Annotated in this window: 52 protein-coding genes and 1 pseudogene (1 of these 53 cut by a window edge); 14 read left to right on the top strand and 39 right to left on the bottom strand. The window is 72.8% G+C overall.

The features are described 5' to 3' along the window. The 5 genes from ACFUJR_RS00360 to ACFUJR_RS00340 all read right to left on the bottom strand — a co-directional run. Positions 1-695: the beginning of an ABC transporter substrate-binding protein gene (locus tag ACFUJR_RS00360; RefSeq protein ID WP_383171625.1), read on the bottom strand. 925 nt of this gene lie to the left of the window's left edge; 695 of the gene's 1620 nt are visible here — the first part of the coding sequence; it begins with the start codon at positions 693-695; its stop codon lies beyond the left edge, outside the window. A gap of 99 nt (positions 696-794) precedes the next feature. Then, positions 795-1871, bottom strand: a complete 1077-nt coding sequence (locus tag ACFUJR_RS00355; RefSeq protein ID WP_383171623.1) for an acyl-CoA dehydrogenase family protein — start codon at positions 1869-1871, stop codon at positions 795-797. Next, positions 1868-3067: an acyl-CoA dehydrogenase family protein gene (locus ACFUJR_RS00350; RefSeq protein ID WP_383171621.1), complete on the bottom strand. Its 1200-nt coding sequence runs from the start codon at positions 3065-3067 to the stop codon at positions 1868-1870. The genes ACFUJR_RS00355 and ACFUJR_RS00350 overlap by 4 nt, the downstream gene beginning before the upstream one ends. Next, entirely contained in the window at positions 3064-4032 is a 969-nt protein-coding gene (locus ACFUJR_RS00345) for an NADPH:quinone oxidoreductase family protein (protein ID WP_383171619.1), read from the bottom strand. Before ACFUJR_RS00345 ends, ACFUJR_RS00350 begins: the two co-directional genes overlap by 4 nt. 93 nt (positions 4033-4125) lie before the next feature. Then, positions 4126-4731 (bottom strand): helix-turn-helix domain-containing protein, encoded by a 606-nt coding sequence (locus tag ACFUJR_RS00340; RefSeq protein WP_383171617.1) that lies wholly within the window; start codon positions 4729-4731, stop codon positions 4126-4128. A 75-nt stretch (positions 4732-4806) separates the two neighbouring features. Between ACFUJR_RS00340 and ACFUJR_RS00335 the strand changes: the two genes are divergently transcribed. The 3 genes and pseudogenes from ACFUJR_RS00335 to ACFUJR_RS00325 all read left to right on the top strand — a co-directional run bounded on the left by ACFUJR_RS00335 (position 4807) and on the right by ACFUJR_RS00325 (position 7262). Beyond that, positions 4807-5775, top strand: a complete 969-nt coding sequence (locus tag ACFUJR_RS00335) for an NAD(P)/FAD-dependent oxidoreductase (protein WP_383171615.1) — start codon at positions 4807-4809, stop codon at positions 5773-5775. A gap of 42 nt (positions 5776-5817) precedes the next feature. Further along, positions 5818-6363, top strand: a pseudogene (locus ACFUJR_RS00330) (SDR family oxidoreductase); the annotation flags it as partial. 119 nt (positions 6364-6482) lie between these two features. Further along, on the top strand, positions 6483-7262 hold the full coding sequence (locus tag ACFUJR_RS00325; RefSeq protein WP_383171613.1) for a VOC family protein: 780 nt from the start codon (positions 6483-6485) through the stop codon (positions 7260-7262). 349 nt (positions 7263-7611) lie between these two features. Here the strand turns inward: ACFUJR_RS00325 and ACFUJR_RS00320 are convergent, their stop codons facing one another. From ACFUJR_RS00320 to ACFUJR_RS00305, 4 genes are all read right to left on the bottom strand, one after another. Beyond that, positions 7612-8364: a PIG-L deacetylase family protein gene (locus ACFUJR_RS00320; RefSeq protein WP_383171611.1), complete on the bottom strand. Its 753-nt coding sequence runs from the start codon at positions 8362-8364 to the stop codon at positions 7612-7614. A 19-nt stretch (positions 8365-8383) separates the two neighbouring features. Then, positions 8384-9283 carry an SIS domain-containing protein gene (locus ACFUJR_RS00315; protein WP_383171609.1) on the bottom strand — a complete coding sequence of 300 codons (900 nt, stop codon included), beginning with the start codon at positions 9281-9283 and terminating at the stop codon, positions 8384-8386. Positions 9284-9419: 136 nt separating this feature from the next. After that, the gene (locus tag ACFUJR_RS00310; RefSeq protein ID WP_383171607.1) at positions 9420-10718 is read right to left on the bottom strand and encodes an alpha/beta fold hydrolase; all 1299 of its coding nucleotides are present in this window, start codon (positions 10716-10718) and stop codon (positions 9420-9422) included. A 121-nt stretch (positions 10719-10839) separates the two neighbouring features. After that, the gene (locus ACFUJR_RS00305; protein WP_383171605.1) at positions 10840-12303 is read right to left on the bottom strand and encodes a cellulase family glycosylhydrolase; all 1464 of its coding nucleotides are present in this window, start codon (positions 12301-12303) and stop codon (positions 10840-10842) included. 172 nt (positions 12304-12475) lie between these two features. Between ACFUJR_RS00305 and ACFUJR_RS00300 the strand changes: the two genes are divergently transcribed. After that, positions 12476-13639 carry a betaine/proline/choline family ABC transporter ATP-binding protein gene (locus tag ACFUJR_RS00300; RefSeq protein WP_383171603.1) on the top strand — a complete coding sequence of 388 codons (1164 nt, stop codon included), beginning with the start codon at positions 12476-12478 and terminating at the stop codon, positions 13637-13639. Between the two features lie 75 nt (positions 13640-13714). On the opposite strand, the gene ACFUJR_RS00295 is transcribed toward ACFUJR_RS00300, so the two are convergent. From ACFUJR_RS00295 to nadE, 6 genes are all read right to left on the bottom strand, one after another. Next, complete coding sequence (locus ACFUJR_RS00295; protein WP_383171601.1) at positions 13715-14683, bottom strand: ABC transporter substrate-binding protein; 969 nt, start codon at positions 14681-14683, stop codon at positions 13715-13717. Continuing rightward, on the bottom strand, positions 14680-15354 hold the full coding sequence (locus ACFUJR_RS00290) for an ABC transporter permease (protein ID WP_383171599.1): 675 nt from the start codon (positions 15352-15354) through the stop codon (positions 14680-14682). The genes ACFUJR_RS00295 and ACFUJR_RS00290 overlap by 4 nt, the downstream gene beginning before the upstream one ends. Continuing rightward, positions 15351-16031, bottom strand: a complete 681-nt coding sequence (locus ACFUJR_RS00285; RefSeq protein WP_383171597.1) for an ABC transporter permease — start codon at positions 16029-16031, stop codon at positions 15351-15353. Before ACFUJR_RS00285 ends, ACFUJR_RS00290 begins: the two co-directional genes overlap by 4 nt. A 190-nt stretch (positions 16032-16221) precedes the next feature. After that, the gene (locus ACFUJR_RS00280) at positions 16222-16479 is read right to left on the bottom strand and encodes a DUF6381 family protein (RefSeq protein ID WP_383171595.1); all 258 of its coding nucleotides are present in this window, start codon (positions 16477-16479) and stop codon (positions 16222-16224) included. A gap of 112 nt (positions 16480-16591) precedes the next feature. Continuing rightward, positions 16592-16978: a VOC family protein gene (locus ACFUJR_RS00275; RefSeq protein WP_383180829.1), complete on the bottom strand. Its 387-nt coding sequence runs from the start codon at positions 16976-16978 to the stop codon at positions 16592-16594. Positions 16979-17091: 113 nt separating this feature from the next. Then, entirely contained in the window at positions 17092-17922 is an 831-nt protein-coding gene (nadE, locus tag ACFUJR_RS00270; RefSeq protein WP_383180832.1) for an ammonia-dependent NAD(+) synthetase, read from the bottom strand. Between the two features lie 327 nt (positions 17923-18249). On the opposite strand from nadE, the gene ACFUJR_RS00265 reads away from it, so the two are divergent. Further along, on the top strand, positions 18250-21240 hold the full coding sequence (locus ACFUJR_RS00265; protein WP_383180835.1) for a carbohydrate binding domain-containing protein: 2991 nt from the start codon (positions 18250-18252) through the stop codon (positions 21238-21240). A gap of 111 nt (positions 21241-21351) precedes the next feature. Here ACFUJR_RS00265 and ACFUJR_RS00260 read toward each other — a convergent pair whose 3' ends face one another. The 8 genes from ACFUJR_RS00260 to ACFUJR_RS00225 all read right to left on the bottom strand — a co-directional run bounded on the left by ACFUJR_RS00260 (position 21352) and on the right by ACFUJR_RS00225 (position 29797). Then, positions 21352-21747, bottom strand: coding sequence for an STAS domain-containing protein (locus ACFUJR_RS00260; protein WP_383180838.1), 396 nt, complete (start codon positions 21745-21747; stop codon positions 21352-21354). A 119-nt stretch (positions 21748-21866) separates the two neighbouring features. Beyond that, positions 21867-22541 (bottom strand): alpha/beta hydrolase, encoded by a 675-nt coding sequence (locus ACFUJR_RS00255; protein ID WP_383450156.1) that lies wholly within the window; start codon positions 22539-22541, stop codon positions 21867-21869. Next, positions 22538-23347 carry a DUF1295 domain-containing protein gene (locus tag ACFUJR_RS00250; RefSeq protein WP_383169744.1) on the bottom strand — a complete coding sequence of 270 codons (810 nt, stop codon included), beginning with the start codon at positions 23345-23347 and terminating at the stop codon, positions 22538-22540. Before ACFUJR_RS00250 ends, ACFUJR_RS00255 begins: the two co-directional genes overlap by 4 nt. Then, positions 23344-24657 carry a class I SAM-dependent methyltransferase gene (locus ACFUJR_RS00245; RefSeq protein WP_383169746.1) on the bottom strand — a complete coding sequence of 438 codons (1314 nt, stop codon included), beginning with the start codon at positions 24655-24657 and terminating at the stop codon, positions 23344-23346. The genes ACFUJR_RS00250 and ACFUJR_RS00245 overlap by 4 nt, the downstream gene beginning before the upstream one ends. Then, a complete protein-coding gene (locus ACFUJR_RS00240; RefSeq protein ID WP_383169809.1) occupies positions 24654-25379 on the bottom strand; it encodes a DUF1365 domain-containing protein in 726 nt (241 codons plus the stop codon). Before ACFUJR_RS00240 ends, ACFUJR_RS00245 begins: the two co-directional genes overlap by 4 nt. Positions 25380-25411: 32 nt before the next feature. Further along, positions 25412-26668 carry an NAD(P)/FAD-dependent oxidoreductase gene (locus tag ACFUJR_RS00235; protein WP_383169748.1) on the bottom strand — a complete coding sequence of 419 codons (1257 nt, stop codon included), beginning with the start codon at positions 26666-26668 and terminating at the stop codon, positions 25412-25414. Between the two features lie 246 nt (positions 26669-26914). After that, positions 26915-28993 (bottom strand): ATP-binding protein, encoded by a 2079-nt coding sequence (locus tag ACFUJR_RS00230; RefSeq protein WP_383169750.1) that lies wholly within the window; start codon positions 28991-28993, stop codon positions 26915-26917. A 189-nt stretch (positions 28994-29182) separates the two neighbouring features. Then, entirely contained in the window at positions 29183-29797 is a 615-nt protein-coding gene (locus ACFUJR_RS00225; protein ID WP_383169811.1) for a sigma-70 family RNA polymerase sigma factor, read from the bottom strand. A 143-nt stretch (positions 29798-29940) separates the two neighbouring features. Between ACFUJR_RS00225 and ACFUJR_RS00220 the strand changes: the two genes are divergently transcribed. Further along, positions 29941-30933 carry a MerR family transcriptional regulator gene (locus ACFUJR_RS00220; protein WP_383169752.1) on the top strand — a complete coding sequence of 331 codons (993 nt, stop codon included), beginning with the start codon at positions 29941-29943 and terminating at the stop codon, positions 30931-30933. Between the two features lie 9 nt (positions 30934-30942). On the opposite strand, the gene ACFUJR_RS00215 is transcribed toward ACFUJR_RS00220, so the two are convergent. Together ACFUJR_RS00215 and ACFUJR_RS00210 are read right to left on the bottom strand one after the other, a co-directional pair. Further along, positions 30943-32316 (bottom strand): cryptochrome/photolyase family protein, encoded by a 1374-nt coding sequence (locus ACFUJR_RS00215; protein WP_383169754.1) that lies wholly within the window; start codon positions 32314-32316, stop codon positions 30943-30945. 123 nt (positions 32317-32439) lie between these two features. Then, positions 32440-34029 carry an SDR family oxidoreductase gene (locus tag ACFUJR_RS00210; protein ID WP_383169756.1) on the bottom strand — a complete coding sequence of 530 codons (1590 nt, stop codon included), beginning with the start codon at positions 34027-34029 and terminating at the stop codon, positions 32440-32442. Between the two features lie 135 nt (positions 34030-34164). Between ACFUJR_RS00210 and ACFUJR_RS00205 the strand changes: the two genes are divergently transcribed. Continuing rightward, on the top strand, positions 34165-34659 hold the full coding sequence (locus ACFUJR_RS00205; protein ID WP_383169758.1) for a MarR family winged helix-turn-helix transcriptional regulator: 495 nt from the start codon (positions 34165-34167) through the stop codon (positions 34657-34659). Positions 34660-34911: 252 nt separating this feature from the next. After that, positions 34912-37014: an MMPL family transporter gene (locus tag ACFUJR_RS00200; protein WP_383169760.1), complete on the top strand. Its 2103-nt coding sequence runs from the start codon at positions 34912-34914 to the stop codon at positions 37012-37014. A 63-nt stretch (positions 37015-37077) separates the two neighbouring features. Here the strand turns inward: ACFUJR_RS00200 and ACFUJR_RS00195 are convergent, their stop codons facing one another. Further along, complete coding sequence (locus tag ACFUJR_RS00195; protein WP_383169762.1) at positions 37078-37710, bottom strand: fasciclin domain-containing protein; 633 nt, start codon at positions 37708-37710, stop codon at positions 37078-37080. 221 nt (positions 37711-37931) lie between these two features. Between ACFUJR_RS00195 and ACFUJR_RS00190 the strand changes: the two genes are divergently transcribed. Both ACFUJR_RS00190 and ACFUJR_RS00185 read left to right on the top strand, forming a co-directional pair. Next, complete coding sequence (locus ACFUJR_RS00190) at positions 37932-38516, top strand: sigma-70 family RNA polymerase sigma factor (protein ID WP_383169764.1); 585 nt, start codon at positions 37932-37934, stop codon at positions 38514-38516. After that, positions 38513-39265, top strand: a complete 753-nt coding sequence (locus ACFUJR_RS00185) for an anti-sigma factor domain-containing protein (protein WP_383169766.1) — start codon at positions 38513-38515, stop codon at positions 39263-39265. Before ACFUJR_RS00190 ends, ACFUJR_RS00185 begins: the two co-directional genes overlap by 4 nt. 52 nt (positions 39266-39317) lie before the next feature. Here the strand turns inward: ACFUJR_RS00185 and ACFUJR_RS00180 are convergent, their stop codons facing one another. The 10 genes from ACFUJR_RS00180 to ACFUJR_RS00135 all read right to left on the bottom strand — a co-directional run bounded on the left by ACFUJR_RS00180 (position 39318) and on the right by ACFUJR_RS00135 (position 47987). Continuing rightward, on the bottom strand, positions 39318-40232 hold the full coding sequence (locus ACFUJR_RS00180; RefSeq protein WP_383169769.1) for an amino acid ABC transporter permease: 915 nt from the start codon (positions 40230-40232) through the stop codon (positions 39318-39320). Continuing rightward, on the bottom strand, positions 40229-40894 hold the full coding sequence (locus ACFUJR_RS00175) for an amino acid ABC transporter permease (protein ID WP_383169771.1): 666 nt from the start codon (positions 40892-40894) through the stop codon (positions 40229-40231). Before ACFUJR_RS00175 ends, ACFUJR_RS00180 begins: the two co-directional genes overlap by 4 nt. A 13-nt stretch (positions 40895-40907) precedes the next feature. Next, positions 40908-41750 (bottom strand): glutamate ABC transporter substrate-binding protein, encoded by an 843-nt coding sequence (locus ACFUJR_RS00170; RefSeq protein WP_383169772.1) that lies wholly within the window; start codon positions 41748-41750, stop codon positions 40908-40910. A 39-nt stretch (positions 41751-41789) separates the two neighbouring features. After that, positions 41790-42530 (bottom strand): amino acid ABC transporter ATP-binding protein, encoded by a 741-nt coding sequence (locus tag ACFUJR_RS00165; protein ID WP_383169774.1) that lies wholly within the window; start codon positions 42528-42530, stop codon positions 41790-41792. A gap of 132 nt (positions 42531-42662) precedes the next feature. After that, a complete protein-coding gene (pcaD, locus tag ACFUJR_RS00160) occupies positions 42663-43820 on the bottom strand; it encodes a 3-oxoadipate enol-lactonase (protein ID WP_383169776.1) in 1158 nt (385 codons plus the stop codon). Further along, entirely contained in the window at positions 43817-45160 is a 1344-nt protein-coding gene (gene pcaB, locus ACFUJR_RS00155) for a 3-carboxy-cis,cis-muconate cycloisomerase (protein ID WP_383169778.1), read from the bottom strand. Before pcaB ends, pcaD begins: the two co-directional genes overlap by 4 nt. Then, complete coding sequence (gene pcaG, locus ACFUJR_RS00150) at positions 45157-45723, bottom strand: protocatechuate 3,4-dioxygenase subunit alpha (RefSeq protein WP_383169780.1); 567 nt, start codon at positions 45721-45723, stop codon at positions 45157-45159. The genes pcaB and pcaG overlap by 4 nt, the downstream gene beginning before the upstream one ends. A gap of 6 nt (positions 45724-45729) precedes the next feature. After that, on the bottom strand, positions 45730-46500 hold the full coding sequence (gene pcaH / locus ACFUJR_RS00145) for a protocatechuate 3,4-dioxygenase subunit beta (protein ID WP_383169783.1): 771 nt from the start codon (positions 46498-46500) through the stop codon (positions 45730-45732). A 33-nt stretch (positions 46501-46533) separates the two neighbouring features. After that, positions 46534-47238 (bottom strand): CoA transferase subunit B, encoded by a 705-nt coding sequence (locus ACFUJR_RS00140; protein WP_383169785.1) that lies wholly within the window; start codon positions 47236-47238, stop codon positions 46534-46536. Continuing rightward, a complete protein-coding gene (locus tag ACFUJR_RS00135) occupies positions 47235-47987 on the bottom strand; it encodes a CoA transferase subunit A (protein WP_383169787.1) in 753 nt (250 codons plus the stop codon). Before ACFUJR_RS00135 ends, ACFUJR_RS00140 begins: the two co-directional genes overlap by 4 nt. A gap of 155 nt (positions 47988-48142) precedes the next feature. On the opposite strand from ACFUJR_RS00135, the gene ACFUJR_RS00130 reads away from it, so the two are divergent. Next, positions 48143-48601 (top strand): MarR family transcriptional regulator, encoded by a 459-nt coding sequence (locus tag ACFUJR_RS00130; protein ID WP_352189968.1) that lies wholly within the window; start codon positions 48143-48145, stop codon positions 48599-48601. An 82-nt stretch (positions 48602-48683) separates the two neighbouring features. Here ACFUJR_RS00130 and ACFUJR_RS00125 read toward each other — a convergent pair whose 3' ends face one another. Further along, positions 48684-50360, bottom strand: coding sequence for an IclR family transcriptional regulator C-terminal domain-containing protein (locus tag ACFUJR_RS00125; RefSeq protein ID WP_383169789.1), 1677 nt, complete (start codon positions 50358-50360; stop codon positions 48684-48686). Between the two features lie 154 nt (positions 50361-50514). Between ACFUJR_RS00125 and ACFUJR_RS00120 the strand changes: the two genes are divergently transcribed. Continuing rightward, positions 50515-51768 (top strand): 4-hydroxybenzoate 3-monooxygenase, encoded by a 1254-nt coding sequence (locus ACFUJR_RS00120; RefSeq protein ID WP_383169790.1) that lies wholly within the window; start codon positions 50515-50517, stop codon positions 51766-51768. On the opposite strand, the gene opcA is transcribed toward ACFUJR_RS00120, so the two are convergent. Together opcA and ACFUJR_RS00110 are read right to left on the bottom strand one after the other, a co-directional pair. After that, positions 51672-52649 (bottom strand): glucose-6-phosphate dehydrogenase assembly protein OpcA, encoded by a 978-nt coding sequence (gene opcA / locus ACFUJR_RS00115; protein WP_383169792.1) that lies wholly within the window; start codon positions 52647-52649, stop codon positions 51672-51674. The two genes, ACFUJR_RS00120 and opcA, sit on opposite strands and share 97 nt — an antisense overlap. Before the next feature lie 159 nt (positions 52650-52808). Further along, positions 52809-53687 (bottom strand): alpha/beta fold hydrolase, encoded by an 879-nt coding sequence (locus tag ACFUJR_RS00110; protein WP_383169793.1) that lies wholly within the window; start codon positions 53685-53687, stop codon positions 52809-52811. 63 nt (positions 53688-53750) lie between these two features. On the opposite strand from ACFUJR_RS00110, the gene ACFUJR_RS00105 reads away from it, so the two are divergent. Beyond that, the gene (locus ACFUJR_RS00105) at positions 53751-54350 is read left to right on the top strand and encodes a sigma-70 family RNA polymerase sigma factor (protein ID WP_383169795.1); all 600 of its coding nucleotides are present in this window, start codon (positions 53751-53753) and stop codon (positions 54348-54350) included. 39 nt (positions 54351-54389) lie between these two features. After that, the gene (locus tag ACFUJR_RS00100) at positions 54390-55310 is read left to right on the top strand and encodes an oxidoreductase (protein WP_383169797.1); all 921 of its coding nucleotides are present in this window, start codon (positions 54390-54392) and stop codon (positions 55308-55310) included. The last annotated feature ends 133 nt before the right edge of the window (positions 55311-55443 follow it).

The raw sequence follows: 55443 nt of genomic DNA, 5'->3' as shown, positions 1-55443 counted from the left end.
ATGATCGCCATGGTGAACTTCTTCACCTCGGGCGCGCCGCCCCAGTAGGTCGGGTTGGCCTTGAAGCTGAGCTTCTCGCCCTTGGACCAGTCGGTGAGGACGTACGGGCCGGTGCCGATGGGCCGGGTGGTGAAGGCGCCGGTGTTGACGTCCTGCTTCCCGGCGACGTGCTCGGGGGCGATGGCGAGGACCGTGCGCTCGGCGAAGGGAGCGTAGGGGTACGCGAGCCGGAAGACGACGGTGTCCGCGCCGACCGCCTCGACGCTCTCGAGGGCGTCGAGTTCGGTGCGGGAGGGGTTGTTCGTCTTCGGGTCGAGGACCGTCCGGTAGGTGAAGACGACGTCCTTCGCGGTGAAGGGGGCGCCGTCGCTGAAGGTCACACCCTTGCGGAGCCTGTACGTGTACGTCAGCCCGTCCTGGCTGACCTCGGGCAGCGCGGCGGCGAGCGCCGGCTTCAGCTTCATGTCCGCGTCGAAGGCGAGGAGCCCGTCGAAGATCTTGGAATTGCCGTCCTTGCCGTAGCCGAGGAGGGGGCTGAGGGTCTCGGGCTCGTAGGCGATGCCGACGACCGCGGAGTCCTTCCGACCGCCCGAGCCGGCACCGGTGCCGCCCGGGTTCGAGCAGGCCGCGGCGGTGAGGGCCAGCGAACCGGCGAGCGTCGCGGCGGCCATGCCGCGTATGGATCGGGCGGTCATCGTGCCCACACCCCTCTTGAAGATCAACTGCTGTTGCGAACAACTCGCAATTAAACAGTATGTAAAGGGATGCGGGCACGTGGGCCCCTTACTTCGGCGTCATTCGGGCGCCGGGAGACCGACCAGGGCGGCGATCGTGTCCTGGTGACGCCCTGTCGCCCCCAGGGCGAGCTGGTCCGACTTGGCCCGCTTCAGCGCCAGGTGCGCCGGGTGTTCCCACGTCATGCCGATGCCGCCGTGGAGCTGGACGCACTCCTCCGCCGCGTGGACGGCGACCTTCGCGCAGTACGCCTGGGCGACGGCGACGGTCAGGGGCGTGTCGGGGTTGCCGGTGGCGAGCGCGTCGGCGGCGGCGCGGGCCGCCGCACGGGCGTTCACGACCTCCAGCCAGAGCTGCGCCATGCGGTGCTTGAGCGCCTGGAAGGAGCCGACCGGCCGGTTGAACTGGTAGCGGGTGCGGGTGTGGCGGACGGTCTCCTCCAGACACCACTCGGCGAGCCCGAGCTGTTCGGAGGCGAGCAGCCCCGCGCCCGCGAGCAGGCCGCGGCGGACCGCCGCCGCCGAGGTCCGCGCGTCGGCGAGCCGGACGCCGCTCGCGCCGGCCGTGGTCACCCTCGCGAGGGGCCGGGTCAGGTCGAGCGGGGTCTGCGGCTCCACGCCGGCGGCGTCCGCCGCGACCGCGTGGAGGCCGTCGGCCCGCGGGACGAGGAAGACATCGGCCAGGGCGGCGTCGGCGACACCGTTCACCGTCTCGGTGGCGAGCGGCGCCGCGTCGGGCGCGGTGGACAGCGGCAGCGCGAGCACCGCGACCCCGCGCCCGGAGGCGAGCCCCGCGAGCAGCTCGGCGACCGGGGCGCTCCCGGTGTCCAGGGCGAGCAGGGTCTCGGTCGCGACGACGGCGCTGGTGAGGTACGGCGCCGGGGTCACCGCGCGTCCCAGCTCCTCCAGGACCACCGCCGCCTCGCGGTGGCTCGCGCCCTGGCCGCCCAGCTTCTCGGGGACGAGCAGACCGGCCGCGCCGATCTCGCCCGCGAGGGACTTCCAGAGGCCGGGGACGTACGGGTCTCCGGTCTCGATCCGGCCGAGCAGCACGCTCGGGTCGGCCCGGTCGGCGAGCAGGGAGCGGACCGCCGCCCGCAGGTCGTCCTCGGTCTCGGAGTAGAGGAGGTCAGTCATCGCGCGAGGTCCTTCCAGGCGACGTCCTTGTCGTTGCGGGGCTCGGCGGGCAGGCCGAGGACGCGTTCGGCGACGATGTTGAGCAGGACCTCGGTCGTTCCGCCCTCGATCGAGTTGCCCTTGGAGCGCAGGTAGCGGTAGCCGGCGTCACGGCCGGTGAAGTCGACCAGCTCGGGGCGGCGCATGGTCCAGTCCCCGTACAGCAGCCCTTCCTCGCCGAGCAGTTCGACCTCCAGACCGCTGATGGCCTGGTTGAGGCGGGCGAAGCCGAGCTTCATCGCGCTGCCCTCGGGTCCCGGCTGGCCGGCGACGAGCTGCTGGCGCAGCCGTTCGCCCGTGAGTCGGGCGACCTCGGAGTCCACCCAGAGGTCGAGCAGCCGTCGGTGCAGGTCGTGGGTGCGCAGCTCGGGGCGTTCGCGCCAGGTCGTGGCGACCGGCCCGATCATGCCGCCCTCGCGGGGGATGCGGGCTCCGCCGATCGAGACCCGCTCGTTCATCAGCGTGGTCTGGGCGACCCGCCAGCCGTCGCCGGTCCCGCCGAGCCGGTGCGCGTCGGGGATGCGGACGTCGGTGAGGAAGACCTCGTTGAACTCGGCCTCGCCGGTGATCTGCCGCAACGGCCGGACCTCGACGCCCGGGTCGCTCATGTCGCAGACGAAGTACGTGATGCCGCGGTGCTTGGGGAGGTCGGGGTCGGTGCGGGCGATGAGGATGGCCCAGCGGGCGACATGGGCGCTGGAGGTCCATACCTTCTGGCCGTTGACGATCCAGTCGCCGGTGGCCTCGTCGCGGACCGCTCGGGTGCCGAGGGCGGCGAGGTCGGAGCCCGCGCCGGGCTCGCTGAAGAGCTGGCACCACACCTCCTCCCCCACCCACAGCGGCCTGAGGAAGCGCTGCTTGACCTCGTCGGAGCCGTACGCGAGGAGGGTCGGCGCCACCATGCCGAGGCCGATGCCGATCCGGCGCGGATCGTTGTCGGGGGCGTCCGCAGCGGCGAGTTCGGCGTCGACGACGGCCTGCAGGGAGCGCGGGGCACCGAGGCCACCGAGGCCGACCGGGTAGTGGACCCAGGCGAGTCCGGCGTCGAAGCGGGCGCGCAGGAAGTCGGTGCGCTCGGTGGTCGCGGGCGGGTGCTCAGCGATCAACCGCTGTGTACGGGCCCGCAGTTCGGCGGCGTCCGGGGTGGCGGCGGTCATGCGGCGACTCCTTCCGGGACGACGACGAGACGGCCGGTGGTGACGCCCTCGCTCACGCGCTGCACGGCGTCCGCCGCTCCGGTGAACGGCACGCGCTCGCTGACCAGGGGTTTGATCAGGCCCTTGGCCGCGTACGCGGTGAGCGTCTCGTGGCAACGCAGGACGGCGGCCGGGTCCTTGAGGTTGTACAGGCCCCAGTGGAGTCCCACGACCGAGTAGTTCTTGACCAGCGCGTGGTTGAGGGCGGCCGAGGGGATGACCCCGCTGGCGAAGCCGACCACCACGATGCGGCCCTCGAAGGCGACGACCTTCGTGGACTGGGTGTAGGCCTCGCCGCCCACGGGGTCGTAGATCACGTCGGCGCCACGACCGCCGGTGGCCTCCTTCACGGCGGCGATGACGTCCTCGGAGCGCCGGTCGACGACGACGTCGCAGCCGAGCGTCCGGGCGACCTCGGCCTTCTCCGCCCCGCCGACGACGCCGATGACGGTGGCGCCGGCCGCCTTGCCGAGCTGGACGGCCGCACTGCCGACGCCGCCCGCCGCCGCGTGGACGAGCAGGGTCTCGCCCTCCTTGAGGGCGGCGCGGCGGTGCAGACCGAACCAGCCCGTCTGGTAGCCGATGTGGAGGGCGGCCGCCTCGGCGTCGTCGAGGGCCTCGGGGGCGGGCAGCAGCGCCGCCGCGTCCGCCACCGCGTAGTCGGCGAAGCCGCCGTGGGGCAGCGCGGGGGTCGCGATGACCCGCCGGCCGTCCTCGGTCTCACCGCAGATCTCCACCCCGGGGGTGAAGGGGAGCGGGGGCCGCACCTGGTACTGACCCCGGCAGAGCAGGGCGTCCGGGAAGTTGACGTTGGCCGCGCGCACCCTGAGGAGGAGCTGCCCCTCGCCCGGGGTGGGCGCCTCCACCTCGTCGAGCTGCATCACCTCGCCCGGCTCGCCGTTCTCGTGCACTCGCCATGCCTGCATCGCGGTCCTCCACCAGCCGTCGTCCGTACTGCGCGGTCGGTCGCATACTAAGCGGTCGCTTGTGCCCGGTGGAACCGTGCGCCGGGGACTTCTTCAGGACTGCTTGGGGCGGGCCCGCACATGCATCCGCTCACCCTGCGGACCGAACAGGCTGAGGAACTCCACCGGCCCGTCGGGCGTGGGCCCGAACCAGTGCGGCACGCGCGTGTCGAACTCGGCGGCCTCCCCCGCCCCCAGCACGACGTCGTGCTCGCCGAGGACGAGGCGCAGCCGCCCGGACAGCACGTAGAGCCACTCGTACCCCTCGTGGACCCGCGGGTCCGGGTTCTCGTACGGCTTCTCCTGCACCACCTTGTACGCCTGGAGTCCACCCGGTTGACGGGTGAGCGGGAACATCGTTCTGCCGTGCCGCACGATCGGCTTGGCCTTGACCCGGGGGTCGCCGACCGGCGGGGCGCCGACCAGCTCGTCCAGCGGTACCTGATGGGCCCGGGCGATGGGAAGCAGCAGCTCCAGGCTCGGTCTGCGCTGCCCGGACTCCAGGCGCGAGAGGGTGCTCACGGAGATCCCGGTGGAGGCGGAGAGGTCCCCGAGCGTGGCGCCCCGATCGCGCCGGATCCGGCGCAGCCGTGGCCCGACCTCGTTCAGCACGGCGTCGATGCGGTCGTCGCCGGTTCCGGATGCCCCTGGTTCAGTCATGCCTCCATCATGCCTCGGGTTGCGGAAACGGCAAGAATGTTTGTCACCATCCCTCGGCAGGGCAACGCTTGCGGTATGAGCGAACACACGAGCACAGGCGAGCCGCGGCAGTACGACGTCGTGGTGGTCGGCGGCGGAGCGGCCGGGCTGAGCGCGGCCCTGATCCTCGGCCGGTCACGGCGCCGGACCCTGGTGGTCGACGCGGGTGAGCCGCGCAACGCCCCGGCCGCCCACATGCACGGCTACCTCTCCCGGGACGGGATGAGCCCGGCGGAGTTCCTGGAGACGGGGCGGCGGGAGATCGCCGCGTACGGGGTGGAGTGGACGACCGGACAGGTGACGGGAGCGGTACGGGAGACCGGTGACGCGGACGGCTTCGTGGTGACCGTGGACGACGGCCACCTGGTGCGCGCGCGCAGGCTCGTCGTCACCACCGGACTCGTCGACGAGCTCCCCGCGATCGACGGCGTGGCCGAGCGCTGGGGGCGGGACGTGCTGCACTGCCCGTACTGCCACGGCTGGGAGGTCCGCGACCGGGCCTTCGGGGTGATCGCGCACCCCGGTATGCCGACCCATCAGGCCCTGATCCTCACCCACTGGTCCCCGGACGTGACGCTCTTCGCGCACACGGCCGGGCCGCTCCCCGAGGAGGAGCGCGCCCGGGTGGCGGCGGCCGGGGTCGAGGTGGTGACGGGCGAGGTGGCGGGTCTGGTCGTCGAGGCCGACCGGTTCGTCGGCGTACGGATGGCGGACGGCCGGGTCGTCGAGCGTGACGTGCTCTTCGTCGGACCGCGTATGACGCCCCGGGACGGGCTGCTCACCGCGCTGGGCGCCGAGACCCGTGAGACTCCGCTCGGCGACTTCGTGGCGGTGGACGAGACCGGTCGGACCAGCGTGCCCGGCGTATGGGCAGCGGGCAACGCGATCGGCGCGCAGGAGCAGGTGATCAACGCGGCGAGCGGAGGTTACCGGGCCGGCGTGGCGATCAACACGGAGCTGCTCATGAACGACCTGGACCGCAAGGCCGCTGCGGCCCTGGGCTGACAGGGCTTCAGTTCACGCCCTCGCCGCGCCAACGCGGCGGCCGACTTCCCCGTACCGGCGGAGGAGCTGTCGCCCAACGGCTGGCGTGCCGCCGTCGACTTCACGCTGACCGGGACCTGGATCACGACCCGGGAGTTCGCCCTGCGCCACCTCGCCGCACGCACTCCCGGGTCCGTCGTCAACGTGGGCGCCTCCTACGCCTGGACCGGCGGTCCCGGGTTCGCGCACTCGGCGGCGGCGAAGGCCGGTGTGAAGAACCTGGTCGAGACCCTGGCGGTGGAGTGGGCTCCGTACGGGATCCAGGTCAACGGCCTGGTGCCGGGCCTGATGCCGCACGAGGACATGACGGACGACATCCTGGGCGCGCCGGCGCGAGCGGCCGACCAGGACGCCCGGCAGCCCGCGCTGCGGGTGGGGTACCCGCGGGAGCCGGGCTGGGCGGCGACCTTCCTGGCCTCTCCCTACGCCCGGTTCGTCTCCGGGCACACGCTGGTGGTGGACGGCGCGAACCAGCAGCGCCGGGCCCTCGTCAACGATCCGGTGGTGCCGGTGCGCGAGCAGCTGGGGCGCGGCGGGTTCGGGGAGTGACGCGTACTGGTCCACGCGGATGAACCCGGGCGGCTGCGGCTGCGCGGGCGAGGGAGAGCGGCGAGGATCGGCGAGGGTGACCGGACGATCTCCAGACTCGGAAAGGCAGGGCACACCACATGCTCGGTACGGACTTCACCAAGGGATCGCCCAGCTGGGTCGACCTGGGCAGCCCCGACACGGCGGTCGCCGCCGCGTTCTACACCGCTGTCTTCGGCTGGGAGTTCGCCTCGGCCGGGCCGGATGCCGGAGGCTACGGGTTCTTCCAGCAGGACGGCCGGACGGTCGCCGCCCTCGGTCCGCTGACGGAGGAGGGGGCGAGCAGCGCGTGGACGCTGTACTTCCAGACGCCGGACGCCGACGCCACGGCGAAGGCCGCCGAGTCCGCCGGCGGGGCGGTGCGCGCCGAGCCGATGGACGTCATGACCGCCGGACGGATGGCCCAGCTGACCGACCCGGCCGGCGCCGACTTCGCCGTGTGGCAGCCGGGTGGGACGAAGGGCCTGGACAGGACGTCCGAGAACAACACGCTGTGCTGGGCCGAGCTGCACGTGCCCGATCCGGAGGCCGCTCTGGACTTCTACGGCAGGCTGTTCGGCTGGCGCTCGCAGGAGATGGAGGCGCCGGGTATGACCTACCGGGTGCTGTCCACCGCCGAGGGGGACCTGGAGGACACCTCCTTCGGCGGGGTCGCCGAGCTCCAGGAGGGCGGGAACGAGGCACGCTGGATCCCGTACTTCGGTGTGGCGGACGCGGACGACATCGTCGCCCGCGCGCAGGGGAACGGGGGGTCGCTCCTCATGCCTGCGGCCGACATCCCCGATGTCGGCCGGATCGCCTGGCTGGCGGACCCCTTCGGAGCCCCGTTCGCGGTGCTGAAGCCCGAACCGCCGAACTGAAGCGTGTTCCGAACCGTTTGCGAGGAGCCGTGGCCGCGGGTGCGACCCGCCCGTCGGGCATCGCCGTGGTAGCCGCGGTCGTCGTCACGGGCCTGTTCCGTCACCTCCGGATACCCGCCGTGGCGCGATGACACCGCCTGTGCGGGCGTGTCACCCGCCCGCGAAGCGCGGGGGGCGCCGAAGTCGGCGACCTGGTCCGGCTGGGCCACGAACCCCGTCGCTTGCCGCAGTCGGCGCGGTCCGGGGCGCGGGCGGGGCGGTGGTGCCGCTGTGGAGGAACAGTGTGGTCATGCGGGCGAGATGAGGCCACGCCGCTGACAGCGCCCGCGCCGCACGGCGCCCCCGGACGTCATCGGGAGAAGAGCTCGAAGGCGACGGCCGGCCGGTCGCCGTAGCGGGCGGCGAAGCGCTCGTTGTTCTGGGCCAGGAAGGTACGGACGTACTCCTCGGGGTCCTGGTCCGTCAGGCCCTCGATGTACGCGCGGTGGGCGAGCAGCGACCGGACGGAGCGCTCGACACCGGGTGTGGCGTCGACGGCGTGGGTCGGCGTGCTCGTTCCGGCGACCGCCACCCAGCGCACGCCGTTCCACGGCTCCAGGCCCTGCTCGGTCAGTTCGGGGAAGATCCAGCGGTTGCCCGCGTCGCCCGCGGCGTCGAGTGTGGCGCGGCCCACGGCCAGGTGGTCCGGGGTGTTCCAGTACCCGCCGGGGCCGAAGCCCCAGGTGTCGCGGTGGTTCAGGGTGATGACCAGTTCGGGCCGGTGCCGGCGGACGGCCGCCGCGATGTCGCGGCGCAGACCGAGTCCGTACTCGATCACCCCGTCCCGGTGGTCGAGGAAGTCCACGGTCGACACGCCGACCACCTCCGCGCTCGCCCGCTGCTCCTGCTCGCGCAGCGGACCGCACGTGGCCGGGTCGAGCGAGTCGATGCCGGCCTCGCCGCGGGTCGCGAGGACGTAGACGACCTCCTTGCCCGCGTCCGTCCAGGCCGCGATGGCAGCGGCGCAGCCGTACTCGAGATCGTCCGGATGGGCGACCACGGCGAGCGCGCGCTGCCAGTCGTCGGGCATGTCGGCGAGGGGGGAGCTGCTCGTGTCGATCATGGGCGCAGGATACGGGGATTCACCCGCGGATCGCTGAGGAGAGTATGACCGAGCGCGACGCGTGACGCGGGCGGTCCGGGTTCAGGCCGCGCCGGGCCGCGAGGGTGACGGCGAGGCGCTGGGCGCGCACCAGGGCGGCCACGGGGTCGATGGCGTCGGCGGCGAACAGGGCCCCGGTGGCTTCCACTTCGTCCCGGAGACCGGCCGGCTCCGGACCGAGGCAGCATACGAGGCTCGTGCGGTCGCTGATGACGATCGGCCCGTGGCGGTACTCCATCGCCGCGTACGACTCCGCCCAGGAGCGCGCCACGCCGCGGAGCTTGTGGGCGGCCTCGTCGGCGAGTCCGACCGTCCACCCGGTGCCGAGGAAGGTGAACTGGGAGCGCCGTTCCCAGACCGTGGGCAGCGGTTCGTAGAGGGCGAGTTCGGCGTCGGTGATCGAGGGGGCGAGGTCCACGCCCAGACCCGCGCGCAGCAGCTGGAGGGCGGTGGTGGCGAACCGGGTCTGGACGACGGAGCGTTCGTCGGCGAAGTCGAGCACGACCGACCGGTCCGCGTGGTCCGCGGCCCTGCTGCCGGGGACGCCGGTCAGGACGAGCGTCGGGATCCGGCCCGCGGCACGCGCGAGCAGGGTCACCACCTCGGTGGTGGCCCCGGAGCGGGTGAGGGCGACGATCCGGTCGTAGCCGCGGCCGAGGGGGGTCTCGTCGGAGGCCGGGAAGGCGTCGGTCTCGCCCGCGCCGAGGGATTCGCGCAGGGCGGCGTAGGCCCGGGCCATGAAGTACGAGGTGCCGCAGCCGACGACCGCGACCCGCTCACCCGGCCCGGGCAGCAGGCGGGCGTGGTCGGCGGCGATGTCCGCCGCACGCCGCCAGCAGTCGGGCTGTCCGGCGATCTCGGCACTGACGTGGGTGGTCATCTCCGGTCCTCTCCTCGGTGCGCTCCGGACGAGTTCTATCCCCCTGACCCCGCACGCACCATGAGTAATCAGGACGCACTGCTTGGACTTTTGCGCGCCGCCGTGGCGGAGATCGCTCCGCAGGAGGCCCGGACGGTCAGATCTGGTCCCGGGCGAGGCCGAGCAGCCGGTCGAGCACCCTCGGGCCTCCGGCCCGTACGCCGTCGTGCTCGAACTCGTCGGTCACCCAGGTCCGCAGCCCCCGGACGGCGCGCGCGGTCTCCAGCGAGTGGGCGGTGTCGACGTACATGTCGTCGTGGTAGACGGCCGCGGCGACGGGCACCTCGTTGGCGGCGAGTCGCGCGGGGTCGTAGAGCGGTGCCCAGTCGGTCCGTTCGGCGAGGAGGTGGGCGGTCTCGCGCAGCGGGCGGAGCGCGGGATCGGTCTCGAAGTGCCAGGGGTGGACGGTCTCGCCGGTGAAGAGGAGAGGTGCGTCGCCGGCCAGGGTCTTCTCCGCGTCGAACTCCGGGAACTCGGCGCGGACGCGTTCGGCGGCCCAGCCGGTCGGCCCGTGGCCCTGTGCGTAGATGGCCTCGTGGAGCACGGCGTAGAGCGGGTGTCCGGCGTACGAGAGCCTGCCCTGGACGTTCTCCAGGAAGGCGTCGGAGAGCGCGGGGCCGCCGGGCGTGGGGACGAAGGCCTCCTCCAGGAGGTAGTGCAGCTCGTGGGTCCCCTCGCCGCCGCCGAGGAGGATGCCGAGGGACTGGAAGGCCTGGGCGGTGAGGAGCCCGCCGTTCGGCAGGGTCGTGGGGTGCTCCAGGAGGTGGGCGGCGATCCGGCGGGCGCGGTCGACGTCCTGCGGGTAGCGGGCGTAGTGGGCATCGGCCCTGCGCCGGACACGGGGGTAGGCGGCCCGGTAGACCTCGTCGGCGGTGGCGTGGAGCGAGGGCAGACCGCCGGTGATGAGGGCCGTGCGCAGGCCCTCGGGGGCGGTGGAGAGGTAGTGGGTGGCGCAGAAGCCGCCGAAGCTCTGGCCGAGGACGGTCCAGGGGGCGCCGCGAGTGAGGCGCTTCCGGATGAGTTCGCAGTCCTTGACGATCGAGTCGGCCCGGAAGTGGGCGAGGTGGTCGGCCTGCTGCCGCGGAGTGCCGCGCAGGGGCAGGGTCTGGCGGTTGACGGGGGTGGAGTGGCCGGTTCCGCGCTGGTCGAGCAGGAGGACGCGGTGGTCCTGCACGGCCCGGCCCAGCCATGCCTGCCGGCCGATGAAGCGACGGGCCCCGAAGCCGGGCCCGCCCTCCAGGTACACCAGCCACGGCAGGTCGTCGGCCGACCGGTCGCCGGCGACGACCTCACGGCCGTAGACCTCGATCTGTTCGCCGCCGGGGTCCGCGTGGTCGAGCGGAACGGCGAAGCGGCGGTCGGTGAGGACGAGGCCGGGCTGGCGGTAGCTGGTCAATGCGGCTCCTGTTCGATGCGCCCCCGCCCGCCCAGTGCATCACAGGGCATGGGACGGGGGCGCGTCGAGGTGGGTCGGGCCGTGCGTCGGGAGGTGGTGCGGAAGGCGGGGCGGGAAGAGGTCAGGAGGTGGGGAAGTCGTCGGCGGACCTGATCCGGTCGCGGATCCAGACGCCGGCCTCCTTGAGGGAGGAGGTGCCCGTCCAGGGACCGTTGCCGTCGCACGTGCCGGGCTTGAAGACCGCGCCCGAGCGGTGGTCGTCGGAGAAGTTCCAGTTGGTCCAGCTGATCTTCTTGGCGGCCATCAGGTCGATGTACCTCTGCGTCATGGTGAAGTCGTTGGCGCCCTCACCCGCGTAGTCCTGGGTGCCGAACTCGGTGACGAACACGGGGATCCGGTCGGCGGCCCGGGAGAGGGCGTTCAGGTACGCGTCGCGGTGGGACATCGCGTAGAAGTGGAAGGTGTACATGACGTTGGTGGCATTGACCGGGTTGTTGACGACCTCGGCCTCACTGCCGCCGTCCGAGACGCCCAGGGAGGACCAGGCGCGGGTGCCGAGCAGGATCGGCGCGTCGCCGTCGATGTTCCGGATGACCGGGATGATCTGCTCGTGGTAGCTCTTGATCCTCGACCAGGTCACGCCGTCACCGTTGGGCTCGTTGGCGACCTCGTAGAAGATGTTGCTCTTGTTCTTGTGCCGGGCGGCGATGTCGGTGAAGAACCTCTTGGCGCCTCCCAGGTTGGCGTGCGGGTCGCCCGGGTCGAGCATGTGCCAGTCGACGATCACGTACATGCCGCGCGCGGTGGCCTGGTCGATCAGCGTGTGGGCGAGGTTGGTGAACCTGACCGGGTCGGTCTCCCAGCCGTCCTCCTGGACGTAGGTGGAGACGCGCAGGACGTCTGCCTTCCAGTCCTTGGCGAGCGCGTCGAGCGACCCGTCGGTGAGGCACTGCGGGTACCACTGGGTGCCGTGGCTGGACATGCCGCGCAGCTGGACGGGCTTGCCGTACTGGTTGCAGAGCTTGACGCCGCAGACCGTGAGCCGGCCGTTGATCGCGACCGGGGTGTCGCCGACCGGGGGCGCCGTGGCGGTGTCGACCTTGATGTGGTCGACGTTGGGGCCGCCGTTGGCCGTGGTCGCGGTGGCGCGGACGGTGTTGGCGCCCGCCCTAAGGTTCACGGTGAGGGAGGTGGTGCCCCAGGCGGTCCAGGCGCCCGTGCCGGCGAAGGCCTTGCCGGCGGCGGCGAGTGTCCCGTTGACGGCGATGTCCATGGGCCGGTTGGTCGTGGTGCCGTTGGCGTAGCGCAGGGTCAGGGTCGCCTGGCCCGCCTGTGCGGCGTTGACGTTCCACTGGACGTAACCGCCGGCGGCGTTGTCGTAGTTGACGAATCCGGTGCCGGTGAAGCCCGCGTGGTTGGACTCGACCGCACCCCGCGAGACGGTGGCGGCCTCCGCCTCGTGGGTGACGGGGGCGGCGACCGCCGCGGGCGGTGCGGTGGCGAGGCCGAGGAGGAGTGCGGCCGCCGCGGTGCCGGCGGCACCCAGGGAGCGCAGTCGGAGCCGTGCCGATCGTGCCGATGTCATGGGGGTCTCCCGGAACGATGGATTGGAAGGAAAGTTTCCTAACGAATTGAAATAGCAGCGCCGGAGAGCGGCTCGCAAGGGTCATGACAAGAGACGGTGTTCAGCGGGCTGCCGCTCCCCGGACGGTCCCGGCCCCCGTGCGTGGCGCATCCGCGGCTCCTAGCGTGGATCCATGATCCGGTTCGAGCAGGTCAGCAAGGTGTACGCGGACGGCACCACCGCGGTCGACGGCCTCTCCTTCGACGTGTCCGAGGGCGAACTGGTCACGCTGGTCGGTCCCTCGGGCTGCGGCAAGACGACCACGATGATGATGGTCAACCGGCTCATCGAACCGACCTCGGGCCGGATCCTGGTCGACGGGGAGGACATCGCGAAGGTCGATCCGGTCAGGCTGCGCAGGACGATCGGTTACGTGATCCAGCAGGTCGGGCTCTTTCCGCACCGGACGATCCTCGACAACACCGCGACCGTGCCCGCGCTGCTCGGCTGGAAGAAGTCGAAGGCCCGGGCACGCGCCGCCGAACTCCTCGACCTGGTCGGCCTCGACCCCGGCACCTACGGCCCGCGCTACCCGGCGCAACTCTCCGGCGGCCAGCGCCAACGCGTCGGCGTCGCCCGCGCGCTCGCCGCCGACCCGCCCGTCCTGCTGATGGACGAACCTTTCGGGGCGGTGGACCCCGTCGTCCGCGAGCACCTCCAGAACGAGTTCCTGAGCCTCCAGGCGACCGTGCGCAAGACGGTCCTCCTGGTCACCCACGACATCGAGGAGGCGGTCCGCATGGGCGACCGGATCGCCGTCTACGGACAGGGCCGCATCGAGCAGTTCGACACCCCGGCGGCCGTGCTCGGCTCGCCCGCCACGCCCTACGTCGCCCAGTTCGTGGGCGCCGACCGGGGGCTGAAGCGGCTCTCGGTCACCACGATCGAACCGGACGACCTGGAACAGCCGTCCGTGGCCCGGCTGGACGAGCCGGCGCCGGACGCGGCGGCCCGGCTGCGGGGAGAGGAGGCCCGCTGGGCCGTCGTCCTGGGCGCCGACGGCGATCTGCACGGCTGGGTCGCCACCGACGTCCTCGCGCTCGCGGGCCGGGAGGGCACGGTCGGCGACCTGGCCCGCCGCATGGAGGCCTGGGTGCCGGTCGGCGCCCCGCTGAAGCAGGCGTTCGGCGAGATGCTGCAGCACGACGCGGGCTGGGTGGCCGTCCTCGACGGGACGCGGTTCCTCGGGGTCCTCACCCCGGCGAAGCTCCACGAGGCCCTGCGCCGCTCCGTGGACGCCGACGCGCGGGGCGTGGCCCGGGACGAGGTGGAGTTCGACTCGGTCGCCGACGCGTGAGGGGTACGGGGTGCGGGGTGCGGGGTGCGGGGTGCGGGGTGCGGGGTGCGGGGTGCGGGGTGCGGGGTGCGGGCGTCAGACCGGTTCGGCGGGGATGAGCCTCCTCTCCCTGAGATAGGTCCGCGCGACGTCCTCCGGAAGCCGGCGCCAGCTGTCCACCTGCTTGTTCATGTTCGCCAGATCGGCCGTGGTCAGAACGGTGTTGAGGCTCGCCAGGGTGGCGGTGACGCGCTCGCTGCCGGCCCGGGAGCGGTTGACGACGGGGACGATGTGGTCGGCGTTCTGGAGGTTCCTGTCGTCGGCGAGCAGGACCAGGCCGAACTCGTCGAGCGTGGCGTCGGTGGTCGTGGTCAGGACCATCTGGTCCTCACCGCTCTGCACGGCCTGTTTGGCCTGTGTGGTGCCCACGCCCTTCGGGTCGACGCCGGTGACGTCGATGCCGTAGGTCTCCCGCAGACCGGGCGCGCAGTACGGCCGCTGCACGCACTCGTCGCCCGCCGCGAGCCGTACCGGAAGTCTCGCCGCGCCGACGTCGCTCAGGGTCTTCAGGCTGTGCTCGGCGGCGTACGCGCGCGTGACGGCGAAGGCGTTCTGGTCGACGGCCCGGCCCGCGTCGAGGACCGTCAGTCCGCGTGGTCCGGCGAGCCCGCGCAGGGCGGTCATGGTGACGGTCAGATCGGGTGAGCCGACGGTCGGCGCGTCCGGCCCGTGGACCTTGGCGTTAAGCCAGTCCGCGAACGTGGCCGCGTACTCGGCCACGACGTCGATCTGGCCGCTCTCCAGAGCCGGTTCGTAGATCTCGCGGTTGGTGACGGAGATGATCTTCGTACCGTAGCCGGCCTCTTCGAGGAGCAGGGCGTACATCTGGGCCAGCAGATCGCTCTCGGTGAAGCCGGCCGAGCCGATGGTGAGATCGCGGCTGTCGCCGGGCGGGGCGGTGACCTCGCCCTGGTTCTCGAGCGAGGGACCGGTGGCACAGCCGGTGGGGGCGGAGAGGGTCAGCGCGACCGCCACCGCGGCCGCCGCGACGCGCCGCCCGATCATCCCCCGCTCCCCCGGCCCCAGGCCGGGGCCAGGCGCTGCGCGCCCTCGAAGACGCCCTCGACCAGCAGCGCCAGGAGCGCGACGAGGACCGCCCCCGCGACGACCTGCGGGGTGGAGGCGAGGTTGAAGCCTGCGGTGATGATCCGGCCGAGACCGCCTCCGCCCGCGAGCGCGGCGACGGTCGCGGTGGCCACGAGCTGCACGGCGGCGATCCGGACGCCGGTGAGGATCAGCGGGAGCGCCAGCGGCAGTTCCACCCCGAGGAGCATCTGCCGGCCCGTCATCCCCATCCCTCGCGCGGCCCGTACGACGTCGGCGTCGACGCCGCGCATGCCGACGTACGCGTTGGTGAGCAGCGGCGGGACCGCGAACAGGACGAGCGCGATGATCGTGGGCCACTCCCCGTACGAACCGATCGGGCTGAGCAGCAGCAGGACCAGGACGGCGAAGGTGGGCACGGCGCGACCGACGTTGGAGAGGTTCACCGCGAGGGCGCCGCCCCTGCCGAGGTGGCCGAGGACGAGTGCGACGGGGAGGGCGATCGCGCAGCTCAGCGCGAGGCAGACGACGGTCAGGAGGAGATGCTCGGCGAGGCGGTGCCAGACTCCGTTGTCGCCGGACCAGTTGGCGGCGCTGGTGAGCCAGTCCCAGCCGGCGGAGAGGGTGTTCACGCGGCCCGCCTTCCGGCCCAGGGCGTGAGCAGCCGCTGCGCGCCGAGCAGCACCAGGTCGGCGGAGACCGCGATGATCACGCAGAGGACGGAGGCGGTGAGGACCTGCGCCTTGAAGTAGGTGTTCATCCCGGAGTACATGAGGTTGCCCAGGCCGCCGTGGCCGACGATCGCGCCGATGGTGACGAGGGAGACGGCGGAGACGGTGGCGATGCGCAGCCCGGCCATCGAGGCGGGCAGCGCGAGCGGCAGCTCGACGGTGAGCAGCAGCCGGACCGGTCCGTAGCCCATGCCGCGCGCGGCCTGCCGGGTGTCCTCGGGGACGGCGCGCAGCCCGGCCAGGATGTTCCGTACGAGCAGGGTGAGCGAGTAGAGCACGAGCCCGGCGATGACGATCGAGGCGCTGAGTCCGTAGAGCGGCAGGAGCAGCGAGAACATCGCGAGGGACGGGATCGTGTACAGGATCGTGGTGACCCCGAGGACGGGGCCGGCGGCCCAGCGCCAGCGGCGGGCGGCGACGGCGAGCGGGACGGCGAGCAGCACGGCGAGGGCCACGGAGACGAAGGTCAGCTGCAGATGCTGGACGACGGCGTCACCGAGGATCTCGCTCCGGGAGGTCAGGTAGTCGCCGCAGATCCACTCGTTGCGCGCGAGGCAGTCGTCGGGGGGCGCGGTCATCCCCCCATTGCAGGTGCAGGCCCCGGGGGACGCACTCCGGGCGGTCCGTTCGAGCACCACCCCCGAGCGCCCGTACCGGGCGTGCTCGGGCGATCCCGACAACGCGGCATGGCGGCGCCTCCCATGCCCGAAGGGCTACGCGAGAGTCCGCGCCAGGCGTCGCGTGCCGGGCGGGGCCTTCGCCACTGCCCTAGCCGGGGTATCGCTCGTGGAGGTCGTCGGGCCAGGGTTCGTGCTCCTCGCGCAGGGCCTGTTCGCTGCGCTCCTTGAGCTCCTCGCCCTGCTCGCGCAGCCGCGCCGCCTCCTCGGGGTCGGCGCTCCGCCGCGCCCGCTGGAGGAGGTTCTCCGCCTTGTCGCGCTGGTACTGGGCGTGCGCGTGCGCCGCTTCGCCTTCCCTTCTGCTCTCCCGCCCCCCGCTCCCGGGGCCCCTGCCGTCGTGTCCGGACATGACGCACCTCCTCGGCCCGCGGCTTCCCGTACGACGGCGGGGGAAACGCGCCGGCCCGTACGACGACGGCCCGGCCCCCTCGCTCGGGGCCGGGCCGTCGTCGTACCGCTCGCTACTCCTGGATGACGGAGAGGACGTTGCCCGCCGGGTCCGTGAACCAGGCGATCGCGGTCGGTCCCCCGGGGCCCTTGACCACTCCCTTGGCGTCATGCTCGAACCCCGGATAGCGCGTGAGGGTCACGCCCCGCTTCGCCAGCTCGTCGACGGCCACCTCGATGTCGTCGACGGGGAAGTTCAGGATCGTGAAGGACGCGGGCGTGTGGTCGTCCTTGGGGTAGACGAAGACGTTCGCACCGCTCCCCAGCTTGATCGTCAGCATCCGCATGGGCCCGTCGCCGGACTCCTCCACCTGGAGGCCGAGGGTGTCGCCGTAGAACTGGCGCGCCTTGTCCATGTCGTCGACCGAGAAGCCGCTGAACGCCTTCGACTGTCCGAACATGCCGTTGTCTCCTTCGCGTGTGCCGTTCGGGATCTCCGAAGGCACACCCAGCGGAGCACCATCCGTGCGCCCGCCACGCGGGCTGACGGCCGGATGGTCGCCGCCCGTCACCCTCAGGGAGCGATCGGCAGCCGGCGCTTGTGTTCGGTCAGCTCGTAGCGGCGGGTGATCGAGGCGAAGGCGGCCTCCGCGACCGGCTTGCCCTCCAGGAAGTCGTCGATGTCGTCGTACGTGACGCCGAGCGCGTCCTCGTCGGGCTTGCCCGGGTCGAGGGTCTCCAGGTCGGCCGTCGGGGTCTTCCACACCAGCTCGGCGGGGGCGCCGAGGGCCTCGGCGCAGGCGCGCACGCGACGCTTGGTCAGGCCGGTCAGCGGGACGAGGTCTGCAGCGCCGTCGCCGTACTTGGTGAAGAAGCCGGAGACCGCCTCCGCCGCGTGGTCGGTGCCGACCACGAAGCCGTCGTGGGCGCCCGCGACGGCGTACTGCGCGATCATGCGCTGCCGGGCCTTGATGTTGCCCTGGACGAAGTCCTGGTGGTGGGCGTCCCGGAAGGTCACCCCGCCGGCCAGGCAGGCCTCCAGCGCGGCGTCGCTCGACGCCTTGACGTCCACGGTGAGGACCCGGTCGGCGGCGATGAAGCCCAGGGCGAGCTGGGCGTCCTTTTCGTCGGCCTGGACGCCGTAGGGCAGGCGCATGGCGTAGAAGGTGGCGTCGTGGCCCGCCGCGCGGGCCCGCTCAACGGCGAGCTGGCAGAGCCGGCCCGCGGTCGTGGAGTCCACGCCGCCGCTGATCCCGAGGACCAGGCCGCGCAGCCCGGTGGAGGTGAGGCGCTCGGCCAGGAAGGCGACCCGGCGTTCGATCTCGACGAGCGGGTCGAAGGTCGGGGACACCTCGAGTTCCCGGGCGATCTGCTGCTGCAGGGCGGTGGACGCCGCGTCGGTCACGGAGTGCTCCTCGGGGTGGTGCGACGGTACGGGGACGGGCGCGGGTCCGGTACGCCGGTGAGGCGCCGGATCCTCGCCACAGCCGACTCTATTCGGCCGCGCCCGGGCCACGATTCCCGGGCCCGGCTCCGCCGCCTCACCGCCGCCGGACACGTCCCGCTCCGTTCGACACAGATGCTGCCGCGACCCTTTACGCCCCTGTCATGCACGGGTAACTTTCGGCGACGCAAACGCTTGCAGAAAGTTTCCGACTGATCTTTCAGCATCCCCACCACGGCCTCCCCACCACGGCCTCCCCGTCGTGGCCCTGCTCCGGAGAAGAGACGCATGCGACGCTCCCCCGTTCCGCGCTTCGGTCGCGCCCCGGCCGCGGCCCTGGCCGCCGCCTGCCTGATCGGGCTGCTCTCCGCCACATCCCCGGCCGACCCGTCCGCCGCACCCTCGGTGCCCGTCGCGGCCGCGGAGAACACGGCGACGGTCTTCTACTACACGAAGACCAAGAACTGGTCGGCCCACAACCTCCACTACGCCCCCGACGGCGGCGCCTGGACCGCCGTCCCCGGCGTGGCGATGGAGGCGGCCTGTACGGACTGGGTGAAGAAGACCGTCGCCCTGGGCTCCGCCGAGGGGCTCCAGGCCACCTTCAACAACGGCGCGGGCACCTGGGACAACAACGGCGGACAGAACTACGACCTGGGCACCGGCACGATCACGGTCCGGGACGGCGTGGTCGCCCACTCCGACCCGTGCGCCGACGACCCGGGCGGACCCACCGACCCCGGCGACCAGGCCACCGTCTACTACTCCACCGCCGCGCTCGGCTGGACCACAGCCAACCTGCACTACGCCCCCGCCGGCGGCGCCTGGACAACCGTCCCCGGCATCGGCATGGAGGCGGCCTGCACCGGCTGGTGGAAGCGGACCGTCGACCTCGGTGCCGCCACCACCATGAGCGCCGTCTTCAACAACGGCAACGGTGTCTGGGACAACAACAACGGCGCGAACTACGCACTGTCCGCCGGCACGACGACCGTGGAGGACAGGGTGGTCACCGGCGGCGCCGCCGATCCGTGCGCCGCCGAGCCCCCCGACACCCGGGCGCCCAGCGTGCCGAGCGGTGTCACCGCGAACGCCGACGGCACGTCCGTCGTCCTGACGTGGGAACCCTCCACCGACGACAAGGGGGTGACGGGCTATCAGGTGACCCGTACCGGAGGCACGGGCGGCACGACGGTCACCGACGTCGGCTCCACCGTCCTCTCCGACACGGACCTGGCGGAGAACACCGCCTACACCTACACGGTCAGGGCCCTCGACGCCGCGGGCAACGCCTCCGCCGCCTCCGCGCCCGCCCAAGCGACCACCGGCACGGCGCCACCGGGTCCCGAACCGGGCCGCCCGCTCGGCACCGACCCCCGCAAGGACCCGATCTACTTCGTCCTGACCGCCCGCTTCAACGACGGCGACACGTCGAACGACCGGGGCGGCAGCCAGCACACCACGTCGGGGAACGCGGCGGGCGGCGATCCGATGTTCCGGGGTGACTTCAAGGGGCTGGTGAACAAGCTCGACTACATCAAGGGGCTCGGCTTCTCCGCCGTATGGATCACCCCCGTGGTACTCAACCGCTCCGACTACGACTACCACGGCTACCACGGGTACGACTTCTACCGGGTCGACGCCCGCCTGGAGTCGGCCGGAGCCTCGTACCAGGACCTGATCAACGCGGCCCACGCCAAGGGCATGAAGATCTACCAGGACGTCGTCTACAACCACTCCTCCCGCTGGGGCGCCAAGGGACTGTTCACCCCCAAGACGTACGGCGTCCGCGACAGCCAGTGGAGCTGGTACTACGACGAGCCGAACTCCTCCTTCGAGTACGACGGGCTGACCGTCGAACCGAAGTCCGGGAAGTCCTACTACAACGGCGACCTCTGGTCGACGGCCGAGCCGACCGGCAACACCTGCGTCAACTGGGGCACCCCGACCCGGTACACCTCCCCCGAGGGCTACCGGATCTACAACTGCCAGTGGCCGAACCCCACGACGGGCATGTTCCCGAAGTCGCTCTACCACGACTGCTGGATCGGCAACTGGGAGGGCGAGGACTCCCGTTCCTGCTGGCTGCACGACGACCTGGCCGACTTCGACACCGAGTCGGCACCCGTGCAGAACTACCTGATCGGCGCCTACGACAAGTACATCGACATGGGCGTGGACGGCTTCCGCGTCGACACCGCCGTCCACATCCCGCGCACCACCTGGAACCGGCGCTTCCTGCCCGCCATCCAGGAAAGGGTCACCCAGAGGTTCGGCGCGGAGGCGGCGAAGAACTTCTTCGTCTTCGGCGAGGTCGCCGCCTTCGTCAACGACAAGTGGAACCGCGGCTCGGTCAACCACTCCGCCCAGTTCTACACCTGGAAGGAGCGCGGGGAGTACGACGCCGACGACGCCCGGGCCGCCCTGGAGATGTACGAACACGAGCAGCAGCAGGGTCCGGCGAACCAGCCCACGTCGAACAACGCGTTCCTGAACGGCAACAGCTACCACGCGCCGGACCACAGCAGGTTCTCCGGGATGAACGTCTTCGACATGCGCATGCACATGAACTTCGGTGACGCGCACAACGCCTTCGTCAACGGCAAGGACTCCGACGACAGCTACAACGACGCCACCTACAACGTCGTGTACGTCGACAGCCACGACTACGGACCCAACAAGAGCAGCGAGCGCTACGCCGGCGGCACCGACGCCTGGGCGGAGAACATGTCGCTGATGTGGACCTTCCGCGGCATCCCGACGCTGTACTACGGATCCGAGATCGAGTTCCAGAAGGGCAAGAAGATCGACTGCGGGCCCACCTGCCCGCTGGCGACCACGGGCCGCGCCTACTTCGGCGACCATCTCGCCGGGGACGTGAAGGCCTCCGGCTTCTCCACCGTCGAGTCGGCGAGCGGAGCGGTCGCCCAGACCCTGGCCCAGCCGCTGGTCCAGCACGTCCAGCGGCTCAATCAGATCCGCCGGGCGATTCCTGCCCTGCAGATGGGTCAGTACGCCACCGAGGGCATCAGCGGCACGATGGCGTACAAGCGCCGCTACACCAGCGGCACGACCGACAGCTTCGCCCTGGTCACGGTCAGCGGTGGGGCCACCTTCACCGGAATCCCGAACGGCACCTACACGGACGCCGTCACCGGCGACCGGCGGGTCGTCGCCGACGGCACCCTGAGCGTCGTGGCACCGGGGAAGGGCAACCTGCGGGTGTACGTCCTGAACGGGCCCGGCCGGATCGGGACCGCGGGGCCGTACCTGAAGTAGGGAACCGCGCACGGAGCGCGCACGGAGCGCGCCGCCCGTTCCACGGGCGTGAACGGGGCGGGCGGCGTCGACGGTCGACGCCGCCGGCCCCGCTCCGTCCAGAACCGCGGGTCAGCCGTCGGCGCGCCGCAGCGGTCCGCGCAGGGTCCCCTCGGAGACCCGCAGCAGGCGCAGGACGACAGGTGTGGGCGCGTCGATGCGGTACCGGCCGCCCATCAGGGTCCACTGGTCGAGGACGCCGAGCAGACCCGAGTCGCAGAACGTCACGCGAGAGGCGTCGAGCACGAGGTCGGTCACCCCGGACTCGGCGGCGGAGACCAGTATCGCGCGCAGCGGTGCCGCGCCGAGATGGTCGACCTCGCCCGTCAGACGGACCAGCAGGCCCGTGGCGCCGAGGTTCCGGCACGAGTGGACCGCTATGCCCCCCGGCGCGGTGTCCGCGCCCTCGTCACACACGACGGGCCGGGGGATGCGGGTCAGTATCGGTGCGGTGCGCTGGGTACTCACCCCTCCATCAACACCGGTCGCCCCGTCCACGGGAAAACGGCGCGCCGCCCGGTCACCCCGGAGCGCGGCAGTGATCCACTTCCGGGGGACAGCCGGCGGAAGAATGCGGGGGTGACTCCTCAGCCGCCCGGGGCCGGGACGTCGGTGAGCAGGGCCGCGGCGATCCGGGCCGCGCGCCGATGCCAGGAGCCCGCGCTCCGGAGCATGCTGTGGCCGCCCTCGGGCATCCGGACGGCGACGGCGTCCGCACCGGCCCTTCGTGCCCGGCGGACGAACTCCCAGGACTCGGCCGCCGAGGTCACACGGTCCCGCTCGTCGTGCAGCAGGTAGAGGCGACGGCCGCCCAGATGGTCCACCGGCTCGCCGGGCGGACACCAGGGAGCGAGGGCGACCACACCCCGGACGTGGGGGTCTCCGGCCGCGCGGAGTGCCGCGCGGCCGCCCATGGAGTGCCCCATGAGGACCACGGGAACCTCGCCGACGAGCTTCCGGACGCGTGCGAGGGCCGCCGCGGCGTCCCTGGCCGCGTCGCAGCGGTCGCCGTTCCAGCCCCGGTGCCGGTAGCGCACCTCGGCCACGAGGACGTCGGCTCCGCGGGTCGCGCGCACGACCGCCGCGGCGAAGGGCCGCATGCGCAGGGCCGGAAGGTTGAGGGCGGGCGGCGGTTCCGGTCCGTCCGCCCGGCCGCCGTGCAGCAGCAGGACGGCCGCCTTCGGCTCGGCCGGGGACGAACGGAGCACCAGCGCGCCGTCGTCGTACGTCCCCGCCCTCCGGCGGTCGGCGGCGGCGCTCACCTCGCCGTCCGTCGCGGCGGGCGGGGGAGGAAGCCGCTGGTACGGGCGGCGTAGTCGGCGAAGCCGGGACGGTCCGCCATGTGCGCCTCCAACAGTCGTTTGCCGCTGCCCCAGATGAGCAGCGCGCTCATCACCACCGGCGAGACCAGGGTCAGCGCGGCAGTCTGCGAGGTCGCGCAGGCCAGGAGCCAGAGCCCCCACCAGACCAGGAAGTCGCCGAAGTAGTTGGGGTGGCGGGTCCAGCTCCACAGGCCCCGGTCCATGATCATTCCGCGGTGGGCGGGGTCCGCCTTGAAGCGGGCGAGCTGGTGGTCGCCGACCGTCTCGAAGGCCAGGCCCACCGCCCACAGAAGCAGTCCGAGCGCACCCGCCGCACCGAGCGGCTCCGCCAGGTACGCGGCGGCCTGGACGGGCAGGGAGACGAGCCAGACGAGCCCGCCCTGGAGCAGATAGATCTTGCGCAGCGCGTAGAGCCGGGGGTCGCCCGGGGCGCGGGCCAGCATCCGGGCGTACCGCGGATCCTCACCGTGGCCCCGGCCGCGCCGCGCGATGTGCAGGGCGAGGCGCAGCCCCCACACCAGGGTGGCGAGGGCGACCGCGAGGCGCCGGCCGTCGTCGCCGTGGCCCGCCGAGAGCAGCAGGGTGGCGAGGGCGACCGCGGCGAAGGCGACACCCCAGGCGATGTCGACGACCCGGTGGACTCCCCTGGCGGTGCCGACGACGAAGGCGGCCAGCATGACGGCGAGCGCGACACCGGCGGCGACACCGAGGTTCAGGGCGAACGCGTCGCCGTCGAAGCCGTTCACCGGAGCCCCCGCCGCAGGTCGTCGGAGACCAGCAGGATCTGACGCACGTCCAGGTAGCGGGAGCGGAATCCCGCTTCGGAGTAGGCGAGGTACAGCTCCCACATGCGGCGGAAGACACGGTCGAAGCCCAGGGCGGCCACCTCGTCGGCGCGTCGCACGAACGCCTCGCGCCACAGCCGGAGCGTCTCGGCGTAGTGGTCGCCGTAGCCGGTGTCCTCGGTGATCCGCAGGCCCACGGCCGCGCTCTCCGCCGCGATGGCCTCGCGCGAGGGGATGAGGCCGCCGGGGAAGATGTACTTGCTGATCCAGGTGTGGGTACGGGCGGTGCGCAGCATCCTGTCGTGCTCCATGGTGATGGCCTGCAGGGCGACCCGGCCGCCAGGGGCGAGGAGCCGGTCCAGGGTCGCGAAGTAGGCGGGCCAGTATTCGGCGCCGACGGCCTCGATCATCTCGACACTGACGACGGCGTCGAAGGAGCCCTTGACGTCCCGGTAGTCGCGGAGTTCGACGGTGACCCGGTCGGAGAACCCGGCGGCGGCGATCCGCGCGTGCGCCAGCTCCCCCTGCTCCTCGGAGAGGGTGACGGTCAGCACCCGGGCGCCGCGGCCCGCCGCGCGGAGGGCCAGTTCGCCCCAGCCGGTACCGATCTCCAGGAGCCGGGTGCCCGGTCCGACGCCGGCCAGGTCGAGCAGTCGGTCGATCTTGCGGTGCTGGGCGGCGGTGAAGGTCGCGGGTGAGGCGGGGAACGCGGCGAAGACGGCCGAGGAGTAGGACATGCTCGCGTCGAGGAAGAGGGCGAACAGCTCGTTGGAGAGGTCGTAATGCCGGTGGATGTTGTCCCGGGCGCCCTCGGGGGTGTTGCGCTGGTGGGCGGGCCTGCGCCGCACCCATGCGCCGCGCAGTCGGCGCAGCGGCGCCGGGACCAGGTCGTCGACGTGGGTGGCGAGGACGGACAGGACGCCGACCAGGTCGTCGCTGTCCCATTCGCCGGCCATGTAGGACTCGCCGAACCCGATCAGCCCGTCGGCGCCGATCCTGCGGTGGAAGGCCTCGGGGTCGTGCAGCGTGAGCGTGGGCGCGGCGCCGGGTGTGGCAGGGACGCCGGGGACGCCGGCGTCCGCGTGCCGTACGCGCAACGGGATGCGGGCGAAGGCGCGTTCGACGATCCGCCGGGCGACGGCCGTCCGCAGGGCCGAGACGCGGGGCGGCTCGACGACGTCGGGCCGGCTCGCGGGTGCGACGGTGCCGGGCGCGGCCTCGGGGAGAGGCTCGACGGCCCTCGCCTGCGCCCGGGAGTGCGGAGCGGTCACAGCATTCCTTCGTGCGTGGGGTGGACGGGACGGGGGTGGACGGGAAGCCCACGGAGGTAGAGGCGGATGCCGTGCAGGCGGATGCCGAGGGAGACCTTCGCGGTGGACCAGGGGTGGCGCAGGGCCACGGAGAGGACCGTGCGTGGACGCGCCGGCCGGTGCCGGCCGCGCACGCTCGCGGTGAAGGGTGGTCGGCCCGTGCCGTGGTGCAGTTGCACGGTCAGGTCGAGGACGTCCCCGGGCACGGGCAGCCTCATGCGGTAGGTGCCCTCGACGCCGTAGAAGGGCGAGACGTAGAAGTCCTTGGCTACGTCGGCGCGGCCGTGGGCGTCGGGGCGCATCAGGTAGCAGTGGCGCTCGCCGTAGGTGTTGTGGACCTCGGCGACGACGCAGACGAGGGTGTCGTCGCGGTCGTGGCACCAGTAGAGCGTCAACGGGTTGAAGACATGACCGAGGACCCGGGCCTGGGTCAGCATGAGGACGCGCCCGTCTGCGTCGTGCGCTCCGTTCGCTCGCAGGTACGTCCGCAGCGCGGCGCCCAGTGTCGGTGCCCGGCCGCCGAAGTGGTCCCGGGTGTCGAAGCGCGCGAGCGCGCGCAGACCACGCGGCATCCGGGGCAGGTCGTCGACGTCGACCAGCCAGAAGTAGGTGCGCGTCCGGAAGACGTGACGGACGGGGGCGAGGCGGGCGTGGGCCACGGTCGACTCGTAGAGCGCCGGCACGCGGGGCCGATCCGGCTCTCTGGGGCGGGTGTTCACCAGGTCACCCCCAGAGCCTTCGCGGCCGCGACCCCGGAGCGGCAGCCGTCCTCGTGGAAGCCCCAGCCGTGGTAGGCGCCGGCGAAGGCGGTGACCGGAGTGTTCAGGCCGGGCAGCTCCCGCTGGGCGGCGACGGACCGGGGGGTGTAGACGGGGTGCTCGTAGACCATGCGCGCCAGCACGGTGCCGGCGGCGACCCGGTCGCCGGCGTTGAGCGTGACGATGTGCGGGTCGGCCGTCTCCAGCCGCTGCAGCCGGTTCATGTCGTAGCTGACCTGGACCGCGTCGGGACGGGCGGTGCAGGAGGGCAGCCAGTAGTTCCACGAGGCGCGCGCGTGCGGCGCGCGCGGCAGCAGGGAGGTGTCACGGTGGAGCACGGTGGGGTTGCGGGAGTAGGTGAAGGCACCGAGGACCCGCCGCTCGGCGTCCGTGGGGTCGGCGAGCATCCGCAGTGCCTGGTCGGGGTGGACGGCGAGGACGACGGCGGCGTACGTCGCGGTGTCGCCGTCCTCGGTGGTCACGCGCGCGTGGTCCGCGGAGCGCCCGACCGCGCGGACCGGGGTCGAGGTCCGTACGGCGGTGAGGTGTTTGGCGGCCCGGGCGACGTATGTGGCCGACCCTCCTGTCACGGTGCGCCATCGGGGCGATCCGGTGACGGACAGCAGCCCGTGGTGGGCGAGGAAGCGGAAGAGGTACCGCGCGGGATAGAGCAGCGCGGTGCCGGGTGCGCACGACCAGACGGCGGAGACCAGCGGGACGACGAAGTGGCCGGTGAAGTGGGCGGAGAACCGGTGCGTCTCGAGGAACTCGCCGAGGGTCGGGGCGTCGTCCCCGGAGTCGAGCAGCCGACGGGCGGCCCGGTGGAAGCGCGGGACGTCGGCGAGCATGCGCAGGTGCCGGCCGCGCAGGACGTTGCCGCCGCCGAGGAGACCGGCGGGGCCGCGCGCTCCGGCGTACTCCAGGCCGCAGCCGTCGCACCGCACGGACATGCTCATCTCGGAGTCCTGGGTGCGGACGCCCAGTTCGCGGAAGAGCCGCAGGAGGTGGGGGTAGGTGCGCTCGTTGTGCACGATGAATCCGCTGTCCACGTGAACGGTCCCGCCGCCCCCGGTGGGCAGTTCGTGGGTGTGGGCGTGGCCGCCGAGGCGGTCGTCCGCCTCGTACAGCACCACGTCGTACGCGCGGCGGAGCACGTGGGCGGCGGTCAGCCCCGCCACTCCCCCGCCGACCACCGCGACCCTCTGCCGTTCCACGTCCCTCGACCCCTCCCTGCCGGACCGCGCGCCCCGTGCGTGCGGGTGTCTCAGGAGGTACTTCGGAGCTGAGTGGCTGCCGGATGGGGATCTGGTCCCATGGTCCGATATTCGGGTCGCACCGCATCCGTTCGGCGTCTCTCGGAGGAAGTCAGCGGTCCCGCGGCGGTCCCGCGGCGGTCCCGCGGCGGTCCCGCGGCGGTCCCGCGGCGGTCCTCGGCCCGGGGAGGACGGCGGGCGGACGGGTCAGGTGTGCCGTGATCCGCGCAGGGCGCGGTCGAGTCCGTCCTGCGCGAGCCCGGACAGAGCCCGCAGGAAGATCTCCTCGTAGGCGGTCGAGCCGATGGACGCGCGGGCGGTGTGCTCGTACTTGAGGCGCAGGGCGTGCAGTTCGGGCATGCCGCGCTGCGGGTGGCCGGTTGAGCGCCAGTACGCCTCGCCCGTGCCGGAGACGTCGGCGGCGAGTTCGCCGTCCCCGGACGCGGCGAGCGCGGCGGCGAGGACGTCCAGGCCGAGGGCGACCCCGAAGCCGTCGCCGAGCTTCCGCTTTCCCGCCAGCATCTCCCGGGCGTGGTCGGCCGCGGCCTCGGGTTCCCCTTCGAGGAGGCCTATGAGGGCGAGCTGGTAGGCGAGATAGGCGCGGGTCCAGTGCTCGCCGAGCTCCACGCAGGCCGTCCGGAGGGCGTGGGCCTCCGCGCGGGCCTCCTCGAACCGCCCGAGTCCGGTCAGTCCGAAGACCCGGACGAGGAGGCAGCGCAGTCGGGCGGCCGAGTCGGTCGGACGGCCGGGGGCGGCGTCGAGGACGTGTCCGACGAGGACGAGCGCGGCCATCGGCCGACCGGTCATGAGCGCGAGAAGTCCCGCGAGATAGGCGGCGTCCAGGGTGTCGGTCCCCACCCCGGCCGGCCTGGTGCGCGGGGCAGCGGCCCGGGAGTCGTACTCGGCGTGCCGGGCCTCGCGCGCGCAGCGTTCGCTGACGTCCTGGGCGGGGACGAAGTCGCCCTGCAGGGTCAGGACCACGCCCAGGGCCCAGAGGGCACGCGCCCGGTCGGCGCCCCTGGCCTCGCTGAGGACCAGTGCCTGTTCCAGGTAGTCGCGGGCCTCGCGCAGCCGGCCGCAGCACGACCAGTAGAAGCCGACGGCCCCGGCGAGAGCGAGTGCGGCGTCGGGGTCCGTGCGCAGCAGCCGGTCCAGCGCGGTGCACAGGTCGGTGTAGTGCTCGTCGACGGTGGTGTACCAGTGGAGCTGGTCGGGACCGAGCCATCCGGCGTCGGCCCGCCGGGCCAGGTCCAGGCAGTAGGCGGCGTGCCGGTCGGCGACCGCCTCCGTCTCGCCGAGCCTGGCGAGCCAGGCGGCGCCGTACTCCCGGATCGTGTCCAGGAGGCGGTGGCGGGCGCCCTCCTTGTGGACCACGGAGGCGCGGACGAGCGCGTCGAGGGCGGCGGGCAGCGTCTCCCGGGTCAGCGGTCCTCCGGTGCAGACGAGGAGGGCCGAGGCCAGGTCGAACGGGCCGCGGAAGACGGTCAGTCGCGCCCAGAGCAGCCGTTCGAGGGGGTCGCACAGCTCGTGGCTCCAGCCGATCGCGGCACGCAGGGTCTGGTGCCGCTGGGGCCACACGCGCTCGTGGTGGACGAGGAGTTCGAAGCGGGAGCCGAGTTGGTCGCGGACGGACTCGACGCCTTGGAGGCGGATCTGGGCCGCGGCGAGCTCCAGGGCGAGGGGGATCCCCTCCAGCCGGGAGCAGATCTCGGCGGCGGGCCCGGCCGCCCACTGGGCGGGGACGCGGGCGCCGCGCCTCGGGCCCGCGGCGGTCCGCTGCCGGAGCAGGTCCATGGCGTCGCGTCCCGCGGCGGCGAACGGTTCGAGGGTGAGCACCTTCTCCTCCGGCAGGCCGAGGGGGCGTCGGCTGGTGGCGAGGACGGTGAGTCCGGGAGCCGCGGCGAGCAGGTCGGTGAGGAGGCGGGCGCACGCGTCCGTGACGTGTTCGCAGGAGTCGAGGACCAGCAGCAGTCGCTTGTCGGCGAGCCATCGGCCGAGCACGGGGGCGGGCATGCCGGGGGTGTGGAAGGAGAGGTCGACGGCGTCGGCGACGGTCGCCACGAGCAGCCGGTCGCCCTCCAGCGGCGTGAGGTCGGCCCACCACGCGCCGTCGGGGAAGCCGTCGGCGAGGCGGGCCGCGGTGTGGAGGGCCAGCCGCGTCTTGCCGACGCCTCCGACCCCCGTGACCACGACCAGGCGGCGGTCCCTCAACTGCGCTGCCAGTCGGTCCAGTTCCCTGTCGCGCCCCACGAAACTGGTGTTCTCGTCCGGGAGATGTCCACGCACGGCAGCAGTGTCCCTCATGTCTCACCCGAACGGAGCCCCGACCGGAGTCATTCCACGGTGACGGCGTCCCGCCCGACCGAGCGGTGGTCCCCGGCCGGTCCCCAGGGCCGTCCTTCCCGAGCGGTGGTCCCCGGCCCGGCCCCAGGGCCGGAGGTCACCGCTGCCGATTTCCGCACCGATTATGCGTCGTTAACGGGTCGCGTCCGCCGTGACGCACCTGTCGGGACCCTCGCTCAGCGCGCGGCGCATCCGGTGCAGCCCGCGCCGGGCGTGGCTCTTCACGGTGCCGAGCGGCATTCCGGTGCGCTCGGCGATCTGCACCTGGGTGAGGTCCCCGTAGAAGGCCATCGCGAGCACCTCTCGCTGCACAGCGGGGAGTTTCGCCAGTTCGCGGGTGACGACCAGCCGGTCCAGGACCACCTCGGGGCCGGGGGTCGGCTCGCCCTCGCGCGGCAGCCGGACTCCGGCCGCGGTGACCAGGTCTCGGCGCCGGGTGCGCGCGGAGAGCGCGTCGGCGATCTTCCGCCGGGCGATGCCGACGAGCCAGCCGGGGAAGGGCCCGCGCTCCGGCCGGTAGCCGCCGCGGCCCTTCCAGGCGGCGAGGAAGACCTGCTGGCTCACGTCCTCGGCCTCCCGCGGGTCTCCCAGGGTGCGGGCTGCCAGGGTGCGCACGAGGCCGCTCCACCGGTTGTACGCGACGGTCAGGCACCGCTCCTCACCGCGTACGAACCCCTGGGCGACGTCCTTGTCGGAGAGGCCCTCGTCGGGGACGAGCGACGGGGAGACGACGGGCGGTGCGGTCATGACGGTCATGACGACTGCTCCTGACGGCCGGGACCGGAGGCGATCGGTCGGGGGGCGGAGCCCCGGGTGCGGGGCACCTCCAGATTCCGACCCGGCCGCTCCGCGATACCAATCGCATCGATTCTGCGTCGTATGGTGGATGCATGACCGAACCCACCCCGGGCCTCACCAGCGGCGCGGTGGCCCGCCGCCTGGGCGTCGCGCCCACGACACTGCGCTCCTGGGACCGGCGCTACGGCATCGGGCCGGCGTCCCGGGAGAGCGGACGGCACCGCCGGTGGACCCCCGGCGACATCGCCGTCCTGCAGGAGATGTGCCGTCTGACGGCGTCGGGGGTCCCGCCCGCGGAGGCGGCACGTGCCGCCCGCGCCGCGTCGGCTTCCCCGGTGGCGGTCGAGGACGTACCGCCGGCACCTCCGCTCCCGGAGAAGCGGCCGGCCCTCCCGGACGAGGTGCGGCAGGAGCGCCGGGGCCTTGGCCGGGCCGCGGTCCGCCTCGACTCCTCGGCCATGGACGAGATGCTGGAGTCCGTGATCGCGCGACGGGGTCTGGTCGCCGCCTGGGAGGACGTCATGGCGCCTGCCCTGCACGCCGTCGGCCGCCAGTGGGACACCTCGGAGGACCGGTACGTCGAGGTGGAGCACCTGCTGTCCTGGCACGTGTCGACCGCCCTGCGCCGGGTGGGCGCTCCGGGCCGTGCCAGGCACGCGGCCTCCGCTCCCCCGGTCCTGCTCGCCTGTGTGCCGAACGAACAGCACACGCTGCCGCTGGAGGCGCTCGCCGCCGGACTGGCCGAACTCGCCCTTCCTACCCGCATGTTCGGTGCCGCCGTGCCGCCCGAGGCTCTCGACCAGGCGGTGCGCAGGACCGGCCCCGCCGCGGTCGTGCTGTGGGCCCAGGCGCGGTCCACGGCGCACCATCCGCTGGCCCGACACGTGGCCGACACCTCCTGGGGCGTCAAGGGCGCACGGTCCCGGACGACCGTCCTCCTCGCGGGCCCCGGCTGGGCGGGGCAGACCCCCGGACCGGGGATGCTGCGTCCCGGTGGGCTCCGGGAGGCCCTGGCCCTGCTGCGCGGGCTCTGCGAGGCGGCGCGGGGCGGCGAACCACCCGCCTCCCCCGCGTCGCGGTCCTGAGCCTCCGGCTCAGCCCTGGCCCCGGGCGCGCCGGAACCGGGCCAGCCCGTCGGGGAGTTCGACCACGGGGTCCGGATAGTCGTATCGGGCCCGTTCGAGTCCGGGCAGCTTCCACGGCTCGTGGACCGCGGGGCCTTCGAGTCCGGCGAGTTCCGGCACCCACCGCCGCACGTACGCGCCCTGGGGGTCGTACCGCTTGCCCTGGGTCACCGGGTTGAGCACGCGGTTGGGGCGGGTGTCGGTGCCCGTTCCGGCCATCCACTGCCAGTTGAGCTGGTTGTTGGCCACATCGCCGTCGACCAGCAGGTCGAGGAAGTGGCGCGCTCCGGCACGCCAGTCGATGTACAGCGTCTTGGTGAGGAAGGACGCGGTGAGCAGCCGCCCCCGGTTGTGCATCCAGCCCTCGTGGGCGAGCTGGCGCATGGCCGCGTCCACGACGGGGTAGCCGGTGCGGCCCTCCCGCCATGCCCGGAGGTCGGCCTCCGCCTGCTTCCCGCGCCGCCACAGGTCGGACCGGGAGCGGTAGTCGTCCTCGGCGGCCTCGGGGCGCGCCGCCAGGACCTGGTGATGGAAGTCGCGCCAGCAGAGCTGCCGTACGAACGCCTCCGCGCCCGCCCCGCCCCGGGACCGGGCCCGGTGGACGGCCTCGGCCGCCGAGACGGCGCCGAAGTGGAGGTACGGCGACAGTCGGGACGTGGCGTCGCCGGCGAGGTCGTCGTGGCGCTCCTCGTACGCGTCGGCGCGCCGGCCCAGCCAGGCGGTGAGCCGCTTGCGGCCTTCCGTCTCACCGCCGGCGGCCAGACCTTCGGAGACGGACTGCACGTCGCCGCGGGCCGGAAGGTCCTCGGAGCGGATCCCCCGGGGCACCCGGACCTGGTGCGGCGCCGCGAGCGGCTCACGCAACCGCTCGCGCGACCAGCGCTTGAAGTAGGGGGTGAAGACGGCGTAGTGGTCCGATCCGTCCGGGGTGACGGCCCCTGCGGGCAGCGCCGTGACGACTCCGTCGTGGACGTACAGACGCCGCCCGTCCGCCTCCAGGGCGCGACGGAGCCGGTCCTCGCGCCGCCTGGCGAAGGCGCTGACACCGGCCGCCATGTGCACCTCGTCGGCGTCGGCCTCGCGCACGACGGCGCGCACCTCGTCGACCGGGTCGCCGGAACGCACCACGAGCCGGCCGCCGCGCTCGCGCAGTGCGGTGTCGAGATCGCCGAGGCAGTCCGCGAGGAAGGCGAGCCGGTTCGGGGCCGCGAAGCCCGCTGCGTCGACGGCCGGGTCCCGGACGAAGAGGGGCACGGTCTCGTTCCCCGGGCCCAGCGCGGCCCGCAGCGGCGGATGGTCGTGGACGCGAAGGTCCGAGGTGAACAGGACGACCGAGACGTTCATGGCACCGCTCCTGGCTTCGTCACCGGACAGCCGCCCGACGGGCGCCCGCGGTGGTCACTGCGCTGACCTTGCGGGCCCATTCGTCCGACGGGGCCGCGCCGGATGCGACGGCCCGGCTGCCGGTCACCGGTCGCCGTCCGTCTCCGGGGCGGGCGCGGGGCCGCCCAGCGGTGCGGGGCGGTGAGGGTCCGCCGGGGACGGCCCGGTCTCGGTCGCCCGGGCCTTCTCGGCGATGTTGCGGGCCATGCCGCCGAAGACCACGGAGTGGAAGGGCGACACGCTCCACCAGTAGATGTGTCCGGCCAGGCCTCGTGGATGGAAGAGCGCCCGTTGGCGGTACCGGGTCGCCCCGTTCGGGTCCTGCTCGGCGCACATCTCCAGCCAGGCGAGTCCCGGGAGCCGCATCTCGGCGCGCAGCCTCAGCAGCCGGCCGCGCTCGATCTCCTCGACCCGCCAGAAGTCCAGCGAGTCGCCGACCCTGAGCCGGGTGGCGTCGCGCCTGCCCCGGCGCAGTCCGACACCGCCGACGAGCCGGTCGACCCAGCCTCGTACGGCCCAGGCGAGGGGGAAGGAGTACCAGCCGTTCTCCCCTCCGATTCCCTCGACCACCCGCCACAGCGCCTGCGGTGACGCGTCGACCGTCAGCTCGCGCTCGTCCGTGTAGAGGCTGCCGCCCGCCCAGTCGGGGTCGGTCGGGAGCGGGTCGCTCGGGGCTCCGGGCACGGCGGCGGAGGACCAGCGCGTGGTGACCTGGGCGTCGCGTACCCGCTGGAGCGCGAGGGAGAGCGCGCTGCCGAAGGGGAGGGGGCTTCCCGGCGGGTCCGGCACCCAGTCGGCGATGTCGTGCTCGTCGCAGACGACTTCGTACTTCAGCGACTCCGCGAGGGGGCGGGCGATGGACCGGGGCACCGGTGTGACCAGGCCGATCCACAGGCTGGACAGACGCGGTGTCAGGACCGGGACGGGAAAGATGAGCCGTCGTGGCAGTCCGGCGACGGCCGCGTAGCTGCGCATCATCCCGAGGTAGGTGAGGACGTCGGGGCCTCCGATGTCGAAGGCCCGGTTGACCTCCTCGGGCATGCGCGCGCTGCCGACGAGATAGCGCAGCACGTCCCGGACGCCGATGGGCTGGATCCGGGTGCGCACCCAGCTCGGGGTGACCATCACCGGGAGGCGCTCGGTGAGGTACCGGAGCATCTCGAAGGAGGCCGAGCCGGAACCGATGATGACGGCGGCGCGCAGCACGGTGGTCGGGACCCCCGATCGCAGGAGGATGCGTCCGACCTCGGCGCGCGAGCGCAGGTGCGGCGAGAGGTCGCGGTCGGGGACGCCGCGCGGAGCGAGCCCGCCGAGGTAGACGATGCGCCGGACTCCGGCGGCGCGGGACTGCTCGGCGAAGGTCGTGGCGGCCACGCGGTCGGTGTTCTCGAAGTCGGAGCCGCCGCCCAGGGCGTGCACCAGGTAGTAGGCGACGTCGACGTCCTGGAGGGCGGACGCGAGGCTCTCGGCGTCGGTGACGTCGCCGCGTACGGTCTCCACCTCGTCGGCCCAGGGGTGGTCCCGCAGTTTCGCGGGGGTTCGGGCCAGGCAGCGGACCCGGTACCCGGCCGCCAGGAGTTCGGGGACGAGGCGGCCGCCGATGTAGCCGCTGGCGCCGGTCACGAGGCAGAGCGGCCCCGGGGTGGGCTGCTCATGCCCTGGTGCGTCCGTCATCGAGGTGCTCCGTTCCGCCGGTCGGGTGAGGTGAGGCGGGTGCCGCGCTCCCCCGCCGGCCGGGGGTTCTTCGTCCGACTCTTCCCCGGGTACGGCAGCTGTGGATGCGCGGACCGGTTTCTATAGGCTGATCGTGTGGCCAGCACAGAGGAATCCGAGACCGGGGACACCGCGCCCGAGCGCGCACCGGGCGATCTGCAGAGTTTCGCCGTCGAGCTGCGGCGGACGAACGGGGAGATCAACCGGCTGGTCCACGGTTTCGCACTCGCGCAGGGTCTGCATCCCACGGACGTGCAGGCGCTCTCGGTGGTCCTGGACAGCAGTGAGCCTCTGACGCCGGGCCGGCTGCGGGAGCATCTGGGGCTGACCTCGGGGGCTGTCACCGCCTGTCTCGACCGGCTCGAAAGGGCCGGGCACATCCGCCGTTCCCGTGAGAGCGCCGACCGCAGGGTCGTCCACGTGCACTACGTGGAGGGGGCGAAGGCCGCCGCGCGCAGCTACTTCATGCCGCTGGCGCAGGCGACGGAGCGGGCCCGGCTCCGGTTCGACGAGGGCGAGCTGGCCGTGGCGCTGCGGTTCCTGAGCGCGCTGAACGAGGAACTCGGCCGACTTCGCGTACCCCGCCGCTGAACCGGGTTCCGCCGCGCGGACCGGTTCACCCCGCGCGCTGCGGCGTCCCCCAGGTGCATCCGGGCGCGCTCGCTCGCCGGAAAGGGCGTCGGAGCGGGCCGCGTTTCCACCTGCGGCTGCCCCGTGACGACGCGTTCGTTGCCCCGTGACGTCGCGTTCCGGATCCACCATGATTGAATCTCTCTCAATCATTGAGATTCTTTACCTTCGAGATACCTTGTGTCCCCGAGAGACCTCGTCCCTGGAGTCCGCATGTCCAGCCCCACACGATGGGCAGGCCGTCTGCTGCCCCTCGTCCTGCTCGTCGTCTGGCTCGCCGTCGGAGGCGGGCTCGGCCCGTACGCGGGAAAGCTCGGTGAGGTGGCCACCAACGACCAGGCCGCCTTCCTCCCACGCAGCGCCGAGTCGACCCGTGTGATCGAAGCACAGCGAGCCTTCCGCCAGCAGGAGACACTCCCCGCGCTCGTCGTCTGGACGGCGCCCGGCGGTGGCACCATCGGCGCGGAGCAGCGGTCCGCCGCCACCCGCGCGCTGGCCACGCTCACCGGAGAGCCCGGTGTCGTCGGTACGCCGTCCCCGGCCCTGCCCTCCGAGGACGGGGAGGCACTGCGCGGAGTCGTCCAGCTCCGCCCGGACCTGGGCGAGGAGTTGGCGCCCACACTGCAGTCGATCGACCGGGCGGCGTCCTCGGTGCCCGGGACGACCGTCTGGCTCGCCGGCCCCGCCGCCACCCAGGCCGACCTGTCGGACGCCTTCGCCGGCATCGACGGACTGCTGCTCGCCGTCGCCCTGGTCACGGTGCTGCTCATCCTGCTGCTCGTGTACCGCAGCGTGCTCCTGCCCCTGGTCATCATCCTGGGCGCGGTGTTCTCGCTCGCTCTGGCGTGCGCCGTCGTGTACGTCCTGGCCGACCACGACGTCGTCCGCGTGGACGGTCAGGTACAGGGCATTCTGTCGATCCTGGTCATCGGCGCCGCCACCGACTACGCGCTGCTCCTCGCCGCCCGGTACCGGGAGGAGCTCGCCCGCCGCGACGGCGACCGGTTCCCCGCCATGCGCGCCGCGCTGCGGCGGTCCGCCGGACCGATCACGGCCAGCGCGGCCACCGTGGCGCTGGGCCTGCTCGCCCTGCTCTTCAGCGATCTGACGAACAACCGGGCACTGGGGCCGGTCGGAGCCATCGGCATCGTCTGCGCCGTGCTGAGCGCCCTGACCTTCCTGCCGGCCGTCCTCGTCCTGCTCGGCCGCGCCGCGTACTGGCCCGCACGGCCACGTCCGTCGGACTCCGAGAGCGGCGGCCACGGCATCTGGCGGCGGGTGGCCGCGCTCGTGGACCGCGCGCCGCGCAGGGTCTGGGCGGCGACTCTCGCCGGGCTCCTCGCCTGCGCCGCCTTCGCGCCCACCCTGCAGTCCCAGGGGGTCCCGCTCGACGAGATCTTCGTGAACGACGCCCCCTCCGTCGCCGCGCAGGAGACACTCGGCCGTCACTTCCCCGGCGGCGCGGGCAATCCGGCGGTCGTGATCGCCGACGCGCCCGCCCTGGACGGCGTCACCGCGGCCGCCGAGAGCGTGGACGGCGTGGACTCGGTCACCGCGGTCACCGCCTCCGGGCGGCCGGGGGCCGGTGCACCGCTCGTCGTCGACGGCAGGGTCAGGATCGACGTCACCCTGACCGACGCCGCGGACAGCGAAGCCGCCAAGGACGCCGTCGCCCGGCTCCGTACGGCCGTGCACGCGGTGCCGGAGGCGGACGCCCTCGTCGGCGGCTACACCGCTCAGCGGTACGACACCCAGCAGACCGCCGAGCGCGACCGGATGCTCATCGTGCCCGTGGTGCTCGCGATCATCCTCGTCATCCTCGTCGGCCTGCTCCGCTCCCTGTTGATGCCGCTGCTCCTCGTCGCCACGGTGGCGCTGAACTTCGTCGCCACGCTCGGCGTCTCGGCGCTGGTGTTCCAGCACGTGTTCGGCTTCACCGGCACCGACTCCTCGGTCCCGCTCTACGGGTTCGTGTTCCTGGTCGCCCTCGGCGTGGACTACAACATCTTCCTGATGTCCCGGGTCAGGGAGGAGTCGCTGCGGCACGGGGTCCGTGAGGGCGTCCTGCGCGGGCTGACCGCGACCGGCGGTGTCATCACCTCGGCCGGTGTCGTCCTGGCCGCCACCTTCGCCGCGCTGGGCGTCATTCCGCTGGCGTTCCTGGTGCAGATCGCCTTCATCGTCGCCTTCGGCGTCCTCCTGGACACCCTCGTCGTCCGCTCCCTGCTGGTGCCGGCCCTCGTGCGGGACCTCGGCCCCGTCGCCTGGTGGCCCGGCGCGCTCAGCCGCCGCCCGAGCTCCGCCACCCGCGTGTGAGGACCGTGGCCGCCACCCGGCTCGGGGCAGGGTGGCGCCGGTACGGCGGGAGTACGGCACGGACTACTTCGGCATCAGCACCGTGTCGACGATGTAGACCGTGGCGTTGGCGGTGGGCACGTTGCCGCACACGACCTTCGAGGAGTCGTTGACCGTGTAGCTCTCCCCCGAACCCGAGGTGGTGAGCTTGCTCTTCTGGAGGGTCTCGAACGAGCCGTTCTCCAGCTGCTGCGGCGTCAGCTTCTGGCCGACGACGTGGTACGTGAGGATCGAGGTCAGGGTCTCCTTGTCGGCGAGGACCTTGTCCAGGTCGGCCTTCGGGATCTTGGCGAAGGCGTCGTTCGTCGGCGCGAAGACCGTGATGTTCTCCGCGTTGTTCAGGGTGTCCACAAGGCCGGCCTGCTTGACGGCGGCGACCAGCGTGGACAGCTCCGGGTTGTTCGAGGCGGCCGTGGCCACCGGGTCCTCGGCCATCCCTTCGAAGGACCCGGCGCCCTCCTTCGGCACCGAGGCACAGGCGGGGCCGAAGGGCTTGTCGACCGTGGTGCCGTCGGCGGCCGGCTGCGAGGTGGCGGCGTCCGGCGCCGCAGCGGCCTCGCTGCCCGACTGGCCGTCCGCACAGGCGGCGAGGCCCAGCGGCAGCAGCACGGCGGCGGTGACGGCAACGGCGGCGCGGCGGTAGCTCTGGCTGTTCATGATCACTCCTGAGTCGTCGGGCCCACCGATCGGTGGCCCACGCCGGTTATTCGTCACCCGGCCGCCTCCGGATGGCTCCTTCACCCGAATGAGTCATGAGGGCCGGCTGTCGCCCTCGGTGGCACGGGGCCGCGCCCGAACGAGTCCGGGAAGGCGACCCGTCCGGCGGGCAGGCGGCTTTCGGATCCTCCTCGTACCCCGAGTGCTTCTGGAGCTTCCCGGTGAGAGAGAACGTACGGATCGGCAGGGCCCCGTCCCCGGCCCCGGATCTGCCCGAGGTGATGGCGCGAGTGGCACGCGGGGACCAGCAGGCGTTCACGGCGCTCTTCGAGACGGTCTCCGGGCCGGTGCTCGGCCTCGTCCGCACCGTGCTGCGGGACCCCGCGCAGTCGGAGGAGGTCGCGCAGGAGGTGCTCGTCGAGGTCTGGCGGACCGCGGCCCGCTACCAGCCCTCGCGGGGTTCGGTCATGACCTGGGTCCTGACGCTCGCGCACCGCAGGGCCGTCGACCGGGTGCGCTCCGAGCAGGCGGCGAGCGACCGGGAGGCACGGGTGGCCCTCCTGGAACACACACCGGCGTACGACGAGGTGGTGGAGCAGGTCGAGGTCCGGCTGGAGCGTGAACAGCTCCGGCGCTGTATGCGCGGTCTGACGGAACTCCAGCACCAGTCGGTGACACTGGCGTACTACCGCGGCCTCACCTACCGGGAGGTCGCGGAACTTCTGGCACTGCCGCTGGGAACCGTCAAGACACGGCTGCGCGACGGTCTCATCCGGCTCCGGGACTGCCTGGGGGTGGGCGCGTGAGCGCGACGGATCCGCACACCCTGACCGGCGCGTACGCGCTCGACGCGCTGGACGCCGGGGACCGCGAGGCGGTGGAGCGGCATCTGACGGGGTGTCCGCCGTGTGCCGAGGAGGTACGGGAGTTCTCCGAGACCGTGACCAGGCTCGGTCTCGCCGTCGCGGTGGCGCCGACCGCGTCCCTGCGGACGGGAGTGATGGGCCGGATCGCGACCGTACGCCAGGAGCGGCCGACGACGCCGACGAGGCGCTCCCCGCCGGGGCGTCGCGGGCCGCGCCGGCTGTCCCACTGGGCGCTCGCGGTCTGCCTCGCGGGGGCCGTCGGGCTCGGCGGTGCCGCGGTCTGGCAGTACGGGCAGGCGGAGGAGGCGCGGCAGGAGGCCCGGCAGGCGCGCGGGGCGAACGACGCGGTGGCGGCGGTCCTGGCCGCCGCGGACGCCCGGATCTCCACCACCCGTGTCGAGGGGGGCGCCGTGGGTACGGTCGTCGTCTCCCGCTCACTCGACCGGGCGGTGTTCGCTGCGTCCGGCATGGCGGCGCCGCCGAGCGGAAGGGTCTACCAGCTCTGGTACGACGACGAGGGCACCATGCGCTCCGCCGGGCTGATGGACCCGCGTGCGACCGCCGAGGCGACCCTGCTCGACGGCCCCGTGAGCGGGGCGTCCGGCATGGGCGTCACCGTGGAACCCGTCGGCGGCTCTGCCCGCCCGACCTCGGCCCCGGTGGTCGTGCTCGCCTTCCCACGCGGCTGACGCGCCGGGCCCTCCGCGGGCGTGCGTCGCGCCGCGCGGGGTCGGCCGGTCGTCACCTGGTCTCGTCGGCGGGGCCGACGTGTTCGCCCGGGGTCGCGAGTTCCTCCACCGCGCCCGCGCCGACGACCGCGCCGGTCGACTTCTTCGCACGGCGCAGCCGGCGCTCCAGCCAGCCGGCGAAGCTGGTGAGCGCGAAGTTCAGGATCACGAAGATGACGGCGACGACGGTGAAGCTGGCGATGGTGTTGGCACCGTAGTTGGCGCTCATCGGGCGAACGGACGCGAGCAGTTCGGAGAAGCCGAGCATCGCTCCGCCGAGCGCCGTGTCCTTGACGATGACGACGAGCTGGCTGACGAGCGCCGGGAGCATCGCGGTGACCGACTGGGGCAGCAGGACGTTCGTCATGGTCTGGCCCTTGCGCATGCCGATGGCCTTGGCGGCGTCGGTCTGACCGCTGGGCAGGGAGAGGATGCCGGCCCGGACCACTTCGGCGAGGACCGAGGCGTTGTAGAGGACGAGCCCGGTGACGACCGCGTAGAGCGGGCGGTTCTCCGGGCTGATGTCGGTGAACTCGGAGTAGGCCGCGTTGGCGAAGAGCATCAGGATGAGGACCGGGATGGCGCGGAAGAACTCCACGATCGTCCCGGCGGTGGCACGTATCCAGCGGTGGTCGGAGAGCCGGCCGACGCCAAGAAGAGCCCCGACGGGCAAGGCGATGACCACGGAGAGCGCGGCGGCGACGAGGGTGTTCTTCAGCGCGGGCAGGAGGAACGTGGTCCACGTACGGGAGTCGGTGAAGAACGGGGACCACTTGGCCCATTCGAGCTGCCCCTGGTCGGCGAGTGTCGCCACCACCCACCAGATCAGCGCGCCGAGACCGAGCAGGAACAGCACGGTGTAGAGGACGTTGCGCCGCTTGGCACGCGGTCCCGGGACGTCGTAGAGGACGGTGGGCCTGGCCTTCATCGCTTCACCGCCACCTTCTTGCTCACCCAGCCGAGCAGCAGCCCCATGGGCAGCGTGAGGCAGATGAAGCCGGCCGCGAAGATCACCGAGATGAGGATGAGCTGGGCCTCGTTCTCGATCATCTCCCGCATGAGCAGCGCCGCTTCGGCGACGCCGATGGCAGCGGCCACGGTGGTGTTCTTGGTGAGGGCGATCAGCACGTTCGCCAGGGGGCCGACCACCGAGCGGAAGGCCTGCGGCAGCACGATCAGGCGCAGCACCTGGGGGAAGCTGAGCCCGATCGCGCGGGCCGCCTCGACCTGCCCGAGGGGCACGGTGTTGATGCCGGAGCGCACCGCCTCGCAGACGAAGGCGGAGGTGTACGCGGTCAGTCCGAGGACGGCGAGCCGGAAGTTGATGGTGGTGAAGTCCTCCGCACCCATGTTGACGCCGAGCGTCTGGAACAGTCCCAGCGAGGTGAAGACGATGATGACCGTCAGGGGGATGTTGCGGACGATGTTGACGTAGGCGGTGCCGAAGCCCCGCATCAGGGGGACGGGACTGACGCGCATGGCGGCCAGCAGCGTCCCCCAGATCAGGGAGCCGATCGCGGAGTAGACGGTGAGCTGCACCGTCACCCAGAAGGCTCCCAGCAGGTCGTACCCTTCGAGGAAATCGAACACGTCGGCCTGCCGCTCACTTGACGACGACGCCGACCTCCGGCGCGGGCTCGTTCTGGTACTCCGCCGGTCCGAAGTTCTTCTTCACGGCCTCGTCCCATGCTCCGTCGGCGACCATCTTCTCGAGGGCGTCGTTGATCTGCTGCTTGAGTTCGCTGCCCTCCTGGACGCCGATGCCGTAGTTCTCGTTGCTCATCTCGAAGCCGCCGAGCTTGAACTTGCCCTCGAACTCAGGCTGCGAGGCGTAGCCGGCGAGAATCGCGTCATCGGTGGTGACCGCGTCGATCACGCCGTTCTCCAGGCCGGTGAGGCACTCCGAGTAGCCGCCGTACTCCTGGAGCTGCGCGTCGGGGGCGATCTCATCCTTGACGTTCTGCGCGGACGTGGAACCGGTGACCGAGCAGAGCTTCTTGTTGTTCAGGTCCTCGGGCTTGGTGATGGAGTTGTCGTCCGCGCGGATCAGCACGTCCTGGTGGGCCAGGAGGTACGGACCGGCGAAGTCGACCTTCTCCTCCCGCTCGTCGTTGATCGAGTACGAGGCCGCGATGAAGTCGACGTCGCCGCGCTCCAGCATCGTCTCGCGGTCGGCGCTCTTGGCCTCCTTCCACTCGATGTCGCCGGGATCGCGGCCGAGCTGCTGGGCCACGTAGGTCGCCACGTCGACGTCGAAGCCGGTGTACGTGCCGTCCGGTGTCTTCAGTCCTACGCCGGGCTGGTCGAACTTGATGCCGACAGTGATCGTGTCGCCGTCGGCGCTCGATCCGTTTCCGCCGTCGTCGCCGCAGGCGGCCAGCGAGAAGGAGAGAGCGAGCGCGGCGGCCGCGGCCACCCCGGCCTTGGTGAGCTTGCGCGGATTCATGTGATCACCCCTGGGGGAAGCTGTGGCGGCGGCCGCGTGTCAGTGGTGCAGGATCTTCGAGAGGAAGTCCTTGGCGCGGTCGCTGCTCGGGTTGCTGAAGAACTGGTCGGGTGTGGTCTCCTCCACGATCCTGCCGTCCGCCATGAACACCACGCGGTTGGCGGCGGAGCGCGCGAAGCCCATCTCGTGCGTGACGACGACCATGGTCATCCCGTCACGCGCCAGCTGCTGCATGACCTCCAGTACCTCGTTGATCATCTCGGGGTCGAGCGCGGAGGTCGGCTCGTCGAAGAGCATGACCTTCGGCTCCATGGCCAGCGCCCGAGCGATCGCGACGCGCTGCTGCTGGCCACCGGAGAGCTGGGCGGGGTACTTGTCGGCCTGGGAGGCCACCCCGACGCGTTCGAGCAGTTCGCGGGCCCGCCTGTCGGCCGCCTTCTTGTCCTTCTTGCGGACCTTGACCTGGCCGAGGGTGACGTTCTCGAGCACGGTCTTGTGCGCGAAGAGGTTGAACGACTGGAACACCATGCCGACGTCGGCGCGGAGCGCGGCGAGCTCACGGCCCTCGGCGGGCAGCGGCTTGCCGTCGATCACGATCTCGCCGGAGTCGATGGTCTCCAGGCGGTTGATGGCCCGGCAGAGGGTCGACTTCCCGCCGCCGGAGGGGCCGATGACCACGACGACCTCGCCACGGCCGACGGTCAGGTCGATGGACTGGAGCACATGGAGCTCGCCGAAGTGTTTGTCGACGTTCTTCAGCACGACGAGCGCGTCGGGCATGGCAGCCTCCTGGTTCGCCGCCCCCACCCTCCTCACGTTCATGCTCCGCCCTCGGCCGATGTACCGCACGCCGGACGTCCGCCGAGTGGCTGAGCCGGTCTCATCATGCAAACGATTGTCATGTCGGTGCGGTCAGTCGGCCGGGGCAGTCCCGGGCGGGGCCTCCTCCGCGAGGACACGCTGGGCCACGGCGAAGGCCGCGTTGGCCGCCGGAACACCGCAGTACACCGCGGTCTGGAGCAGGACGGCCCCGATCTCCTCGGGCGTGAGGCCGTTACCCCGGGCCGCGCGGACGTGCATCGCCAGCTCGTCGAGGTGGCCGCGGGCCACCAGCGCCGTCAGGGTCACCAGGCTCCGCTCACGCCGCGAGAGCGTGGGGTCGGTCCAGATCTCGCCCCAGGCGTAGCGCGCGATGAAGTCCTGGAACGGCGCCGTGAACGCCGTCTGGCCCGCCTGCGCGCGGTCCACGTGCGCGTCACCGAGCACCTGGCGGCGGACCTCCATGCCCCGCTTCGCGCCACCGTCCGTGAAGTGGCCGCGCAGCGCGGCGAGGACGGCCTCGGGCCGCTCGGCCGGGGCCAGATGCGAGGCCCCCGGGATCTCGGTGAGCGTCGCGCCGGGGACCGCGTCCGCGATCTCCCGCAGATGCGCCGGCGGGGTCGCCGGGTCCTCCCGTCCGGCGACGAGGAGCGTGGGGGCGGTGATCGAGGAGAGCCGGTCCCGCAGGTCGAAGGCGGCGAGGGCGTCACAGCAGGCGGCGTACGCCGCGGGGTCCGCGCGGCGGTGGTCGTCGACCAGGCGCGGAACGGTGAAGCCGGGGGTGAACCAGCGGGCGGGTGCCGTCTCGGCGAGTGCGGCCAGTCCCTCGCGGCGGACGGCCGCCGCGCGGTCGGTCCAGTTCGCGGCGGGGCCGAAGTGCGCGGAGGAGCAGAGCACGGCGAGCCGCTCCACGCGCTGGGGACGGTGTGCGGCGAGATGCAGACCCACCGCGCCGCCGAGGGAGACTCCGGCGTACGAGAAGCGGTCGGCGCCGAGCGCGTCGGCGAGGTCGCGGACGAGACGGGCCAGGTCGGCGACGGTCGCCCCGGGGCCGATGAGGGAGGCGGGTGAGCCGCCGTGGCCGGGCAGGTCCCAGCGGACGATCCGGTGGGTGGCCGACAGTTCGGGCGCGACCGCGTCCCAGAGGGCGGTGGAGGTGCCGAGCGAGGGACCGAGGATCAGCACGGGCGCGCCGGGCGGCCCCTCGACGCGGTGGTGCAGTCCCGCGTACGGCCGCGGGGTGGCGGTCACGGTCGCTCCAGGGCGCGGTCGGTCAGGGCTCGGGCGGAGCCGGTGTACCGGGTGGGGTCGGTGAGTTCGTCGAGGTCGAGGTCCGTCAGCTCAGGTACTCCGGCGAGCAGTTCGGCGAGAGGGAGCCCCTCGGCGCGGGAGCGCCGGGCGAGTGCGGTGAGGAGTTCCTTCGCACGGCCACGCCCGAGGAGAGGGGCGAGAGCGGCGGAGAGCCGCTCGGAGACGATCAGCCCGCCGGTGAGGTCGAGGTGGTGACGCATGACGTCGGCGTGGACCCGTAGCCCCGAGCCCAGCTCGGCGGCGTCGCGGGCCGCCCCGCCCACGAGCCGGAGCAGCTCGCGCAGCGGCTCCCATTCGGCGTGCCAGGCGCCCGCGGGCCGCTCGTCCTCGGCGGCCAGCGAGCCGTACAGCGCGCCGGCCAGGTGCGGGGCGCGCCGGGCGGCCGCGGCGACGAGCGTCGCGCGCACGGGGTTCGCCTTGTGCGGCATCGTGGAGGAGCCCCCGCCCGCTCCCTCCGCCACCTCCGCGATCTCGGTACGGGAGAGGGTGAGGACGTCGACGGCGGTCTTCCCGAGGGCCCCGGCGGTGAAGGCGAGGGCTCCCGCGAGGTCGGCGACCGGGGTGCGCAGGGTGTGCCAGGGCAGCACGGGCTCGGCGAGTCCGGTCTCCCGCGCGTAGGCGGCCAGGAGCCGGTCGGCGTTCCCCGGCACTCCTTCGCCGTACGCGTCGAAGGCGGCCGATGTCCCGGCTGCGCCTCCGAGTTGGGCGGGCAGTGATTCCCGCACCGTACGGATGCGGTCACGCGCGTCGAGTACGAGCGCTCGCCAGCCGGCCGCTTTGAGGCCGAAGGTGGTGGGCACGGCGTGCTGGGTGAGGGTACGGCCGGGCATGACCGTGTCCCGGTGCGCGGCGGCCAGCGTGCGCAGCGCCCGCTCCGTTCGGTGGAGGTCGTCCAGGACCAGGTCCAGCGTGCGGCGCGCGACCAGCATCGTCGCGGTGTCCATGATGTCCTGGCTCGTCGCCCCGCGGTGGACGTACGGACGCCACTTCTCCGGCACCGCGGCCGTGAGGTCCGCGACGAGAGGGATGACGGGGTTGCCGCCGGCCCGCGCGCGCAGGGCGATGTCCGTCGCGTCGAAGCGGGCGGCGTCCGCCACGGCCGCCGTGACCGCGTCGGCGGCCCCGTGAGGCGCCTGCCCGGTGGCGGCCTGGGCGCGGGTGAGGGCCGCCTCCGCCTCGAGGAGCGCTCGCAGGAACGCGGTGTCGCCGGTCGCGGCCTCGGCCAGGGAGCCCGCGCGCCCCGGCGCGAGGAGGCCGACGTCGGCCGGTCCGGACGTCACGCGAACTCCAGGAAGACCGTCTCGCCCTCGCCCTGGAGGCGGATGTCGAAGCGGTACGCACGGGGCGCGGTCGCCTCGTCGGGCCTGGCGACCAGCGTGGCGCGGCGCTCGGGCGGGAGGGCGTCAAGGAGAGCGTCGGCGCCGTCGCGCAGGTAGGCCCGGGTGAAGAGGTGGTGCAGCAGGCCGCGGGCGAGGACACAGACGCTGATGTACGGCAGACCTGTGTTGCCGGGCGGCAGCGTGGCGAGCGCGTAGTGGCCGTCGGCGTCCGTGGCGACACGGCCGAAGCCGGTGAAGTCCGTTCCGTTCCGGCCGAGATGGCCGCCGGTGACCGGGTCGCGGCGCATCGAACCGGGCGCACCGGTGAGGGAGCCGTCGGGGGCGGCCTGCCAGAAGTCGAGGAGTGCGTCGGGGACGGGGGCGCCCTCGCCGTCGTACACGTGTCCGTGCAGGACGATCCGGTCGGGATGAGCGTCGGGCGCCATCCGCTCCCCGTCGGGGAAGGGCAGGGCGTACCCGTAGAACGGGCCGACGGTGTGGGACGGGGTGGGGAGAGGCGTCATCGCGGGTCAGCGCCCTTCTTCGATCCAGGTGGCGGAGGGGCCGTCGAGGACGATGTCCCAGGCGTAGCCGAGGGAGGACTCGGGCCGCGACAGCGCGTGGTCGTAGCGGGCGACGAGCCGTTCGCGGGCCGCCGGGTCGGTGACCGAGCGCAGGATCGGGTCGTGGACGAAGAGCGGGTCGCCGGGGAAGTACATCTGCGTCACGAGCCGCTGGGTGAAGGCCGTGCCGAAGACGGAGAAGTGGATGTGGGCGGGGCGCCAGGCGTTGTGGTGGTTGCGCCACGGGTAGGCGCCCGGCCTGACGGTGGTGAAGGTGTAGCGGCCCTCGTCGTCGGTGAGGGTCCGGCCGACGCCGGTGAAGTTCGGGTCGAGCGGCGCGGGGTGCTGGTCGCGCAGATGGGCGTACCGGCCGGAGGCGTTGGCCTGCCACACCTCGATGAGCTGTCTGCGTACGGCGCGGCCCGCCCGGTCGAGGAGACGTCCGGAGACGGTGATCCGCTCGCCGAGGGGCTCGCCCGCGTGCCGGCGGGTGAGGTCGTTGTCGGTCTCGGTGATGTCGGTGGGGCCGAAGACGGGGCCGGAGAGCTCGACGGTCTCGGGGTCGCCGCCGTCGACGGCGACGAGCGGCTGCCGGGGGTGGCGGAGCAGGGAGCTGCGGTACGGGGCGTAGGCGCGGGGCGGGTGGACGCGGGGTGTGGCACCGGCGGCCAGCTCCCTGTCGTACGCGTTCTGGAACTCGTCCATCTCGGTGTCGATGTCCGACTGGGTGAGGGCCATGGGGATTCCCGGGGGTGTCGGCGGGCGGGGGTGTCAGCGGGCGGAGGTGCCGGCGGCGGGGGCCGCGGGGGTTCCGGCGTGGTGGGCGCCGGCGTTCTGGGTGCCGGCGACCCGGTGGACGGTGGCCGCCGTCCTGGCGAGGATGTCGGCGGGGTCGACGCCGGGTGCGGTCTCGGTGAGGACGAGTCCGTCCGGGGTGACGTCGAGGACGCCGAGGTCGGTGACGATCCGGTCGACGCAGCCCCGGCCGGTCAGCGGGAGGGTGCACTCCTCCACGATCTTCGGGGTGCCGTCCTTGGCGGTGTGGGTCATCACGACGATGACGGTCCGGGCGCCGTGGACGAGGTCCATCGCTCCGCCGATGCCGGTGACCAGCTTGCCCGGTACGGCCCAGTTGGCGAGGTCGCCGCGGGCGGAGACCTGCATGGCGCCGAGCACGGCGACGTCGATGTGGCCACCGCGGATCATCCCGAAGGAGAGCGCGGAGTCGAAGTAGGAGGCACCGGGCAGGACGGTGACGGTCTCCTTGCCCGCGTTGATGAGATCGGGGTCGACCTCGTCCTCGGTGGGGTACGGGCCGGTGCCGAGGATCCCGTTCTCCGACTCCAGGATCACCTCCACCCCCTCGGGAAGGTGGTTGGGGATCAGGGTCGGCAGCCCGATGCCCAGATTGACGTACTGGCCGTCCCTCAGCTCGCGCGCGGCGCGGGCGGCCATCTGCTCGCGGGTCCAGCTCATCGCGTGGTCCTCCTCTCTATGCGCTTCGCCCCGGCCTGTTCGGGGGTCAGGGCGACGACGCGCTGGACGAAGACGCCGGGGAGGTGCACGGCGTCGGGGTCGAGCTCGCCCGGCTCGACCAGCTCCTCCACCTCGGCGATCGTGACCTTTCCGGCCATCGCGGCGAGGGGGTTGAAGTTCCGCGCCGACTTGCGGAAGACGAGGTTGCCGTGGCGGTCCCCGCGTGCGGCGCGGACGAGCGCGAAGTCGGTGCGGATGGCGCGCTCCAGGACGTACGCGAGACCGTCGAACTCCCGTACCTCCTTGGGCGGCGAGGCGAGGGCGACGTTTCCGTCGCCGCCGTAGCGCCAGGGCAGGCCGCCGTCGGCGATCTGGGTGCCGACGCCCGCGGGGGTGTAGAACGCGGGGATGCCGCAGCCGCCGGCCCGGAGCCGCTCGGCGAGCGTGCCCTGCGGGATCAGCTCGACCTCCAGCTCGCCGGCGAGGTACTGACGGGCGAACTCCTTGTTGGCGCCGATGTACGAGCCCGTGACGCGGGTGATGCGGCCCGCGGAGAGGAGGACGGCGAGGCCGGAGTCCATCGCCCCGCAGTTGTTGGAGACGATGCGCAGTCCGGCGGAGCCGCGTCGGTGGAGGGCGTCGATGAGCACGGCGGGCACGCCGCTGAGGCCGAAGCCGCCGACGGCGAGCGAGACCCCGTCGCCCACGTCGGCCACCGCGTCGGCTGCGGTGGGGACGACCTTGTCCATACGGGGAGCCTCCGGAGTCGAGTCGAGAAATTGCTCAGTGCACTGAGCATCTGAGGAATGTCGCCATGCTGACATCGACACTCGTAGGCGTCAATAGCCGCCAGGGGCGGGGGCGTATCGTTCAGTACACCAACGAACTCAACCGGAGGCAGACGATGGCCGCGGTCGATCTGACCACCCATCCCGGGCATCTGGCCCGACGGCTCCAGCAGGCGCACCACCTGCTGTGGACGACGATGGTCTCGGAGGAGATCACGTCCCCGCAGTTCGGCGTCCTCAACGCGCTGACCGCGGAGCCGGGACTCGATCAGCGGACGGTGGGCGAGCGCGTGGGCCTGGACCGTTCCACGATCGCCGAGGTCGTCAGCCGGCTCACGCGCCGCGGCCTGCTCGACAAGGTGCGCGACACCGAGGACGGCCGCCGCTTCCTGCTGCGCCTGACCGAGGACGGCCGCCGGACGCACCGCCGGCTGACGGTACGCACGGCACGGATGAACCAGGTCTTCCTGGCTCCCCTCTCGGCTGAGGAGCAGGCGCAGTTCATGAGCCTGATGCTGCGGGTGTCGGACGCGGCGGAACGCCTGCGGGACCCGTCGGAGGCCACGGACTCCTGACGGGCCGGGCCGAGGGGAGGCGGGGGGGCCGGGCCGGGTCGAAGCCGGTCGGAGCCGGTCGAAGCCGGTCGGAGCCGGTCGGTCAGGCTTCGGGTACGCGGGTGAAGCGGCCCGCCGTTCGGAGGTCCTCCTCGATCCGGGCGGCCGTGGCGCGCAGTTCGGGGAGGACTTCGGTGACGCACTCCTCCACCGTGCGGCGGCTGCTGTGCATGGCCACGTTCACGGCGGCCACCACCGCGCCCGCACGGTCGCGCACCGGCACGGCGATCGAGCGCAGCCCCTGCTCCAGCTCCTCGTCGACGAGGGCGTACCCCTGCTCCCGCACGCGCTGAAGGACGGCGGCGAGCTCCCCGACCGAGGTGAGGGTGTACGGGGTGAGGGCCTGTGGCTCGATCTCCGACAGCCACGCGGCACGGGCGTCGGGCGGCAGATCGGCGAGCATCACCCGGCCCAGCGAGGTGGCGTGGGCGGGGAAGCGCGTGCCGACGGTGATGTGGACGCTCATGATCCGGCGCGTGGCCACCCGGGCGGTGTACCGGACGTCGTGGCCGGCGAGCACCGCGAGGGACGCCGAGTCGTGGACGCGCCGCGAGAGTCCGGCCAGGTGCGGAGCGGCGATCTGCGGGAGCGGCAGACGCGAGAGGTACGGGTAGCCGAGCGCGAGGACCCGCGGGGTGAGCCGGAAGAGGCGACCCTCGGCACCGACGTACCCGAGGTGTTCCAGAGTGATCAGAGCGCGCCGGGCGGTGGCCCGGGCGAGCCCGGTGGCCTCGGCGACGGCGCTCAGGGAGAGCGCGGCCCGGCCCTCGCCGAACGCCGTGAGGACGGTGAGTCCCCGGGCGAGGGACTCGATGAAGCCCCGTCCGAGTTCCTGCTTCGAGGCGTGGGTCCAGTCGGCGAGGCCGGGCGGGCTCTCTGCCGGGGCTTGCGCGCGGGAACGCGGACCGTTGGCCGCCTCGCGCACCTGCCCCTTCAGCAGGGCCTCCCAGTCCGCGACCGCGCTCCGCAGGCGGGGCAGCATCGCCTCGCGCAACGAGTCGGCCGTGTGGCGACTGGTGTGACTGACCACGCTCGCCACACAGGCGACGCCGCCGTCCGCGTCCCGCACGGGCAGGGCGAGGGCGACCAGGCCCGGCTCGATGAGCTGGTCGTCCAGGGCCCAGCCGTCCTCACCGGCCCGCGCCGCCAGCGCGGCGAACTCCGTCTCGTCCGGCCCGCCGCCGGGCGGGACGGCGGGAAATCCCGCCGCCCGGGGGTCCGTCGCCCTGCGCGCCCGCCACCGCGCCCACTCCGTCTCCGTCCAGTCGGCGGCCGCCAACGCTCCCGGGGCGGTCCGTTCGGCCGGGAGCAGGTCTCCGATCCGGAAGCTGAGGGACATCGCGCGCCGGCGGGTGGCCTGGTGGACGAAGCGGACGCCGTCGCCGTCCGCGACCGCGAGCGACACCGACTCGTCCAGGGCGTCGGCGAGCGCGTCGGCGGGGCCGCCGAGCAGCCCGGGGAGCCCGAGGGCGGCCAGGTAGGCGTTGCCCAGGTCCATCAGCCGGGGCGCGAGGAAGACGTCCCGGCCGTCGAGGCGCACGTATCCCATGCGGGCGAGCGTGCCGGTCACCCGGTCGACGGTGGAGCGGGCCAGGCCGGTGATGCGCTCCAGCTCGCTCAGGCTGAGGACCCCGTCGGCGTCGGTGAGCCGGCGCAGCACCATGAGCCCGCGCATCAGCGGCGCGACGGCCTCGGGCGGCACTGTTCCGGTCGATGACATGGACTCTCCCTGACGATCTCGGGGACACCGTAGAGGACGGACGTCGCAGCGGTCTGCGGCGTCCGCGCGGGGCGTTGACAGCCGGGCGCGGCGAGCGCAGACTCGGCCCCACTCTTCAGTGAAGTTTACTTCACTATACGAACATGGAGGCTCGATGCACACCACCGTCGGCATCATCGGCGGCGGCCCCTCCGGGCTGCTGCTCGCCCGTCTGCTGCACGACGCCGGCATCGACAGCGTGGTCCTGGAGTCCCGTGACCGGGCATACGTCGAGCAGCGGCAGCGCGCCGGGATCCTCGAGCAGGCCACCGTCGACGCCCTGCGCGCCGCGGGGGCGGGCGCGCGGCTGGACGCGGAGGGCATGGCCCACGACGGCATCGAACTCCGCTTCGACGGCCGCGCCCACCGGGTCGACTTCCCCTCGCTCACCGACGGCCGCCGGGTCTGGGTCTACGCGCAGACCGAGGTGGTGAAGGACCTGATCGCCCTTCAACTCGCCGACGGCGGGCCGCTGCTCTTCGGCGCCCAGGTGCGGTCCGTGGAGGGCGTCGACACGGACCGCCCTGCGATCCACTACACCCACGAGGGGCGCGAGCAGATCCTGACCTGCGACTACATGGTCGGGTGCGACGGCTTCCACGGGGTCGCGCGCACGGCGGTGCCGGAGCGCGAGCGGACGACGTACGAGCGGACGTACCCGTACTCCTGGCTCGGCATCCTCGCCGAAGCCCCGCCCGTGTACGAGGAGCTGGTCTACGCCCACTCCGAGCGGGGCTTCGCGCTCGCCAGCATGCGCTCCCCCGCAGTGAGCCGGCTCTACCTCCAGGTGCCGAACGGCACCGACCCGGCCGACTGGCCGGAGGACCGCATCTGGGACGAGCTGGACGCCCGCCTCGCGCTCGGGGACACGCCCGAGTGGCGGCTCCGGCGTGGTCCGATCACCCAGAAGTCGGTGCTGCCGATGCGGAGTTCGGTGACGGAACCGATGCGGTACGGCCGGCTGTTCCTCGCCGGGGACGCGGCCCACATCGTTCCACCGACCGGCGCGAAGGGGCTCAACCTCGCCGCCGCCGATGTGATCGTCCTGGCGCGGGCGTTCGCCCGCCGGGCGGCGACGGGCTCGACGGAGCTGCTCGACGGCTACTCCGCCGCGTGCCTGCGCCGGGTGTGGCGCGCCGAGCACTTCTCGTACGCCATGACGACCACACTGCACCGCGATCCGGCCCAGTCCGGTTTCGACACCCGGCTCCAGCTCGCCCAGCTGGACCGGATCGCGAGTTCGCCGCACGCCGCGGCGGAACTCGCCCAGAACTACGTGGGGTTGCCGATCGAGGAGGTCACGGAGGCCGATGGGGTCCCGGAGGCAGCGGAGGCCGATGAGGTCGCGGTCCGCAGGGCCGAGGCGTAGATCTCGTCGGGGTCGAGCCTGCGCAACTCCTCGGCGATCAGCTCGGCCGTCGTACGGACCTTGAGGGCGAGGACCCGGTTGGGCTGGCCGGGGATGGAGAGCCGGGCGACCGGGCCTTCGGGCCGGTCGATGCGGATCTCGCCGTCGGGCGTGCCGAGGCGCACGGCGGTGACGACCGGCCCGTCCGTGACGACCCGTTCGACCGGGACCCGCAGGCGGTCCTCGAACCAGCGGGCCAGCAGCTCGGCGCTCGGGTTGTCGGCCTCGCTCTCCACGGCTGCCGAGACGACCGTCGCGGCGGCCTGGTCGAGGGCGGCGGCCAGCATCGAGCGCCACGGGGTGAGCCGGGTCCAGGCGAGGTCGGTGTCACCGGGCGCGTAGGAGGCGGCGCGGACGGCCAGGGCGGCGAGCGGGTCCTCGACGGCGTACGCGTCGGTGATGCGGCGCTGCGCGAGCGAGCCGAGCGGGTCCTTGGCCGGGACGTCGGGGGCGTCGACCGGCCACCAGACGACGACGGGGGCGTCGGGGAGCAGCAGCGGGAGGACCACGGAGTCGGCGCGCGCGCCGAGTTCGCCGTGCAGCCGGAGCAGGACGGTCTCCCCCGAGCCTGCGTCGCTGCCGACGCGCACCTCCGCGTCCAGGCGGTCCTCGTACCGCCGCCGGGGTGAACGGACGTGACGTTTGATGACGACGAGCGTGCGCGAGGGGTGCTCGCGCGAGGCTTCGTTGGCGGCCTTCAGCGAGTCGTAGGCGTTCTCCTCGTCTGTGACGATCACGAGGGTGAGCACCATGCCGACGGCGGGTGTGCCGACGGCCCTGCGGCCCTCGACGATCGCCTTGTTGATCTTGCTGGAAGTGGTGTCCGTGAGATCGATCTTCATGGCCCGCGCCCGTTCCCTCCGTCGCCCTGCGATCGCTGCGGCCTGTCCCCCCGAGCCTACGCGGGCGGCGACCCTGCCGCCGCACCCACGGGTACCGCGCGTGAGCGCCCTCGTCGAGGTCTTCCGGGGCGCCTTCGGGTGCATCCGGGGCGCGCACCGTCACGAGAGGAAGTTCCCCACGGTGGCGACGAACGACGCGGGGTCGTCGATCCACGGGTAGTGCCCTGCCCCCGGCTGCACGGCGAAGGAGGCGTCGGGGAAGAGCGCGGCGAGTTCGGAGACCGGACCGGGCGGGCTGTTCAGGTCGAACTCCCCGGCGAGCACGAGGACCGGACCTTCGAAGGCGGTGAGCGCGGCGCGGGTGGACTCCGGGTCGAAGGCGCCCTCGGCGGCGAAGCCGGCGACCGCCTCCGCGTTGGCCGGCCGCGCGTCCGCGTGGTGGCGACGTGCCGCTTCGTCCCAACGGCCCCGGAAGAAGGGGGCGATGGCGCCCCAGTCCGCACCCCTGCCCTCGGTGAGGGCCGCCATGGCGGCGAACGCGCCGGGGAACCACGGCTCGTCCTTCCGGAGCAGCGCCGCCGCACGCCGCGTCTCACCGCGGACTTCGATGCCGACGGCCGCCGTTCCGGGGGTGATCAGGGCGAGGCGGCGCACCCGGAGCGGGTACCGGGCGGCGTACATGACGGCGATGTTCGCGCCGCCGGAGTGGCCGAGCAGGTCGACGCGGTCCAGGCCGAGGTGGACTCGCAGGGCCTCGACGTCCTCGACGACACGGTCGCAGCGGTAGGAGGCGGGATCCCCGGGAACGGCGGAGTCCCCCGTCCCGCGCGGGTCGGGCAGGATCAGCCGGCGGCGCGCGGAGAGGCCACCGAGGTCTCCGAGGTAACGGGAGTCCGTGGGACCCCCGGGGACACAGATGACGGGTTCACCGGCCGGTCCCGCACGGCCTTCCCTGCGGCCTTCCGTGCGGCCTTCCGTGCGGCCTTCCGTGCGGTGGGCGAGGCGGGTTCCGTCCGATGCGGCGAAGTAGGAGGTCATGGAAGGACTCTGCCATCCACAACCGAGTAGTACAACCTGGTTATGACGCGGTATAACCGAGTCATGGAACGCGAGGAGATCACCGAGGAACAGGCGGCGCGCATGCTCGCCGCCATGAACGAGGTCATCCGGGCGGGCGAGGAGATGCGGCGGCTGCGTGCCGAGATGATCAGGGTGTTCGTCGGCTACGGCTGGACGCAGGAGCGCATCGCCCGGCTCACGGAGATGAGCCAGCCCGCCGTGTCCAAGCAGGTCAGGGCCGGTTCGCCGGAGGCGCCGATGACCCTCTCCCTCCGGCAGGACGACGCCCCGTGGCTCGAAGGGCGGCTCTGGGGTCTCGCCGAGGCGATCTCCGAATCCTGCGACGAGACCGCCCTCTGCACCCCGTACGTCCACGCGTTCGCGCGCGGCCGGAAGCGCTTCACGTCCCGGACCGTCGACGAGCTGCGTCGTCTGGTCGAGGAGGACCTCAGGGCGCACCGGGACCGGTTTCCCGCCACCCGTCGGACCGCGTACCGGACGGCGTACGACGAGATCAGCCGCGGTCTCGACGTCCCCGCGAAGACCCCCGGGACCTCGCCCGCACCCTCCTCGGCCACCCCCTCGATGCGTCGCACCCTCGCTCACCAGCTGCAACGTGACCGGCTCCGGACCGACGGCTGACCCTGGCGCCCGGGGCCACCGGCGGGAGATCATCTCCGGATGACCACGGAAACGATCACCGCAGCCGCCTCGGGCACCTGGACACTCGGCGACCTCACGGTCAACCGGATCGGCTTCGGCTCGATGCGCCTGCCGCAGACCGGAGAGGCGCTCATCGAGAACGCCGTCCCGCGCGACCGGGACCAGGCCGTCGCCGTACTGCGCCGGGCCGTCGAGCTCGGCGTGAACCACATCGACACCGCCGCGTTCTACTTCTCACCCCTGCGCTCCGCCAACGAGCTGATCAACCGCGCCCTGGCGCCGTACTACGGGGACGACCTGGTCATCACCACCAAGGTCGGACCCTGCCGGGACGCGGCGGGACGTTGGGCGACGCACGCCGCGACCCCGCAGGAGCTGCGCGGGCAGGTCGAGGAGAACCTGCGTCAGCTCGGCCGCGACCACCTCGACGTGGTGAACCTGCGTATTCTCGGCACCGACTCGATCACCGAGCGCTTCGGGGCGCTGGCCGAACTGCGCCAGGCCGGTCTCATCCGCCACCTGGGTCTCTCCAACGTCCACCCGCACCACGTGGCCGAGGCCCGGGCGATCGCCCCGGTGGTCTGCGTACAGAACCGGTACGGGATCGGGGTGCGGCCGGACCACGACGCGTTCGTCCGCGAATGCGGAGAACAGGGCATCGCGTACGTCCCCTTCTACTCCATCGCCGGAGCGGCGGGCCAGGCGGGCGCCGCCCAGGCCGCGGTGGACGCGGAGGTGTCGGCCGTCGCCCGGGCGCACGGGGCGAGCCCGGCACAGGTGCGCATCGCGTGGACGCTGCACCGGGGTGCCCACGTGCTCGCCATTCCCGGCACGGGCGACCTGGGGCATCTGGAGGCCAACGTCGCCGCGGGAGCGCTGCGCCTCACCGAGGACGAACTGGCCACCCTGGACGCCCTGCACCGTCGCGGCGAGGCATAGGCGTTCGTTCGGTCGGCGGCGGTGCTTCCACGCACCGCCGCCGCACCGCCGCCGCACCGCCGCGCCGGCCGTCCTTTCAGGCGCGCCCCGCGGCCCTCCGGGTGCCAAGGGAAAGAGAGTCGACGAACACGAC

The sequence above is a fragment of the Streptomyces sp. NPDC057271 genome (assembly GCF_042668715.1).
In the GTDB taxonomy this organism is placed as follows: Bacteria; Actinomycetota; Actinomycetes; order Streptomycetales; family Streptomycetaceae; genus Streptomyces.
The sequence above is the reverse complement of the archived record's forward strand: the minus strand, read 5'-3'. Positions and strand labels throughout refer to the sequence as shown.

Excerpts from the sequence above, each read along its gene's own strand:
- ACFUJR_RS00180 (WP_383169769.1), bottom strand. The coding sequence starts at position 40,232 with ATGAAGGCCAGGCCCACCGTCCTCTACGACGTCCCGGGACCGCGTGCC.
- ACFUJR_RS00110 (WP_383169793.1), bottom strand. The coding sequence starts at position 53,687 with ATGACCTCCTACTTCGCCGCATCGGACGGAACCCGCCTCGCCCACCGC.
- ACFUJR_RS00355 (WP_383171623.1), bottom strand. The coding sequence starts at position 1,871 with ATGACTGACCTCCTCTACTCCGAGACCGAGGACGACCTGCGGGCGGCG.
- ACFUJR_RS00165 (WP_383169774.1), bottom strand. The coding sequence starts at position 42,530 with ATGCCCGACGCGCTCGTCGTGCTGAAGAACGTCGACAAACACTTCGGC.
- ACFUJR_RS00300 (WP_383171603.1), top strand. The coding sequence starts at position 12,476 with ATGATCCGGTTCGAGCAGGTCAGCAAGGTGTACGCGGACGGCACCACC.
- ACFUJR_RS00125 (WP_383169789.1), bottom strand. The coding sequence starts at position 50,360 with ATGTCATCGACCGGAACAGTGCCGCCCGAGGCCGTCGCGCCGCTGATG.
- ACFUJR_RS00350 (WP_383171621.1), bottom strand. The coding sequence starts at position 3,067 with ATGACCGCCGCCACCCCGGACGCCGCCGAACTGCGGGCCCGTACACAG.
- ACFUJR_RS00105 (WP_383169795.1), top strand. The coding sequence starts at position 53,751 with ATGGAACGCGAGGAGATCACCGAGGAACAGGCGGCGCGCATGCTCGCC.
- ACFUJR_RS00225 (WP_383169811.1), bottom strand. The coding sequence starts at position 29,797 with ATGACCGCACCGCCCGTCGTCTCCCCGTCGCTCGTCCCCGACGAGGGC.
- ACFUJR_RS00335 (WP_383171615.1), top strand. The coding sequence starts at position 4,807 with ATGAGCGAACACACGAGCACAGGCGAGCCGCGGCAGTACGACGTCGTG.
- ACFUJR_RS00195 (WP_383169762.1), bottom strand. The coding sequence starts at position 37,710 with ATGAACAGCCAGAGCTACCGCCGCGCCGCCGTTGCCGTCACCGCCGCC.
- ACFUJR_RS00275 (WP_383180829.1), bottom strand. The coding sequence starts at position 16,978 with ATGTTCGGACAGTCGAAGGCGTTCAGCGGCTTCTCGGTCGACGACATG.
- ACFUJR_RS00215 (WP_383169754.1), bottom strand. The coding sequence starts at position 32,316 with ATGAACGTCTCGGTCGTCCTGTTCACCTCGGACCTTCGCGTCCACGAC.
- ACFUJR_RS00320 (WP_383171611.1), bottom strand. The coding sequence starts at position 8,364 with ATGATCGACACGAGCAGCTCCCCCCTCGCCGACATGCCCGACGACTGG.
- opcA (WP_383169792.1), bottom strand. The coding sequence starts at position 52,649 with ATGAAGATCGATCTCACGGACACCACTTCCAGCAAGATCAACAAGGCG.
- ACFUJR_RS00200 (WP_383169760.1), top strand. The coding sequence starts at position 34,912 with ATGTCCAGCCCCACACGATGGGCAGGCCGTCTGCTGCCCCTCGTCCTG.
- ACFUJR_RS00120 (WP_383169790.1), top strand. The coding sequence starts at position 50,515 with ATGCACACCACCGTCGGCATCATCGGCGGCGGCCCCTCCGGGCTGCTG.
- ACFUJR_RS00325 (WP_383171613.1), top strand. The coding sequence starts at position 6,483 with ATGCTCGGTACGGACTTCACCAAGGGATCGCCCAGCTGGGTCGACCTG.
- ACFUJR_RS00170 (WP_383169772.1), bottom strand. The coding sequence starts at position 41,750 with ATGAATCCGCGCAAGCTCACCAAGGCCGGGGTGGCCGCGGCCGCCGCG.
- ACFUJR_RS00140 (WP_383169785.1), bottom strand. The coding sequence starts at position 47,238 with ATGAGCTGGACCCGCGAGCAGATGGCCGCCCGCGCCGCGCGCGAGCTG.
- pcaH (WP_383169783.1), bottom strand. The coding sequence starts at position 46,500 with ATGGCCCTCACCCAGTCGGACATCGACACCGAGATGGACGAGTTCCAG.
- ACFUJR_RS00295 (WP_383171601.1), bottom strand. The coding sequence starts at position 14,683 with ATGATCGGGCGGCGCGTCGCGGCGGCCGCGGTGGCGGTCGCGCTGACC.
- ACFUJR_RS00135 (WP_383169787.1), bottom strand. The coding sequence starts at position 47,987 with ATGGACAAGGTCGTCCCCACCGCAGCCGACGCGGTGGCCGACGTGGGC.
- ACFUJR_RS00265 (WP_383180835.1), top strand. The coding sequence starts at position 18,250 with ATGCGACGCTCCCCCGTTCCGCGCTTCGGTCGCGCCCCGGCCGCGGCC.
- pcaG (WP_383169780.1), bottom strand. The coding sequence starts at position 45,723 with ATGACGCCTCTCCCCACCCCGTCCCACACCGTCGGCCCGTTCTACGGG.
- ACFUJR_RS00280 (WP_383171595.1), bottom strand. The coding sequence starts at position 16,479 with ATGTCCGGACACGACGGCAGGGGCCCCGGGAGCGGGGGGCGGGAGAGC.
- ACFUJR_RS00315 (WP_383171609.1), bottom strand. The coding sequence starts at position 9,283 with ATGACCACCCACGTCAGTGCCGAGATCGCCGGACAGCCCGACTGCTGG.
- ACFUJR_RS00345 (WP_383171619.1), bottom strand. The coding sequence starts at position 4,032 with ATGCAGGCATGGCGAGTGCACGAGAACGGCGAGCCGGGCGAGGTGATG.
- ACFUJR_RS00340 (WP_383171617.1), bottom strand. The coding sequence starts at position 4,731 with ATGACTGAACCAGGGGCATCCGGAACCGGCGACGACCGCATCGACGCC.
- ACFUJR_RS00285 (WP_383171597.1), bottom strand. The coding sequence starts at position 16,031 with ATGACCGCGCCCCCCGACGACTGCCTCGCGCGCAACGAGTGGATCTGC.
- ACFUJR_RS00305 (WP_383171605.1), bottom strand. The coding sequence starts at position 12,303 with ATGACATCGGCACGATCGGCACGGCTCCGACTGCGCTCCCTGGGTGCC.
- ACFUJR_RS00220 (WP_383169752.1), top strand. The coding sequence starts at position 29,941 with ATGACCGAACCCACCCCGGGCCTCACCAGCGGCGCGGTGGCCCGCCGC.
- ACFUJR_RS00130 (WP_352189968.1), top strand. The coding sequence starts at position 48,143 with ATGGCCGCGGTCGATCTGACCACCCATCCCGGGCATCTGGCCCGACGG.
- ACFUJR_RS00100 (WP_383169797.1), top strand. The coding sequence starts at position 54,390 with ATGACCACGGAAACGATCACCGCAGCCGCCTCGGGCACCTGGACACTC.
- ACFUJR_RS00210 (WP_383169756.1), bottom strand. The coding sequence starts at position 34,029 with ATGACGGACGCACCAGGGCATGAGCAGCCCACCCCGGGGCCGCTCTGC.